Genomic DNA, 57,671 nt, shown 5'->3' with positions numbered 1-57,671 from the left:
GAACAGGATGGTCCAGACGAGGAAGGCGACGAGCGAGAGACAGACGATCAGCAGCCGCCAGCCGCGGCCGATTGGTAGCACCCGGCCGAGCAGGCGGGTGCCGCCGTCGAGCATCGCCGCCATGACGATGCCGGCGAAGATCAGCAGGATCGGCTGGATCAGGATGATGCAGACGCCGATCAACAGCGCGAGGCCGAGCCAGACCCCGGCCTTGAGCAATTCGCCGCGGACCGCGTCGCTGCGGATTTCGGTGGGGCCGGGCGCCTCGACGCTGGCCTTGGCTTTCGCCCGTGCGTCGGTCTCGGCCATGCGCTGTGCTCCCCTGTGCCTAGCTGCCCTTACGTTCGGGGGTCAGGTCGGTTCCCGCACGGCCCGAGCGCAGCGCCTGGAACCAGCTGATCGGATTGTACCATTTGGCGGTGCCGTCGGTCGAGAAGGTGATGATCTCGGCACGGCCCGCGATGACGTCGAACGGCACCGCGCCGCCGAGGCCCAGTTCGCCGACGGGAACCCGGCTGTCGGCGCTACCGTCGCGGTTGTCGCCCATCAGGAACAAATGGTCCGCCGGGACCTTGTAGGGGCCATATTCGTCGACGCTCGGCCGTTCGCCCATGTCGATGGTGTCATAGGACGCGCCGTTCGGCAGCGTTTCGCGGATGATCGGCAGCACCAGCGTTTCGCGGCCCGATCCGTCGACCTGCCTGAACCGGTCGAGCGCGCTGCCGCCGCCGCCTGACGGCGTGTTGGCGTCGACGGGTATGCGCAGGTCGGGCTGCTGTTCGCGCTTCACCGGCTTGCCGTTGATGAACAGCGCGCCGCCCTTCAATTCGATCGTGTCGCCGGGCAGGCCGATGACGCGCTTGATATAGTCGGTGCGGTCGACCGGATGCTCGAGCACCACGATGTCGCCGCGCTCGGGCAGTTTCGCGAAGATGCGGCCTTCCATCCTGGGGAGCAGGTGAAAGCTCGCCGAGGCATAGGACCAGCCATAGGGATATTTGCTGACGATCAGGCGGTCGCCGCTGAGCAACCCGGGCATCATCGAATCGGACGGAATATAAAAGGGCTTGGCGAGCAGGCTGTGGATGCCGAGCACCAGCAGCAGGATCACCGCGATGTCGCGGATCAGCTTGCCCCAGCTTTCCTCGCCCTTGGCGCCGCCGCTCTTGTTCTTTGCCATGTCGGTCCTTGCCTAGTCCTTCAGTGCTTCGATGATGACGAACGCCTGGGCCCAGGGATGATCGTCGGTCAGTGTCAGATGGATATGGGCCTTGTGTCCCGCAGGGATCATCGCCGCTAGCCGTTCGGCCGCGCCGCCGGTCAGTGCCAGCGTCGGCGCGCCCGAGGGGGCGTTGACGACGCCGATGTCCTTCATGAACACGCCACGCTTGAATCCCGTGCCGACGGCCTTCGAAAAAGCCTCCTTGGCGGCGAAGCGCTTGGCATAGGTGCCCGCACGGGTGAACGGCCGCCGCGCCGCCTTGGCGCGCTCGACGTCGGTGAACACGCGATTCTCGAATCGCTCGCCGAAACGGTCGAGCGAATTCTGGATTCGCTCGATGTTGCAGAGGTCGGAGCCGAGACCGATGATCATGGTATCATCGCTTGGAATGCGATGGGCATGATTGGCAAGCCTGCCAAGCCCAAAAGGGCGCCGATGGCTCGGCTCACCCGAAATGCTACCCACAGCGATGTGCAGGCAAGTGTCATCCCCGCCAAAGCGGGCCACAGCATCTGCATATATTGCCAGGCCGTTGGCGGTTTCGAACCGATTGCCGTCGCGAAAAAGGTTGCGACGAACCAGGCTGCGGCCATCAGGATCGTCGGCGCATTGAGCAACGGAGCCCAAAGGATCGTCCCATCGGACTGCTTCGGTTTCATCCGCGCGCCTCGTCCATCAGCGCGCGCATCCGGCGCACGGCGGGGTCGAGGCCGGTAAAGATCGCCTCGCCGATCAGATAATGGCCGATGTTGAGCTCGGCGAGTTGGGGGATCGCGGCGACGGGGATGACATTGTCATAGGTCAGGCCGTGGCCGGCATGCGGCTCGATGCCGTTCTTCCACGCCAGCGCGGCGGCGTCGGCGATCCGGCGCAGTTCGGCGGCGCGTTCCTCGCCCTCGACATGGGCATAGCGGCCGGTGTGAAACTCGACGACCGGCGCACGCAGTCGCATCGCGGCTTCGATCTGGCGCGGGTCGGGCTCGATGAACAGGCTGACGCGAATGCCCGCGTCGTTCAGCCGCGCGACGATCGGCGCGAGATGGTTGTGCTGTCCGGCGGCGTCGAGCCCGCCCTCGGTCGTGCGTTCCTCGCGCTTTTCGGGGACGATGCACGCGGCGTGCGGCATATGGCGCAGCGCGATTTCCAGCATTTCCTCGGTCGCCGCCATTTCGAGGTTCAGCGGCAGGTCGGTTGCGGCCTGGATGCGCGCGAGGTCGTCGTCGCGGATATGACGCCGGTCTTCGCGCAGGTGCGCGGTGATGCCGTCGCCGCCGACCGCCGCGACGATCTCGGCCGCGCGCACCGGATCGGGATGCTCGCCGCCGCGCGCGTTGCGGATCGTCGCGACATGGTCGATGTTGACCCCGAGGCGGAGGCGCCCACCAGATCGTTCAAGATTCAATTCGCGCGGCTCCCCGGCTTCACCGCCTTGGTCTTTGCGAGTTCGGGCGGCAGTTCGTCTTCGGCATAGGTCGGGAAGTTGATCGCGACGAGCGGATAGAAGGGAACGCCAAGGTCGACACTGCCCGCCGAGCGGTCGACGAGCGCCGCTTCGGCGATCACTTCGCCGCCGGCGTCGGCGACGCACGCCATCGCTTCGCGCGACGACAGGCCGGTTGTGACGACATCCTCGACCATCAGCACCTTGGCGCCCGGCGCGATGGTGAAGCCGCGGCGCAGTTCGAAGTTGCCGGTCGGGCGCTCGACGAAAATCGCGGGTTTGCCGAGCGCGCGGCCCATTTCATGGCCGATGATGACGCCGCCCATCGCGGGCGAGACGACGATGTCGATCGCCTGTTTGAGTTCGCGCGGCAGCTTGGCGGCGAGGGCGATCGCGAGCCGTCCGGCACGCTCGGTGTCCATCAGCACGCGCGCGCACTGGAGATAATATTCGCTGTGCCGCCCGGAGGAGAGGAGGAAGTGCCCCTGCAGCAGGGCGTCGGCGGCGCGGAATTCGGCCAGGATTTCGTCGTCGGTCATGGGAGAATGGGTCTTTTGTTCAGGACGTCGTCCATCGGGAACGACGGGGTTTCGACGGGGCAGATTTGCCAGCCGCAAAATAGTGTTAGAGATGCTTGAGGCAAGCGGCAAGCGGGTCTATAGCGCCCGCGAGATTCAGCCAGCCGCCCGGCTGCCGCGACGCATGTCCGGTATCCGCGCGGCGGGAATGAAGCATCGATAAGAACAACAGGCAACGGGCGGCACTATCCTTATGAAGAGCTTGAAAACCCTTGTAATCGCGGCGGTTTTGTCGCTGGGCGCGGTCAGCGTCGGTCAGGCGGCGGCACCGGCGGCGGCACCTGTCGCGGCCCCCGCAGCGACCACCGCGGCGAATCCGGCTCCGGCCCCCGCCGATGCGGCGGCTGCGACGACCGCCGCTCCGGCTGCGGCCGATGCGGCGAAGGCGGCGGTTCCCGCCGGCGACGCGACCTATGTGCCGATGAGGCCCGCTCCTTGCCCTGAAGGCTCCAAGGATTGCGCTGGTCAGCCCACGCCGCGCGGGATCAACTTCCAGCCGCAGGTCACGCCGATCGGCGTCCAGGCCTATGAGTTCAACCACTATATCCTGCTGCCGGTGATCGTGGTGATCTCGCTGTTCGTTCTCGGTCTGCTGCTCTGGGCAGTGGTCCGCTACCGCGCCGCCGCGAACCCGGTGCCGTCGAAGACGACGCACAACACCTTCATCGAAATCATCTGGACCGCGATCCCGGTGCTGATCCTTGCGGTTATCGCCGTCCCGTCGATCCGCCTGCTCGCGGCGCAGTACGAGCCGCCGTCGAAGGAAGCGCTGACGATCAAGGTCACCGGGTACCAATGGTATTGGGGCTACGCCTATCCCGACCAGGGCATCGGTGAATATGTCTCGAAGATCCTGACCGAAGACCAGGCCAAGGCCGCCGGCGAGCCCTATCACCTCGCGGTCGACAACCGCATGGTCGTCCCCGTCGGCCGCCAGGTGAAACTGATCATCACCGGCGCCGACGTGATCCACAGCTTCGCGGTCCCGGCCTTCTGGACCAAGATGGACGCGGTCCCCGGCCGCGCCAACGAGACCACCTTCACCGCCACCAAGGTCGGCGTCTATTACGGCCAGTGTTCGGAGCTTTGCGGCGTCGACCATGGCTATATGCCGATCGCGGTCGAAGTGCTGCCGGTCGACAAATGGGAAGCCTGGGTCCGCTCGCGGGGCGGCAATCCGGCCGGTCCGGTGGCCGCGGCACCCGCCGCCGCGCCGGCTCCGGCGCCCGCCGCTGCCACCGCTCCGGCAACCGCGCCTGCCGCGGCGCCGGCCGCCACGACCGAAGCCGCACCGGCTGCAGCGGCGCCCGCCGCCGCCCCGGCCGCCAAGAAATAACAAGGGGTCCGACAGATGACCGATATTGCTGCAACTGCACCCGCCCATGGCCATGCCGATCACGCGCATGACGACCATGACCATGACACGCCCGGATTCTTCGTCCGCTGGTTCATGTCGACGAACCACAAGGACATCGGCACCCTCTACCTGATCTTCGCGATCGTCGCCGGTATCGTCGGCGGCGTGATTTCGGGCATGATGCGCCTCGAACTCGCCGAACCCGGCATCCAGTATCTGGGTGACTGGGCGCGCATGTTCGACTCCGCGGCCGGCGAAACGCAGGCCAAGCATATGTGGAACGTGCTGATCACCGCGCACGGCCTGATCATGGTGTTCTTCATGGTCATGCCCGCGATGATCGGCGGTTTCGGCAACTGGTTCGTGCCGCTGATGATCGGCGCGCCCGACATGGCCTTCCCGCGCATGAACAACGTGTCCTTCTGGCTGACCTTCGTCGCCTTCGTCATGCTGACGGGCTCGATGTTCGTCACGGGGGGCAACGGGCTTGGCGCCGGAACCGGCTGGACGGTCTATGCCCCGCTGTCGACCAGCGGGTCGCCCGGGCCGGCGGTCGACATGGCGATCTTCTCGCTCCACCTCGCGGGTGCGGCGTCGATCCTCGGTGCGATCAACTTCATCACCACCATCTTCAACATGCGCGCGCCGGGCATGACCCTGCACAAGATGCCGCTGTTCGTGTGGTCGGTGCTCGTCACCGCCTTCCTGCTGTTGCTCGCGCTGCCGGTTCTCGCCGCTGCGATCACCATGCTGCTGACCGACCGCAATTTCGGCACCACCTTCTATGATGCGACGGGCGGTGGCGATCCGGTGCTCTACCAGCATCTCTTCTGGTTCTTCGGCCACCCCGAAGTGTACATCATGATCCTGCCGGGCTTCGGCATCGTCAGCCAGATCATCTCGACCTTCAGCAAGAAGCCGGTGTTCGGCTATCTCGGTATGGCCTATGCCATGGTCGCGATCGGCGTCGTCGGCTTCATCGTGTGGGCGCACCACATGTTCACCGTCGGCATGAGCGTGAACCTGAAGATGTATTTCACCGCCGCGACGATGGTCATCGCGGTACCGACCGGCATCAAGATCTTCAGCTGGATCGCCACCATGTGGGGCGGCTCCATGAGCTACAAGACCCCGATGGTCTGGGCGCTCGGCTTCATCTTCATGTTCACCGTCGGCGGCGTGACCGGCGTCGTGCTCGCCAACGGCGGGGTCGATACCAACCTCCACGACACCTATTATGTCGTCGCGCACTTCCACTATGTGCTGTCGCTGGGCGCGGTCTTCTCGCTCTTCGCCGGCTTCTATTACTGGTTCCCGAAGATGTCGGGCCGGATGTACAGCGAAGTCCTCGGCCAGCTGCACTTCTGGATCTTCTTCATCGGCGTGAACGTCATGTTCTTCCCCCAGCACTTCCTGGGTCAGCAGGGCATGCCGCGCCGTTACCCCGACTATGCGGAAGCGTATGCTTACTGGCACCACATCTCGTCGCTCGGCTATGTCATCATGGCGGTCGGCATGATCTTCTTCTTCGTGAACATCCTCTACTCGCTGTTCGCCGGCAAGAAGGCCGCCGACAATCCGTGGGGCGAAGGCGCGACGACGCTCGAATGGACGCTGTCGAGCCCGCCGCCGTTCCACCAGTTCAACGAACTGCCGCGTATCGCCTGATTGCACTCGCCCCCTGCCAACTAGCCTTGGCAGGGGGCGATAGCTTTCCGGCCTGGAGTTATCATGGCGCAGAGCCTGACCCATGGCGACCTGGCCCTTCCGGCCGACTGGCGCGACCTGTTCGCGCTGACCAAGCCGCGCGTGATGTCGCTCGTCGTGTTCACGGCGCTGTGCGGCCTGCTCGCGGCGCCGGGGACCGTCCATCCGGTTCTCGCCTTCTCGTCGATCCTCGCGATCGCGCTGGGGGCAGGGGCCTCGGGGGCGCTCAACCAATGGTATGAAGCGGGTCTCGATGCCAAGATGAAGCGCACCGCCGGGCGCCCGCTGCCCGCCGGACGCCTCGACCCGCAGACCGCATTGCAGTTCGGGGTCGGACTCGCCGCCTTCTCGGTCTTTTTGATGCTGTTCGCGTCGAACTGGCAGGCGGCGCTGCTGCTGCTGGTTTCGATTCTCTTCTATGTCTTCGTCTACACGATGTGGCTCAAGCCGCGGACGCCGCAGAATATCGTCATCGGCGGCGCCGCCGGCGCCTTTCCGCCGCTGATCGGCTGGGTCGCCGCGACCGGCACTGTCGCACCGCTGCCGGTGCTGCTGTTCCTGCTCATCTTCCTGTGGACGCCGCCGCATTTCTGGGCGCTCGCGCTGTTCGTGCGCTCGGACTATGCCGCCGCGGGCATCCCGATGATGCCGGTCGTCGCGGGCGAGAAATCCACGCGGCGCCAGATTCTTTTCTATGCGCTGATCATGGCCGCCGCCGCGATCGCGCCCTGGCCGCTCGGCTACACCGGCGCGATCTATGGCTGGATCGCGGTGGTGCTCTCGGCGCTGTTCGTGATATTGTCGGCGCAGGTCGGCACGCGCATGGCGCGAGAGGGCGACCCGATGCAGCCCGAAAAGCGCCTCTTCGCCTATTCGATTGCCTATCTTTTCATATTGTTCGGCGCGGTTGTCGCCGACCATTGGTGGCCGCTATGACCGAACCCGTGAACGACGCCCCCGAACCTTTCGACGAGGTCGAATATCGCCGCCGTCAACGCAGCCGCGCGAATCTGATGGCGCTGCTGCTCGGCGGGCTTGCGATACTCTTTTTCTTCATCACGATCGCCAAGATGACGGTGCTGAAATGATCGCGCGGATGTCGCCCAATGCGAAAACCGCCAGCCTCGCTGCGTTGCTCGCGATTTCGATGGTCGGCCTGGGGTTCGCGGCGGTGCCGCTCTACAATCTTTTCTGCCGCGTCACCGGCTTCGGCGGCACGACCCAGCGCTACGACCCGGTCGCCGCGGCGGAAACGCCGCAGGTGCTGAGCCAGACGATCTCGGTCCGCTTCGACGCCAATGTGTCGCCCAAGCTGCCGTGGAAATTCTATCCCGAGCACCCGACCGACACGGTCAGCATCGGCGCGCGCGACATGGCGATCTTTATCGCCGAGAATAATTCGTCGCATGCCGTGACGGGGACCGCGAGCTTCAACGTCACCCCCGACGCCGCGGGCAAATATTTCACCAAGATCCAGTGCTTCTGCTTCACCGAACAACGGCTTGAGGCAGGGCAGCAAGTGCGCATGCCGGTGCTGTTTTTCGTCGATCCCAAGATCATGGACGATCCCGACGCGCGCGACATCCAGGAAATCACCCTCAGCTACACCTTCCACCCTGTGGAGCCAGTAGACGGGGGCAAAAAGGCGAGCTAAGGCCGCGATCAAAGAGTCTTACCAAGGCCGGCGGACGATGGGGAATCGTGATGCTGGGGCTGCTAAAAACGGGAAAAACGCCATGTCCGGTGCGAAACATCATGACTATCACCTCGTAAACCCGAGCGTCTGGCCGCTCATCGGCTCGGCTGCCGCGCTGGTGATGTTCTTCGGCCTCGTGATGTTCATGCACGCCGACTATTTCGGCGGCGCGGGCAAATGGGTGCTCGGCCTCGGCTTCATGGGCGTCATCGCCACCTTCTTCAGCTGGTGGTCGGACGTCATCAACGAAGCCCATGCCGGCGACCACACCCCGGTCGTCCAGCTGCACCTGCGCTATGGCATGATCCTGTTCATCGCGTCGGAAGTGATGTTCTTCGTCGGCTGGTTCTGGGCCTGGTTCGACTTCTCGCTGTTCCCGGTGCCGATCGAATATGCCGACGGCGCGGTCACCTCGCTGTTCGGCCAGGACGGCGCAGCCGCGATTACCATGTGGCCGCCGAAGGGCATCCACGTCATGGACGCCTTCTCGCTGCCTTTGCTCAACACGCTGATCCTGCTCTGCTCGGGCACGACGATCACCTGGGCGCATCATTCGCTGATCCACGGCGACCGCGAAGGCCTGAAAAAGGGCCTGTGGGCGACGATCATCCTCGGTGTCGTCTTCTCGTCGATCCAGGCTTATGAATATAGCGTCGCGCCGTTCGGCTTTGGTCAGAGCAACTACAGCTCGGCCTTCTATATGGCGACCGGCTTCCACGGCTTCCACGTGCTCGTCGGCACGATCTTCCTGATCGTCTGCCTCGCGCGTACCTACAAGGGCCACTTCACCCCGACCCAGCATTTCGGCTTCGAAGCGGCTGCCTGGTACTGGCACTTCGTCGACGTCGTGTGGCTGTTCCTCTTCATCATCGTCTATGTCTGGGGCGGCTGGGGTGCACCTGTCGCCGCGCACTGAGTTGCCGGACACCGACCAACTTCAAAAGGGGCAGCCGCCGCTCTGGCGCGCTGCCCTTTTTGGTCTCTGCCCCGAATGCGGGACGCCGGGACTGTTCGAGGGCGCGGCGAATTTTCGCGAACGCTGCCCGACGTGCGGCTTCGATTCGGGCCGCTACAATGTCGGCGATGGCCCCGCCGCCTTCCTGACCCTGATTATCGGCGCGCTGCTGATCGTTGCCGCGCTTCTGCTCGATGCCGCGCTTGCGCCGCCCTTGTGGGTGCATGTCATCCTGTGGGTGCCGTTGACCGTCGCCGCGGTCATCTATGGCCTCCGCATCGCCAAGGGGGCGCTGCTGGCGAGCGAGCATCAGCGCGACGCGGCCGAGGGACGGGTGGAGAAACCGGATGACTGACCAGCCTGCAACCCCGGAAACTCCCGCAGCCGCCCGCCGCTGGCCGATCGTCCCGACGATCCTCGTCCTCGCCGCGGTGGCGACGATGATCGCGCTCGGCGTCTGGCAGCTACAGCGCAAGGGCGAAAAGGAAGCGCTGATCGCGCTCTTTCAGCGCAACAGCGCGATGTCGGCGGCGGTCGCCTATCCCAAGCTACCGCCGGTTCCCGACACGATGCTCTATCGCAAGAGCAGCGTCGCCTGCCTCGAACCCGTGCGCTGGGACCCGCGCAGCGGCACCGACCGCGCCGGCAAGACGGGGATCCGCATGATCGCCGACTGCCGCACCGGCGCCGAGGGGCCGGGCGTGCTCATCGACGTCGGCACCGCCGACGACTTCACGCCGCCGAAATGGACCGGCGGCATCGTGCAGGGCACGATCGTTCCGGGTCCCGAACAACCGACGCTGATCGAACGGATGACGGGCAAGGCTGTGCCGGCGCGCGCGATGCTTGTTGCCGACGCGCCGGCGCCCGGGCTGCGCGCCAGCGCGGTGCCGTCGGCCGCCGACACCCCGAACAATCACCTCGCTTATGCGGGGCAATGGTTCCTGTTCGCCGCCGCGGCGCTGATCATCTACATCCTCGCGGTGCGCCGCCGCTTGCGGGCTTGAGCGGACACCGCTAGGCGCTGGGCCGCCATGGAATATATCAGCACCCGCGGCTCCGCGCCGACCCTCGACTTTCGTGCCGCCACGCTCGCCGGCCTCGCCAGCGACGGCGGGCTTTATGTGCCCGCGACATGGCCGACGCTGAGCCGGGACGAAATCCGCGCCTTCGCCGGCCTCGACTATGTCGAAACCGCGGTGCGGGTGATGACCCCCTTCGTCGCGGGCGCGCTCGACGAGGATGAACTGCGTCAGCTGTGCAAGGCGGCCTATGGCCGGTTCAGTCACGACGCGGTGACCCCGCTCGTCCAGCTCGACCATCGCCACTGGCTGCTCGAACTGTTCCACGGCCCGACGCTGGCGTTCAAGGATGTCGCACTGCAATTGCTCGGCCAGTTGTTCGAGAAATTCCTCGCGGGCGGCGACACCAATATCACGATCGTCGGCGCGACCTCGGGCGACACCGGCTCGGCGGCGATCGAGGCGGTCGCGGGGCGCGAGCATATCCAGATCTTCATGCTCCATCCCGAAGGCCGGGTCAGCGACGTCCAGCGCCGCCAGATGACGACGGTGCTCGCCCCCAACGTCCACAATATCGCGATCGACGGCAGCTTCGACGACGCGCAGGCGATGGTGAAAAGGCTGTTCGGCGACGCCGAGGCACGCAGCCAGGTCACGCTCTCGGCGGTGAACAGCATCAACTGGGCGCGGCTGATGGCGCAGGTCGTCTATTATTTCTACGCCGCCGTGCGCCTCGGCGGCCCCGACCGCCCGGTGGCGTTCTCTGTGCCGACCGGCAATTTCGGCGATGTCTTCGCGGGCTATGTCGCGTCGCGCATGGGCCTGCCGATCGCGCGGCTCGTCGTCGCGACCAACGTCAACGATATCCTCCACCGCGCTTTGACCAGCGGCGACTATAGCGCCGGCACCGTGACGCCGACCGCGACGCCGAGCATGGACATCCAGGTCAGCAGCAATTTCGAACGGCTGCTCTTCGACCTGTCGGGCCGCGACGGCGCTGCGATCACCGGCATGATGGGCGACTTCGACACCAACCGCGCGATGACGATCCCCGCCGACATGCTCAGCGGCGCGCGCGGGCTGTTCTCCAGCGCCAGCATCGACGGCGATTCGATGTCGCTGGCGCTGCGCTGGGCGCAGGAAAAGGGCGGGCAGGTCATCGACCCGCACAGCGCGGTCGGCCTCGCGGCGGCACGCCAACTCGACATCGATGCGGACATTCCCGTCGTCACCCTCGCCACCGCGCATCCCGCGAAGTTCCGCGAGGCGGTCGAGCGGGCGACCGGCGTGCGTCCGGCGCTGCCCGCGCGGCTCGGCAATCTCTTCGATCGCGAGGAACGCTATACCAAGCTGCCCGGCGACTATGACGCGGTGAAGGCCTTCGTCCTCGCGGAAGCCGCGCGTGGCTGACCTGCTACCCCTCGTCACCCTCGTCGGCGAGGCGTGGGACGATTATGGGCTGGTCGACAGCGGCAACGGGCGCAAGCTCGAACGCTATGGCCGGTTCCGCTTCATCCGTCCCGAACCGCAGGCGATGTGGGCGCCCGCGCTCCCGCAAAGCGAATGGGACGCCGCCGATGGCGAGTTCATCCCGGCGTCGGACGACGACGGCGGTGGTCGCTGGTATTATAACAAGCCCGTTCCCGCCGAGGGCTGGCCGCTTGGCTGGCGCGAAACGCGTTTCACCGCGCAATGCACCCCCTTCCGGCATCTCGGTTTCTTCCCCGACATGGCGCCGGTGTGGGACTGGCTGCGCGGGCAGATCGCCGACAAGCCCGATCCCGCCTTCCTCAACCTGTTCGGCTACACCGGCGTCGGCAGCCAGGCGCTCGCCGCCGCGGGCGCGTCGGTGACCCATGTCGACGCGTCGAAGAAATCGGTGTCGCAGGCGCGCGAAAATGCCGCGCTGGCGGGCATGGCCGACAAGCCGGTCCGTTGGATCGTCGATGACGCCGGCAAGTTCACCGCGCGCGAAGTGCGGCGCGAGAAGCGCTATGACGCAATCCTGCTCGACCCGCCCAAGTTCGGCCGCGGCCCGACCGGCGAACGCTGGCAGCTCGAGGAAGGGCTCGCGCCATTGCTCGCTGACTGCCGCCACCTGCTCGACGCCGACAGCCGCGCGCTGTTCCTCACCGTCTATGCGGTGCGCATGTCGGCGCTGGCGATCGGCGAATTGCTGAACCAGCTGTTCGCCGACCTTCCCGGCAAGGTCGAATGCGGCGAACTCGCGGTGCGCGAAGAGGCGAGGGGGCTGCTGCTCCCCACCGCGATCTTCGCGCGCTGGAGCCGCTGAGCCTTAATCCGGCACCGTTCGCGGCGAGCCGGGCAACTCGCGCCCCGGCGCGCCGTTGCCTGGACATGGGGGCGGCGGGGCCGGCTCTTCCGGCTCTCGTGCGCTCCTTCGTCAAGGAGACGCATCATGGCTGACACGCTCGAACGCGGCGGAACCAATCGCCTCATTTCCTCCGACAAGGTCGAAGGCACCGCCGTCTACAATCCGCAGGATGAAAAGCTTGGCACCATCGCCAATGTCATGCTCGACAAGGTTTCGGGCAAGGCCGACTATGCCGTGCTGCAGTTCGGCGGCCTCTTCGGCCTCGGCAGCGATCACTATCCGATCCCCTGGGATATGCTGCGCTACGACACCGAAAAGGGCGGTTATGTCGTCGAGATCAGCAAGGAGCAGGTGACCGGCGCGCCGCGCTATGCGCGCGACGACACCCCCGAATATACCGACGAATATGGCCGCACCGTCTATGGCTATTACGGGCTGAGCTATCCGGTGCTCTGACGGGAACCATATGAAGGGGCCGGCGCCGCCGGCCCCTTCCGCCGCCCACGGACCCTCCGCTGCACCGATCCCCGGTGCAATTCCCTTGTCCGTTGCATAGGAATGCAACGACGACCCGCGTTGACAATGAGAACGTTCTCATTTAGATAACGTTCACATTAGCGAAATGCCGCCGAAAATGAGCGGCTAAACGGGAGGGAACAGGGATGCAGGCTCCGCATAAGCTTTGGCTCGCGAAGATTCTGGCCGGCACGTCGGCAGTTGCGCTGATGAGCGTGGCGCAAGTCGCGATGGCGCAGGACGCGCCCCCCGAAGACCGCACCGTCGACGGCGACGAGATCGTCGTCACCGGCATCCGGGCCAGCCTGTCCGCCGCCGCCGATATCAAGCGCGATGCGCAGGGTGTTGTCGATGCGATCTCGGCCGAGGACATCGGCAAATTCCCCGACACCAACCTCGCCGAATCGCTGCAACGCATCACCGGCGTGTCGATCGACCGCTCGAACGGCGAAGGCTCGCTGGTCACGGTCCGCGGCTTCGGTCCCGAATTCAACCTGGTGACGCTCAACGGCCGCCAGATGCCGACCGCCTTCATCGGCGACGGCGGCAGCGCGCCCGCGTCGCGTTCGTTCGACTTCGCCAACCTCGCGTCGGAAGCGGTTTCGGCTGTCGAGGTGTACAAGAGCGGCCGTGCCACGAATGAATCGGGCGGCATCGGTTCGACGATCAACATCCGCACCCCGCGCCCGCTCGACAAACCGGGCATGCACGGCAGCATCTCGGCCAAGGCGGTCTATGACTCGTCGCGCAACGAGGGCAATCCGGTCACCCCCGAAATCTCGGGCATCTTCAGCACCACCTTTGCCGACGACACGATCGGCATCCTCGTCACCGGGTCGTACCAGAAGCGCAAGTCGAGCACGAACTCGGCCAATGTCGGCTGGCGCGACGGGTATCTGGGCTCCGAGAATAACTGGGGTTCGCTGGCCCAGCCGGGTACGCCGGGTGCGGCGCGCATCACCAACCGGCCCGACCCGACCGACGTCTATCAGGTGCCGCAGAACGCGTCCTACGACCTCAACGACGTCAACCGTGAGCGTATCAACGGGCAGGCGGTGCTGCAATTCCGCCCGACCGACAGCCTGACCGCGACGATCGATTATACCTATTCGCGTAACACCGTCGAAACGCGCAACAGCAATGTCGGCATCTGGTTCAACCATGAAAACACGACCAGCTCGTGGACCGACGGCCCCGTCGCCGGCCCGATCTTCTATTCCGAGGCCTTCCCGCAGCCGTCGGCTCCGCCCAGCACCACCGCGCTCAACGGCGGCAAGGACCTGTCGTACAGCGGCTCGCTGACCGAAAACCGCGCCGAGAATAAATCGCTCGGCGGCAATATCCATTGGGACGGCCCGGGCGGCGTGACGATCGACCTCGACTATCATCGGTCGAGCGCGACGGTGAAGCCGGTCAACCGCTTCGGGTCGAGCACCTCGGTCGGCAACGCCATCTTCGGTATCGCCAACCAGACGGTCAACTTCGAGAACGACCTGCCGGTCCTCTCCTACAATATGCATCCCGGCATCGATCCGCTGAACGCGGCGCTGATCCAGCCGACCGGCAACGCCTTCCGCGCCGCTTATTTCCGCGACGAGATCAACCAGGTCCAGCTGCGCGGCAATTACGACCATGACGGGGGCTTCCTCGACAGCATCGATTTCGGCGTCTCCTATGTCGAGAACAAGGTCCGCTCGGCCTTCGGTACGATCCAGAACGACACCTGGGGCGGTTCGGGTCCGGCGGCCGACATTCCCGACGACATCTTCACGCTCGAAACGCTGCCCGACAAATTCCCGGGTCTTGCCCAGCCGGGCATGATCCAGAGCTTTTACCGGTTCGACTATGAGCGCATGGTCGACCTGATCGAAAGCAAATATGGCGTCTGCAGCCGACCGCAGACGGGTTCGGCGGCGATCCCGGGCACCTGTATCGCGGCCTTCAACACCGACCGGCGCATCACCGAAAAGACGCTGGCCCCCTATCTGCAGGTCGCGACCAAGTTCGACCTGTTCGACAATCCGGCGCATTTCGTCGCCGGCGTCCGCTACGAGGTCACCGATGTGTCGTCGGCGGCGCTGGTACCGGTGCCGACCGGCACGCGCTGGGTCGGCGACAATGAATTCAACATCATCTTCTCGGGCGACAGCGATTTCACCCGCTTCAAGGGATCGTACAACAACTGGCTGCCGGCGGTCGATTTCGACATCTCGCCGATGGATAATGTGAAGCTGCGCGCATCGTACAGCCACACGATCACGCGCTCCGACTATGCCAATCTGCAGGGCGGACGCACGCTCGACACGCTGTTCCGCGTCGGCGGCGGCGGCGGGGCGCAGGGCAATCCGGGCCTCGTTCCCTACAAGTCGAAGAATATCGATCTGTCGGCCGAATGGTATTACTCGCCGGGCAGCTATGTTTCGGTCGGCTATTTCCACAAGGACGTCAGCAACTTCATCTCGACGACGCGTATCGATACCGAGGCGTTCGGCCTGACCACCCCGGTCGGTGGTCCGCGCTGGAACGCGGCGCTCGCCTCGCTCGGCGCGAACGCGACCGTCGCCCAGATCCGCCAGTACATCTTTGCCAACTTCCCCAATTCGGTGACGATCACCGGGGGCGGGCCGGGCACCTATGTCGGCACGATCAACAGCATCCCGGGCGATCCGGCGCTGAACTTCGAGATTACGACGCCGATCAACAGCGACCAGACCGCGTCGCTCAACGGCTTCGAATTCGCGCTCCAGCACAGCTTCTGGGACACCGGCTTCGGGGTCATCCTGAACTATACAATCGTCAACGGCGATGCGACCTATGACAATAAATTGCCGTCGTCGGTGCCGCAGTTCGCGCTGACCGGGCTCAGCGACAGCGCCAACGCGGTCGCCTATTACGACAAGAACGGACTACAGGCGCGTGTCGCGTGGAACTGGCGCGAAGAATTCCTCCAGAGTTCGGGGCCGAACCCGACCTATATCGAGGATTATTGGCAGATCGACGCCAGCGCGAGCTATGAGTTCATGCCGGGTCTCACCGGGTTCGTCGAGGCGATCAACATCACGGGCGAGGGCCGGCGCGGGCATCTGCGGCACAACAACAATGTGACTTTCGTGTCGCCGGGCTTTGCCCGCTACGCGGCGGGCGTTCGCTTCGCCTTCTAGGGCGGGCGCGGTGCATTGACCGACTGGCGAGAGAGCCGCGCTTCCAATCGGGGCGCGGCTCTTTTGCGTGACGCGGGCCGGCGGGTGGCTTAGGAACGTTCCCAATGGCAAAAACGGTCGAGAGGGTGGTCATTGTCGGCGGCGGCACCGCTGGCTGGCTGGCGGCCGCGCGGCTCGCCGCGGCGCGTCCCACGCTCGACGTGACCCTGATCGAAGCACCCGACATTCCGACGATCGGGGTCGGCGAAGGCACCTGGCCGACGATGCGCGCGACGCTCGCCGCGATCGGGATTCCGGAGGGTGAATTCCTCGCGGCGTGCGACGGGTCGTTCAAACAGGGATCGCGCTTCGACGGCTGGGTCGATGGCGCGGTCGATGGCGCGGCAGACGATCGCTACCTTCACCCCTTCACCACGCCGCCCGCGCTGCCGACCGGCGAACTGCTCGCCGCCTGGCAGGCGACGGCGGCGGACAGGCCTTTCGGCGCCGCTATGACCGCGCAGGCGGCGGTCTGCGACCTCGACCTCGCGCCGCGCCAGCGCGCGATGCCCGATTATCAGGGCGCCGCCAACTACGCCTATCATCTCGACGCCGGTAAATTCGCGGCGCTGCTCCGCGATCATGCGACGCGGCGGCTCGGCGTCCGGCACCTTGCCGATCATGTCACCGCGGTGACGCGCGGCGAGGGCGATACCCTCGCGGCGGTCGCCACGCGCGCGCATGGCGAGATCGCGGGCGACCTGTTCCTCGACTGCACCGGACACGCCGCGCTGCTGATCGGCGGCGAACTGGGCGTCGAATGGATCGACCGCAGCGACACCCTGTTCAACGACCGCGCACTCGCGGCGCAGGTGCCTGTCGCCGAGGGCAGCGCGATCGCTTCGCAGACGATCTCGACCGCGCATCGGGCGGGATGGATCTGGGACATTGGGCTGCCGGGACGCCGCGGCATCGGCTGCGTCTATGCCAGCCGCTTCCTGGGCGACGACGCGGCCGAGGCCGAACTGCGCGCCTATATTGCGAGGGTCCTGCCGGGCGCGCCCGACGTACCGGTCCGCCGCCTGAGCTTCCCGACCGGCCACCGCGCGCGCTTCTGGCAGGGCAATTGCGTCGCGATCGGCCTGTCGGCGGGCTTCATCGAACCGCTCGAGGCCTCGGCGATCGTGCTGATCGAATTGTCGCTGAACGCGCTGATCGACAATTTCCCGGCCAGCGCGTCGGCGATGCCGATCCACGCCGAGCGCTTCAACACGCTCTTTCGCTATCGCTGGGATCGCATCGTCGAATTCCTCAAACTCCATTATCTGCTGAGCAAGCGCCCCGAGCCCTATTGGCTGGCGCAGCGTGACCCCGCGTCGGTCCCGCAACGCCTCACCGATATGCTGGCGCTGTGGCAGGAGCAGCCGCCATCGGCGTGGGATTTCCCGCAGGTCGACGAGATTTTCTCGGCCGAAAGCCACCAATATATCCTCTATGGCATGCGCCATCAGGTGCCGGCCGGGTTGCAGTCCAGCGACCGCGCGGTTGCGGCGCTCGCCGAGCAACGCCAGCGCGCCCGCTCGCTCGCCTCGGCGCTGCCGACCAATCGCGACTATCTCGATGCACTCACCGCCACCGCCACCGCGGCGGAATGAAGGAACCCGAATGACCATGCACGCCGCGCTCGACACCAACAGCCACCGCGACTTGCGCGTCCGCACCGACGCGGGCGCCGATCTGGGCGACGCGGTGATGGCGACGCTGACGGTGCCGAGCGAATTCCGCCAGGTGCAGGCGCATTATCCGATCCTGTTCCGCCGCGAGACCGGGCAGGAGGCGTTTATCGCGATGGCGCTGTTCGGGTTCGAGCCGGGCGAAAATCTCTATCTCGACGGCGCCCGCTGGGACGCGCGCTATCGCCCGCTGTCGGCCGCGATCCAGCCCTTTCTTGTCGGCCGCCCGGCGAACGGCGACGGGCCGGGCCAAGTGCATATCGACCTCGATCACCCGCGTCTGGCGGACGGCGGCGACGGGGTGCGGCTGTTCGACGCCGACGGCCAGGCAACGCCTTATCTGGAGGATATCGCCGAAAAGCTCGGCGCGCTCGACGAGGGGTATCGTGCCAGCGGCGATTTTTTCGCGGCCTTGCGCGACCATGACCTGCTCGAACCCTTCACGCTCGAGGTGACGCTCGACGACGGCGCGGTGAACTCGCTCGTCGGTTTCCACATCATCGACGAGGCGAAGTTGCAGGCGCTCGATGCTGAGACGGTCGGCAAGCTGCACGCCGCGGGGCATCTGATGCCGATCTTCATGGCGCTCGCCTCGCTCGCGCAGCTCGCGCCGCTGATCGCGCGCAAGAACCGCAGGCTCGGCCATGGCTGAACGCGACGGCGTGATATACAACCGCCTCGCGCGCGTGCCCGAGCGCTTATGCGATAAGGGGGCGGGGCTCGACGCGTTGCTGGAAGGCGCGCGCGAGCCCTTTGTCCTGCGCGGCCTCGTCGCCGACTGGCCGTTGGTCGCTGCGGCGAAGCGCTCGGCGCGCGACGCGCGGCGCTATCTGCTCGACCACGCGCGCGACCGGCCCTTCGCGGTGTCGATCGGCGCGCCGGGGCACGACGGACGGCTGTTCTACGACGCCGACATGGCGATGAATTTCCGCTCGGGCACCGGCAAGCTGCCCGACATCTTCGCGGGGCTGGACACCGCCGAGGAGCGCGGCGAAGCGCGCACCGTCTATCTCGCCTCGATCGACATTCCGGCGCATTTCGACGGCCTCGACGCCGCCAACCCGATCGACCTCGGCGACCGCGATCCGCTCAAGAGTATCTGGATCGGTACCAGAACGCGCATCGCGGCGCACAACGACTTCCCCGACAATTTGGCGTGCTGTGCCGCAGGCCGCCGCCGCTTCACTTTGTTCCCGCCCGACCAGTTCGCCAATCTCTATCTCGGCCCGATCGACAACACCCCGGCGGGGCGCGCGGTGAGCATGGTCGATTTCGACGCGCCCGACCTCGCGGCTTTTCCGCGCTTCGTCGAGGCGATGGCGCACGCGATGACCGTCGAACTCGAACCCGGCGACGCGCTCTTCATCCCGTCGATGTGGTGGCATCATGTCGAGGGGCTCGAACCCTTCAACATCCTCGTCAACTACTGGTGGCGCAGCACCCCGGCTTTTCTTGGCCAGCCGCAGGAGGCGCTGAACCACGCGATCCTCGCGATCCGCGACCTGCCCGACGCCGACAAGGCGATCTGGCGCGCCTTGTTCGACCATTATGTGTTCGAGAACGGCGCCGACGTCACCGACCATATCCCCGAGGCGGCGCGCAGCATCCTCGCGCCGCTCACCCCCGAAAGTGCCGGGCGCCTGCGCGCCTTCCTCCTGAGGAGCCTCAGCCGATGACCGACACCAAACAACGCATCGTCATCGCGGGCGGCGGCACCGCCGGCTGGATGGCCGCCGCCGCGATCGCGCGCACCATGGGCAACGCCGTCGATCTGACCCTCGTCGAATCCGAAGCGATCGGCACGATCGGCGTCGGCGAAAGTACCATCCCGCCGCTCGTCAACTACAACCGGCTGCTCGGGATCAACGAGGCCGATTTCATGCGCGCGACGCAAGCGACCTTCAAGCTCGGCATCTTGTTCGACCATTGGAAAGAGCCGGGCCACCGCTATTTCCACAGCTTCGGCCTCACCGGCAAGGACCATTGGTCGGCGGGGTTCCAGCATTTCTGGCTCCACGGCAGGACGCGCGGGCACGAGCAGAGCTACGACGAATATTGCATGGAACTCGTCGCCGCGCTGGAAGGCAAGTTCGCGCACCTGCCGAACGAGGGCATCAACTATGCCTATCAACTCGACTCCGGCCTTTACGCCCGCTTCCTGCGCCAGATGGCCGAAGCCGACGGGACCAAGCGGATCGAGGGCAAGATCGCACGCGTCGAACTCGACGGGACAAGCGGCGACATCGCGGCGCTGCTGCTCGACGGCGACCGGCGGATCGAGGGCGATCTGTTCCTCGACTGCACCGGTTTCCGCGCGCTGCTGATCGAGGGCGCGCTCCACGCGGGCTTCGACGACTGGACGCACTGGCTGCCGTGCGACAGCGCGATCGCGCTCCAGACCCCGAACGTCCGCCCGCCCGTGCCCTACACCCGCGCGATGGCGCACGACGCCGGCTGGCAATGGCGCATCCCGCTCCAGCATCGCACCGGCAACGGCCTCGTCTATTGCAGCCGCTACCTCGACCGCGACGCGGCGCTCGACCGGCTGCTCGGCAATATCGAGGGCGAGGCGCTGACCGAGCCGAATTTCCTGCGCTTCACCACCGGGGTGCGCCGCCGCCAATGGTATCGCAACTGCATCGCGGTCGGGCTGTCGAGCGGCTTCACGGAACCGCTCGAATCGACGAGCATCCATTTGATCCAGCGCGCGGTGCTGCGCTTCATCCGCATGCTGCCGCTCGGCAAGGTCAGCGAACGCGACATTGCCGAGTACAACGATCAGCAGATGCAGGACAATCTGCAGATCCGCGACTTCCTGATCCTCCATTATAAGGCGACCGAACGGCGTGACAGCGCCTTCTGGCGCCAATGCGCCGACATGCCGATTCCCGACAGCCTCGCGCAAAAGATCGAGCTGTTCCGTGAAACCGGGCGCGTCTTCCGCAAGAATGAGGAATTGTTCGCCGAGAACAGCTGGGTCCAGGTGATGATGGGGCAGGGGATCGCGCCGCAGAGCCATCATCCGATCGCGACCAAGCTCAGCGACGAGGAACTGGCGCGCTTCCTCGGCGGCATCCGCGACAATGTCCGCGACACGGTGGCGAAGCTGCCCGAGCATCACGCCTATGTCGCGCGCTATTGCGGCGCCGCGGTGCCGCAGGCGGCATGATGCGCGTCTGGCCATGCGGCGAAGTTGTCGCTAGCAGGGCGCGTTGCGCAGCTAGCGGGGATCGGACGATATAATGGGGCGTCGGCGGCAGTCGGTGACGATCAAACATGTGGCGGCCGATGCGGGGGTGTCGCTGCAGACGGTGAGCCGCGTCATCAACAACGAACCCAATGTCCGGCCCGAGATGAAGGAGCGCGTCCAGGCGTCGATCGACAAGCTGGGCTATGTCCCGTCGATTGCGGCGCAGCGGATGAGCGGCTCGCGATCCTATCTGATCCTCGCGATCAACGACCGCGAACGGACCATCGCCGACTGGAATGCGCGCGAAGGCACCGACTGGGTCGACCAGATGCTGTTCGGCGGCATGCTCAAATGCGCCGAGCTCGGGTACCGGATGATCTTTGAGCTCGTCGACACCCACAACGACCATGTTGAGCGCGAATTGCGCGCGATCATCGCCGCGCTCCAGCCCGACGGCGTCATCCTGACCCCGCCGCATTCGGACAATCCGCTGATCGTCGCATTGCTCCACCAACAGAAAATCCCCTTTGCGCGCATCGGCTCGCACGGCGGCGATGCCGGCATCGCGCTGACGATGGACGACGAAGGATCGGCGGCGCTCGCCACCCGCCATCTCGCCGCTCTCGGCCATCGCCGCATCGGCTTCATCTCGGGCTCGGTCGAATATGACCTCAGCCACTGGCGCATCGACGGCTGGCGCGCCGAGATGGCGGCGGCGGGGCTGCCGACCGACGGACTGCTCGCCGAGGGCGATTTCAGCGCCGCATCGGGCGAGGCGGCGGCGCGGCAGTTGCTCGCGCTTCCCGACCGCCCGACCGCGATCATCGCGAGCAACGACCAGATGTCGCTCGCGACGCTTGGCGTGGCGCGCGAATGCGGTCTCGACGTGCCGCGCGACCTGTCGTTGATCAGCTTCGACAACACCCCGATCATCCGCTTCACCCCGCCGGGGCTGACCGCGGTCGACCAGCCGATCGCCGCGACGGTGTCGCGCGCGGTCGAACTGATCATCGCCGCCCAGCGCGGCGAACCGCGCCCCACCGCGCCGACCGTCGTTCACGGCAGCCTGATCGAGCGCGGCTCGACCGCGGCGCCGTCCGCGAATGGCTGAGGACGCCGCGCCGCGCCGCCAGTCGACCGGTTTCCTGCTGCTCTATGCGCTCGCCGCCGCGGGCGGCGCGATCGCCTATGTGCCCTTCCTGACCATCTTGCTGCCGGTGCGGATGACCGCGCTCGCGGGGACGAACGACATTCAGGCGCTCGGCTATGTCACCTTCTTCGGCGCGATCGCGGCGAGTACGGGGGGCGTGCTGTTCGGCTGGCTCAGCGATCGCACCGGCAACCGCCGTGGCTGGGTGACCGCGGGCCTGCTGCTGACGATCGCGCTGCTGCTCGCGGTGCCGCTGGCGAAAGATGTGCCGTCGCTGATCGCGATCATCATCGGCTGGCAGCTCGCGCTCAACATGATGCTCGCCCCGCTCGCGGCATGGGCCGGCGATAGCGTCCCCGACCAGCAAAAGGGGCTGCTCGGCGGGCTGCTCGCCTTCTCGCCCGCGCTTGGCGCGGTCTCCTGCGCCTTCGTCACGCTGCCGGGCCTCGCCGACGCCGACGGCCGCCTCGCGCTCGTCGCGGTGCTGGTCGCCGGCGCGGTACTGCCCGTGCTGCTGCTCGGCCGGCCGCGCTCCTTTCCCGAACTCAATCGACCCGGCACCCCGGAACCCGAAACCGGCACGCCGCGTCCCCGGTCGATCGTCGTCCGCATGTGGAGCGCGCGCCTGCTCGTCCAGATCGCCGAGGCGGCGCTGTTCGCCTATCTCTTCTTCTGGTTCCGCTCGATCGAGCCGACGATCACCGACAGCGAGACCGCACAGCTGTTCAGCCTCGTGCTGACGATCGCGGTGCCGATGGCGCTGCTCGCGGGCCGCTGGGCCGACCGCACCGACCGCCCGATCCTGCCGCTAGCGATCTGTACGGGCATATTGACGCTCGGCCTCACCGGGATGGCGCTGGCCGAAACGCTGCTGGCGGCCAAGCTCGCCTATGTCGTCTTCGGGGTTGCCGCCACGATCTTCCTGTCGCTGCACAGCGGCCAGACGCTGCGGGTACTCCGGCGCCCCGACCGGCGCGGGCGCGATCTCGGCCTGTTCAACCTGACTAACACCGTGCCGTCGCTGATCATGCCCTGGCTCACCATTTCGCTGGTCCCGGGTTTCGGCTTCGATGCGCTGTTCCTGCTGCTCGCGGCCTTTGCGAGCATCGCGGTCGTCCTGCTCGCCACGATGCCGCGCCTGCGCTGATAGCGCAATCAAACAGGCGCTTGATTTCATTCACCCGCTATGCGAGAGGATGTTTGATAACGTTCACATAAGCGGAATGGGAGAGAATATGCGGCGACCTGCAATCGCGATGGCGACGGCGCTCCTTTTGACGGGCACGGCCAGCGCAGCGGCAGCACAGACCGGTGCGGCGGACGCCGCGACGGTCCATCCCGACCTTTGGCCGGCGGCGAAAAGCCCGGCCGCGATCACCGACGCGGCGACCGAAAAGCGCATCGACGCGCTGCTCGCGAAGATGACGGTCGAACAGAAGGTCGGCCAACTCGTCCAGGGCGACATCAGCACGATCACGCCCAAGGACCTCGAAACCTACCCGCTCGGCTCGATCCTGGCCGGCGGCAACAGCGGCCCGAACGGCAATGAGCGCTCAAGCGCCGCCGACTGGGCCAAGCTGGTCGGCGAATTCCGCGTGGTGTCGCTGAAGCCGCAGGCGAACGGCGTCGCCATCCCGATCATCTTCGGGGTCGATGCCGTCCATGGCCACAACAATATCCCCGGCGCGACCTTGTTCCCGCACAATATCGGGCTCGGCGCGGCGCGCGATGCCGAGCTGATCCAGCGCATCGGCGCGGTCACCGCCGCCGAAATCGCGGGCAGCGGCATCGAATGGACCTTCGCCCCGACGCTTGCGGTGCCGCAGGATCTGCGCTGGGGCCGCAGTTACGAAGGCTATGCCGCCGATCCCAGGCTCGTCGCCGACTATGCCAAGGCGATGGTCATCGGGCTGCAGGGTCAACTCGTCGCGGGCAAGGTGGTCGGCAAGGCGCATGTCGCGGCGACCGCGAAGCATTTCCTCGCCGACGGCGGCACCGACGGCGGCCGCGATCAGGGCGACGCCAGGATCGACGAAAAGGAACTGATCGCCAAACACGCGATGGGTTATCCCGCCGCGATCGACGCCGGCACGCTCACTGTGATGGCCAGCTTCTCAAGCTGGCAGGGGATCAAGCACCACGGCAACAAGGGGCTGCTCACCGACGCGCTCAAGCGGAAAATGGGCTTCGACGGCTTCGTCGTCGGCGACTGGAACGGCCATGGCCAGGTCGCAGGGTGCAGCGTCACCGACTGCCCCGCCTCGATCAACGCCGGGCTCGATATGTTCATGGCCCCCGACAGCTGGAAGGGCCTTTACGAAACCACGGTCAAACAGGCGAAGGACGGCACCATCTCCGCCGCGCGCCTCGACGATGCGGTGCGCCGCATCCTGCGGGTGAAATATAAGCTCGGGCTGTTCGATGCCGATCATGGCGGTCGCGGCGATGTCGCGGCGGTCGGCGCCCCCGCGCATCTCGCGGTCGCGCGTGAGGCGGTGGCGAAATCGCTCGTCCTGCTCAAGAACAACGGCAACGTGCTGCCGATCAAGGCGGGTGCCCGCGTCCTCGTGACCGGCCCCGGCGCCGACAATATGGCGATGCAATCGGGCGGCTGGACGATCAGCTGGCAGGGCACCGACGTCACCCACGCCGACTTCCCCAACGGCCAGACGATCTGGGAAGGCCTGCAGAAAGCGGTCGGCGAGGCGGGCGGCACCGCCGCGTTGTCGAAGGACGGCAGCTTCAAGGACAAGCCCGACGTCGCGATCGTCGTCTTCGGTGAGGAACCCTATGCCGAATTTCAGGGCGACGTCTCGACGCTCGATTACCAGCCGAACGACGCGACCGACCTCGCGACGCTTCAGAAGCTGAAGGCGGCGGGTATTCCGGTGGTCGCGCTGTTCCTCTCGGGCCGCCCGATGTTCACCAACCCCGAAATCAACGCCGCCGACGCCTTTGTCGCGGGCTGGCTGCCGGGGTCGCAGGGCGCCGGTGTCGCCGACGTCCTCGTCGCGGGCAAGACCGGCAAGCCTGCGCACGGCTTCACCGGGGTGCTGCCCTTCGCCTGGCCCGCCGACGCCGCCTCGCCGGTGAAGAAGCCGCTGTTCGCTGAGGGTTATGGCCTGAAATATGGCGAGACCAAACCGGTGCCGCCGCTCTCCGAAGACCTCGGCATCGACGTCGGCGCGGCGCTCAATGTCGAGAAATATTTCGCCGGTGGCCGCGCGCGGGCGCCGTGGCTGCTGTCGGTGACCGATGCCGGCGGCGCGCGACCGGTGGCCTCGCCGCCGCTCGCCAGCCCCTATGGCCATGTCGCGTCGCGCTCGGTCGATGTCGCGGCGCAGGAGGACGCCAAGAGCTTCACCTGGACCGGCCCGGGCTCGTTCAGCCTGTCGGGACCCAACGCCGACCTGTCGCGCCAGCTGAACAACAGCTTCGCGGTGCGGATCGACTGGCGCATCGACGCGGTGGGCGCGGGGCCGGTGCAGCTGTCCTTCGCCAACATCCCCTTCGATATCAGCGGGCTCGTCGCCGCCGCGCCCAAGGGGCAGGTGTCGACGATCAAGGTGCCGCTGCGCTGCTTCGCCGACGCCGGCGCCGATTTGACGCGCGTCGGCGCGGCGGTGGCGGTGCAGGCCGACAAGGGTTTTGCCGCGACGCTGCTGCATACGAATGTCGAGGCGGTCGGGGAGAATCTGCCTTGCCCGCCTCGGGGAAAGTGACCAGACCCGCACACGGGTTGGCGTAAGTCCAAAAAATAAATGGGGAGAGCTGAGATGGCATTGGCGCCGAACGTCGCGACGAGCGCGGACCCGAACACGGTCGAAAAAGCGGGCAAGGGTGGTGGCAGCGCGCTGGTGGTGCTGATCCTCGCCTTTGCGGTGTTCTTCCTGCTTGGCGGGGTAACGAACATCAACGACCTGCTGGTCGGCAAGTTCAAGCCGATGTTCCACCTGACGCACGCGCAGGCGAATTTGGTGCAGATGGCATTTTTCATCGCCTATGGCGCCTTTTCGATTCCCGCCGGCATCATCATGTCGAAGCTCGGTTATATCCGCGCCTTCGTGCTTGGGTTCGTCATCGTGGCGGCGGCCGCCTTCCTGTTCATCCCCGCGTCGGCGGCGGCATCCTACCCGGGCTTCCTCGCCGCGCTGTTCTGCATCGGCGCCGGCATCACGGTTCTGCAGGTGGCGATGAACCCGGTGATCACCACGCTGGGGCCGATCGAAACCTCGCACAGCCGCCTGACCTTTGCCCAGGCGTTCAATTCCGTCGGCGTGTTCGCGATGGTCTATGGCGGCGCATCTTTTCTGCTCGGCGATTCGACCCCGATCGACGCCGAGACCGCGACCGAGGCGCAAATTCAGGCCTATCGCGTCGCCGAGGGGGCGTCGATCGGCACCGCCTATATGTGGCTCGGCGTGCTGATGCTGGTGATCGCGGCGGTGTTCTGGATGTTCCGGTCGGCGCTCGACCATGCCAAGGCGAGCGATGTGAAGCTCGAGGGGACCTGGGGCCTGCTCACCCACAACCGCCGCGTCCAGCTCGGCGCGCTGTGCATCTTTGTCTATGTCGGCGCCGAAGTGGCGATCGGTTCGAACCTCATCGCCTATCTCGGCGATCCCAGCGTGATGGGACTGGGGCTTCAGGCCGCAGGCAAGCTGGTGGCGTTCTACTGGCTGGGCGCGCTCATCGGCCGCTTGCTCGGCGGTTTCATCCTGCGACTGGCAAAGCCGGGACGCGTGCTTGCGACCTTTGCGGCGGGGGCGATTTCGCTGATCATCCTGTCGGCGGTGACGACGGGCGCTTTGTCGGGCTGGGCGCTGATCCTCGTCGGCTTCTGCAATTCGCTGATGTTCCCGACGATCTTCAGCCTCGGGACCGAGGGGCTGGGCGAACGGACGCCGCAGGGGTCGGGCATCATGTGCACCGCGATCATCGGCGGCGCGATCGTGCCGTTCCTGTTCGGAACGGTGGCCGACATTGACATCCGGCTCGCGCTGGCGGTGCCGCTGGTCTGCTATGCGATCATCGCCGGGTTCGGGCTGTGGGCGGCACGCCAGGCGACCGCCTGACGGTCACGCGGTGGCGGCGTTCCACCGCGTGAACAGCCAGGCGCCGAACAGCAATTCGGCGCTACCGACCGCCAGCGTGATATGGACCGGCAGCGCCTCGGCCTGGATTGCGAAGCCGGTGCCGATCAGGAAGATCGCGCCGCCAAGCGCCCAATAGAGCCGGTCGCGATAGAGCGTCGCAAAGACGAAATAGCGCGCCCCGACGACGATCGCGAGTGCGGCGAAGGCGAAGGTCTCCGATGCGGGCAGCAGGCCAAACGCGATGAGCAGTCCCGCAAATAGCGGAAAGGTTGCCTCGAACCCGAGCAGTGACAGCGGATTGCCCTTCGACACCTTGGGCGCGCGAAACGCCCGCGCGATCAGCAGCGCCAGCGGAAAGATCAGCATCCCGCCGACAAAGATCGCGACATAGGCGTAAAAGCCGCCCCAGATGTACCAGGCGACGTCCGCCGCGAGCCAGGCCAGCCCCGAAACAAAAACCCCGGGCGCGCCGCCCAGATAGCCGCTGCGCAATTCATCCTGTGCCTGACCGATGTCGATGTTCGCCTCCTCTGACTGTGGATCCGGCGCTACGGGGAAACGCGCACCGTTTCAACGGGCTTGGCTCAGGCCGCGCGACAAGGCGAGATCAGGCGGCGAGGATATCGTTTTCGCCCATGCCGATATCGTCGCCGTTCGCCCACACGCTGTGGGTGCCCGCACAGATGCGCTCGGGCAGGATGATCCGGCACACCGGGCCCGCCGCGATATTCTTCGCGTCGATCAGCACGCATTCGGACTGGTCGGTTTCGAGGTCGGCGATGAAGGAGACGAGATAGCCATCATCCTCGTCCTTCGCATCGATCCGCGGTGCGAAGGGCGCCTCGCTGCCGAAACGGCCGGGACCAAATTCATATTGCTCGCTCGTCCGCGCCTCAAGGTCGTGTTTGACCAGCCCGCGAAACAGGAACCAGCCCGGCTCGGGGATCGCGCTATAGGCGTAGCGATAGCGCTTGCCGGCATAGCGCTGGTTGATCATCCCGAATTCGAGGTTGCGGTCGTCCAGCCGCTCTTCGCTCGTCTCGCCCGTCACCAGATCGAAGCGCCAGCGGTGAAGGCGCGGCTTGAGCAATTCCTGGTCGAGATAGGCCATCATCCGCTCGAACCCCTCGGGGGCGTTCGGATAGGATTTCGGCATCGGCTCTTCCTGATAATAGCCGTCGAGGATGATCTCGTCGCCGTCCTCCCACGCATTCAGCCAATGGAGTGTGTAGGTCGGTTCAGCCTCGAACCAACGGATATCCTCGGGGCTCCCGTGGCGGGGGATGATCGCGAAGCGGGTTTTTTCATCGGGGTGGAATTGCACGACGTGGAGCCGCTTTTCGAGCAGCTCGGGGCTCCAATAAAGCGGCATGTCGTTGAGGATCGCGTAGTTTTCGGTGAACGCCATGTCGTGCGGCAGGCGCGGTCCGGGCAGCGGCACCGGGATATAATGCTTCAGCTTATTGTCCGCGCCGACGATGCCATAATGCATGTACGGCGCGTGCTTCGAGTAATTGAAGAACATCAGTTCGCCGGTCGCAGGATCGACCTTGCAATGTGCCGAAATGCCGTCGAGCGGTACCCAGCTTTCGGTGCCATGCTGTTCCAGCGTGAACGGATCGAGCCGATACGCCTCGCCGCACTGATAGAATGTCGAGATGATCTTGCCCGCATGGATCGTAACGTCGGTCGAACTGCTGTCCTTCAGCCACTCTTGCGCGCCCCAGCCGTGCCGCGTCGACTTGTGCGGTGGCTCCATCAACCCCGCCCATAGTGAACGCCCGGCTTCCTTCTCGGCCTCGAACCCCTTGGTGCGGACGAAGCGGCTGCGATAGCTCGCACGCCCCCGTTTGAAGCTTATCGCATGGATGAACCCGTCGCCATCGAAGGGGTGATAGCGCCCGATCGGATCATGCACCTGATTCTCGCCGGTGCGGACATAGACGCCGTCGATGTCGGCGGGGATCGTGCCGATCACCTCGGCATCGCCATTGGCGAAGATCGCGTTCCATTCGTTGAACGTCGGCCGCCATGCGCCCCGCATATAGGGATGGTCGTTCGGCTGGATCGTGGACTCGATCGTCTCGACGAGCTCGGCGGTCATGCGATGACTCCTTCGGCGCGGGCAAGGCGTCGCCGCGCCACGGCGGCATCATAGTCCAAAATCAGGCGATCGACGAGAGCGGCGCCATCAGGGGGAAGGGGATTGCATCAATTCGTCCAGTACACATAATCCTGTCCGTCTTTCCACGGCGCGTTCTGCGGTACGTCGATCCGCACGGGGCCTTCGATCAGGCCCGGCCAGATCGGTTTCGTCATGCCCTGGTTCTGCGCCTCGATCATCGCGCTGAGCGCGGCGACGCGCCGCGGCTCGCGCGCCGACAGATCGGTCTGTTCGGTCGGGTCGGCCGCGAGATTATAGAGGCGCGTCTTCGCCGGCCGCTTCGTCACCTGCAATTTCCAGTCGCCCGCGCGCACCGCGCGATAGTCGCCCGAGCGCCAGAACAGCGCCTGCCGCTTCGCGGGTCCAGCCAATATGTCCTCGCTGTCGACCACCCGGTCGGCCGGCAGCTTCGCACCGGCGACCGCCGCGATCGTCGAGAAGATGTCGAGGTGACCGGTCGGGTCGGCCCGCGTCGAACCCGGCGCGATCGTCCCCGGCCAGCGCATGAAAAAGGGCGTGCGGATGCCGCCCTCGAAAAAGGTCGCTTTCCACCCGCGATACGGCGCATTGAGATGGTCGATCCCGGTGTACCAGGCGCCGCCATTGTCGCTGGTGAAGATGACGAGCGTGTTGTCGTCGATGCCCACCTCTTTCAGCTTCGCCATCACGTCGCCGATCCGCCGGTCGAGCTGCGCGATCATCGCGCCATAGACGCGGGTCTTCTCATTCTTGATCTGCGGCAGCTTGCCATACTCCTCGCGCGTCGCCTGCAGCGGGGTGTGCGGGGCGTTGAAGGCCAGATACATAAAGAAAGGCCGGTTCTTGTTCGCTTCGATCGCCTTTGTCGCCTCTGCGGCGAAATAATCGGTCATATGCCCCTTGGGGTGGAATCTCTTGCTGCCGTTGAAACTCACCGCGTGGCGCAAATTCGCCCACAGGAAGCGGTCGATGCGGTCCCACGGCAGCTTCGCGTTGACAACCTCAGGGTCATCCTCCGGCAAAAACATCGCCGCCCCGCCAAGCACCGCGAGGCTTTCGTCGAAGCCCTGGTTTTGCGGTTGCAGGGCGGGAGACTCGCCCAGATGCCATTTGCCGATATGCAGCGTGTGATAGCCCGCCGCCTTTACCGCCTCGGCGATCGTCACCTCGCTCGCGGGAACGCCCATGTCGGGATAGTCGGGGATGTCGGGGGTGATCAACTCCCTGTGGAACACCGGCCGCAGCGGTCCGATCGCGTCGCCATGCGCCAGATTCTCGGCGAACTGGACCGGCACGGCGGTAAATTCGAAGCCGAAGCGCGTCGGATAGCGCCCCGTCATCATCGCCGCGCGCGACGGCGAACAGGTTGCGTTGGCGGCATAGGCGGTGGTGAAATTCATCCCCTCGCGTGCCAGCGCATCGATATTCGGGGTCTTGACGATCCCGCCGGCGACCCCGCCGCCGTTGAGGCTGATGTCGTTAAACCCCAGGTCGTCGGCGACGATCAGGATGATGTTCGGCGGCCGTTTCGTTCCCGGCGGGGCGGCGGGTGCGTCCGCGGGTCCCGCGGCCCATGTCACGACATGGTTCGGCTGCACGGGGTCGCGCCAGTCCTGGACCAGCCCGGGCAGGCGATAGCTGTTCGCCTGATATGCCCAATATCCGCCAGCCCCCAACAGCGCGAGCACGCTCAGCGCCGCCCATCTTTTCTTCATAGCCCCACCCGCTCCACGGTTGCCGTCGATGTTATGGCACTATATGTGTCATTATATGATGCGCCATGCAAGATCGTTCGGCGCGGCATTGACCCGGGCGTCAAGCTGGGCCAGCGGGGACGCCATGGCAACGAAAACCAAAGCCAGGATCGACGCCGACGCCGCGCCGCGGGTCGACGGCCGCCGCGAACGCAGCCGGTCGAGCCGCGCGCGCATCGTCGCCGCGATGCTTGACCTCATCGACCGCGGCGATCTGTCGCCGAGTGCGGCGCGCGTCGCCGAGGAAGCGGGGGTGGGGCTGCGCACCGTGTTCCGCCAGTTCGACGACATGGACACGCTCTACCGCGAAATGTCCGAAACGATCGCCGAGCGGGTGATGCCGATCGTCGTCGCGCCTTATGCGGGCAAGGACTGGCGCGCCGACGTGCGCGACCTTGCGGCACGGCGTGCCCGCGTCTTTGAAACGATGCTGCCCTTCCGCCTCGCCGCCAATATCAAGCGCTATCAGTCGCCGTTCCTGATGGGGCAATATGGCCAGGTCGTCGCGCTCGAACGCGATCTCCTGTTCCGCCTGCTCCCCCACACCATGATTGCCGACCGCGTCGGCCGGGAGGCGCTGTGCGTCGCGCTGTCGTTCCAGACCTGGCGCGCGCTGCGCCACGACCAGGGCTTGCTGGTCGACGAAGCCGGGGCGGTCGTCGCGCAGATGGTCGAAGCGCTGATCGCGGGGGCGGCGCGATGAAGCGGGCCGTCCTGACCGCATCGCTGGCACTGGCCGGGTTGCTCGCCGCCTGCGGCGACAAGCCCGCCGACGAGGTCGCGGCGACCTCGACGCCGACCTGCCCCGCGATGCCGAAAGCGGACTATGTCTGGATTCCTGGTGCCACGTTCGCGATGGGCGCCGACGCGCATCTGCCCGAGGAAGGCCCGGAGAAACAGGTCAAGGTCGCGGGTTTCTGGATGGCGACCCACGAAGTGACGAACGGCGAATTCGCCGCCTTCGTGAAAGCGACCGGCTACAAGACGCTCGCCGAGCGCGACCCGCCGCCGCTGCCCGGCGCGCCGCCCGAGATGCTGGTGCCCGGCGGCGCGGTGTTCACCGCGCCGACCGACGGCAACCCGAACTGGTGGCGCTGGGTCGTCGGCGCCGAGTGGCGCCATCCCGCCGGACCCGACACCGCGATCGACGGCCGCGACCGCGAACCGGTGGTGCAGATCGCCTATGACGACGCGCTCGCCTACGCCCGCTGGGCGGGCAAGGCGCTGCCGAGCGAGGAGCAATGGGAACTCGCCGCCGCGACCGGGGGCGCCGACCGCAATGTCCCCATCGTCGACGGCAAGCCGCAGGCGAATTATTATCAGGGCGTTTTCCCGGTCCGCGACATGGGCACCGACGGCTTCACCAGCCGCGCCCCCGTCGCCTGCTTCGCCGCCGACAAGCATGGGGTGCACGACCTCATCGGCAATGTCTGGGAATGGACCACCGGCGCGATCGACGACGAAAGCAATGTCATCAAGGGCGGCAGCTTCCTGTGCGCCGCCAATTATTGCGCCCGCTACCGCCCCGCCGCGCGCCAGTTCCAGGAACGCTCGCTGGGCACCGACCACATCGGCTTCCGCCTGATCGACACGACACGCCCGGCGCCGGCGGGGTAATTGGGTAGCGCGCGACCGCGCCGGGTCGCTAACCGGGGCGGACATTCCATTTCATCGTCATCCCGGGCTTGACCCGGGACCCGCCTTCCTTCTGTCGCCGTCGGATCAAAGACAAGGCAGGCCCCGGGTCAAGCCCGGGGTGACGAAGGCAGGACCTCCCGGATTCAGCGCGAACCCGATGTCCGAACCCGCCTGCGCCGCCGCCAGCCCCAGATCAGCGCCACGATCGCCAAGATCCCGCCGCCGAGCCAAAGCCCGGCCTTGATCGCGCGCTTCTTGCCCTGCTTCTCCCACGCATAGGCGTTGATCTGCGCATCGGCGGTATAGCCCGCGGGCATGTCGAGCACGCCATTGGCCTTCGCATAGGCGCGGTAGTCGGCCATCATCGCCTTGAACCGGTCGGGCATCGCCGCCGACAAATCCTTCGTCTCGCCCGGATCACTCTTCAGGTCGTACAGCCGCCAGCTGCCGTCGCCGGTCGGCGGCAGGTTGCGCACCAGCTTGTAATCGCCGCGAAACAGCGCGGCATTGCCCGACAGCTCATACCCCAGCGGATCGTCGCCATGCACGCTGCCTGCCGCGCCGCCGAGCATGGGGACGAGGCTGCGGCCGGTGACGGGCTCGACCGCGCGGCCTTTCCAACTGCCGCCATGCCCGGGCACCCCGGCCAGCTCGGCGAGCGTCGGCAATATGTCGGTGACATGCGCCAGCCCGCCGTTGATCGCGCCGGCGCGGATCTTCGCATGGGCCGGCCAGCTCACGATCAGCGGCACGCGCAGACCGCCCTCGGTCGCGCTGAACTTATACCCCGACAAAGGCGACACCGCCGCGCTCGCCCAGCCCGGGCCGATCGCCGCAAAGCTGCCGCGCCGCCCGATGTTCGCGGTCGCGGTGTCGTACTGCATGTTCAGGAACAGCCGGTTGCGCGTGCTGCTGAACGGGTTGATCGGCTCGGCGCCATTGTCCGACAGGAAGACGAAGATCGTGTTCTCATATTGACCGCTGGCCTTCAGATGGTTGACGAGCCGCCCGACCTCGCGGTCCATCGCGGTCGCCATGCCGGCATAGGCCTGCATCACCCGCACCGCCGCCGCGCGCTCCGCGGCGTCGAGTTTGGCCCAGTCGGGGGTGGTTGCCATCGTCGACATCGGCGCGCCCGGGGGGACGATGCCCAGCGCCGCGGCGCGCTTCGCCCGCGCTTCGCGCAGCGCGGTCCAGCCGTCCTTGTACATCGCCGAATAGCGCGCGATGTCGCCGTCGGGCGCCTGTATCGGGATATGGTTGGCGAGGAAATTGATCGACGCGAGGAAGGGTTTGCCGCTCGCCCGATCGGCGTCGATATAATCGATCATCTTCTCGACGACGAAGGTCGAGGAATAGAAGTTTTTCGGCAGCGTCGCCGGCTTACCATTCTCGGTCCAGGCGGCGGTGTCGTACATGCCCTCGATCGGCCGCTGTTCGAAATTGTCGGCACCGGCATCGGCGAGGCTGAAGGCGCGATTGTAACCGCGCGCCTCGGGCAGCCGCGTCGCGTCGCTCCCCAGATGCCATTTGCCGGTGAGGTATGTGTTGTATCCCGCCGCGCCGAACAATTCGGCGATCGTCACGACGCGGTGGTTCATCACCGTGTCGTACCCCGGCTGGCCGCGATGCGCGTCGGGGATCGTCTCGGGCATGTTGCCCAGTCCGTTGCGGTGGTTCATCACCCCGGTCTGCAGCATCGCCCGCGTCGGCGAGCAGCTTCCGGCGGCGTGAAAGTTCGAAAAGCGCATGCCCGCATAGGCGAGCGCGTCGATATTGGGGGTCGCGAACTCGGCGCCGAACGACCCGACGTCGCTGAAACCCCAGTCGTCGGCGAGCAGGATCACGATATTGGGATGCTTCGGGGCGGGAGAGGGGGCAGGGGCCGCCTGCACCGGCGCCAGCATAAACGCGGCGGCCAGTGCCGCCATTCCCCGCCTCTTCATCGCGAATCCCCCTCCGATATATTGGCACATGTTATGCCAATATATTCGCAGCCGCAATCGATCCTTCAAATCCTCCCTGTTCCAAAGATATGAGAGGACCTAATCGAACCCCGCCAGGAACGCGGCGACATTCACGCCGAGGTCGCCGACCGCATAGCCGCCCTCCATCACCACCAAAGTCGGCAGGCCAAGGTCCGCGATCGCCCGCGCCATCTCGCCATAATCGGTGCGTTCGAGCCGGAAGCTCGAGATCGGATCGCCGCTGAAGGTATCGGCGCCGAACGAGACGATCAGGCAGCGCGCGCCCCGGTCGGCAATCGCGCCCAGCGCGGTATCGAGCGCCGGACGGTACGCCGCGCCATCGGTCCCGCGCGGCAGCGGCAGGTTCAGCGTCGCGCCTTCGCCCGCCCCCTCGCCGCGCTCGTCGGCATGGCCCCAGAAAAAGGGATAGTCGGTGACCGGATCGGCGTGGATCGAGGCGAAGAAGATGTCGCCGTCGGCATAGAAGATGTCCTGCGTGCCATTGCCATGATGATAGTCGACATCGAGGATCGCGACCGGGCCGAGCCCCAGCGCCTGCGCCCGCCGTGCCGCGATCGCGGCGTTGTTGAGGTAGCAATAGCCGCCCATATAGTCGCGCCCGGCATGGTGCCCCGGCGGGCGGCACAGCGCGAAGCTATGGGCATCACCCGCCGCCAGCGCGTCGAGCGCGGTCAGCGCGCATTGCGCCGACCAATAGGCCGATTGCCACGTCCCCGCCGCGATCGGGGTCGAAGCGTCGAAGCTGTACGCGCCGATCTCGGCGTCGATGCGGTCGAAGCGCAGCGGGCGCCGCCGCACCACCGGAAAGCTGTAACCGATCGCATCGCCGGTGCGCCCCGCCGCGAGCCAGCCGTCATAGGCGCGCTCGAGGAAGGCGAGATAATCCGCGTCGTGCACCGCGGCGAGCGGCGCCATCCCGAAATCGCGCACCGGCTGCCAGTCCGCCAGCGCCGCGACGATCGACCGCGACCGCGCGACATTTTCTGCATAGGGCACGAACTCGCCATTGTGCAGTTCGCGCGTCGGCGCGTGCTCCGTCTGCCGGTCGTCGAAGAAAAGTTTCACCTCTGGCCCGTCCTTCCGCGCCGCCGTTCTGACGGTCCGCCCGAACCTAGGCCGGCGGCCCGACAAGTCAAAGGCGGCGGCACCCGCCGGGCTAGTCGGCCTTCATCACGAACGCCGGCCCCAGGTCGATCGTCCGTGCGCCGTCGCCCAGCGTCAGCGCGACATTGGCCTTGCCCGCTTCATGGTCGGCGGCGGCGATGCCGTTGATATGCACCAGCGCCCAGTCCTTCGTCACCGGCACGCGGCCCGCGACGATCGGCGCATAAGGCGCGTAATTCTGCTGGATCGCGGCGCCGATGTCGCCCGCTTCGCCGTCGGCGACCCGCACCCACAGCGCGAGGATCAACTTGTCGCCCCGCGCGATCGGCTTGTCGATCGGCACCGACGCGCCGATATCCCACGCATTGGCCGGCTTCGCCGCGATCGTCACCCGCATCGCCGTGCCGCCCTGCACCGCGCCATCCTTGCGCGCCTTGTGCGTCTGGCCGGGGCCGAAGACGGTCCAGCCGGCGGTCGGCTCGTTGAGCAAGGGCGGCGGCGCGGCTTCGTTCTGGGCCTGAAGCGGAACAGTCAGTGCCAGAGCGGCGGCAGTCAGCGCGATACGCATCGAAATCACGACAAGTCTCCCCATTTTGCACGAGTCGATTGCATGATCTTATAGAGACAAGTAAGATATCAATCTAATACCAATTGACGAAAAAGGGGATCGGCATGCGGATCGCGGCGATACTGGCTCTGGGAGTCGCGGGCGCTGCGCTCGCTCCCGCGACATATGCGCAGGATGGCGCGGCTACCAAGGGCAGCTACGAACTCGTCTGGGCCGACGAATTCGACACCGACGGCCCGCCCGATCCCGCCAAATGGGTGTGGGACACCCACGCCAACAAGATCGGCTGGTACAACAAGGAACTGCAATATTATGCCGCCGACCGGCCCGAGAACGCCCGCGTCGAAGGCGGCCGGCTGATCATCACCGCGCGCAAGGAAGCGCTGTCCGACCGCGCCGACCATGGCGGGCAGGGCTATAGCTCGGCGCGGCTGATCACCAGGGGAAAGGCCGACTTCACCTATGGGCTGGTCGAGGTTCGTGCCAAGCTGCCGTGCGGGCAGGGCAGCTGGCCGGCGATCTGGATGCTCGGCGCGACCGCGCCCTGGCCCGACGGCGGCGAGATCGACATCATGGAGCATGTCGGCACCACCCCCGGCGATGTCTTTGGCACGATCCACAACCGCTCGACCGCGGGGACGTCGGGTAACGGCAACAAGATCCGCGTCGACGACGCCTGCACCGCCTTTCACGATTATCAACTGCTGTGGACTCCGCGCGAACTGCGCATCGCGGTCGATGGCAAGCCCTATCACCGCTATGCCAACGCCGGCACGGGCGACGACCAATGGCCGTTCGACAAGCCGCATTATCTGCTGCTCAACCTCGCGATCGGCGGCGCCATGGGCGGCGCGGTCGACGATGCGATCTTCCCGGCGCATTTCGAGATCGAATATGTCCGTGTCTATCGTCAGGCGGTGCGCGGGGCCGCGCCCGCCGAATGACAAGCTGTTGAGAAAGCGTGGCGGCGCGGTCCTATAGTCCAGTCAGGCCGCGCCGCCACTTCCATGCCCTCCGGGAAGAGGAGGGCGGAACCCTAATCGTGCAGGATATGCAGCACGTCGCCGCCGGGCCGCGCGACGCCGCGCGTGACGCGCGCCAGTCCCGGCTCGTCGACCCGCGCCGGATCGGCGAGTTCGACCCGCGCCCGCCCGTGCAGCGCCTGCACGCTGCGTACATTCGCCGCGCCGCCCAGCGCATCGAGGATCGCGGCGGGCAGCACCGCGTCCGCCGGCCGGCCGGCCGGTGTCGCGGTGACCATCGCTGCCGCCGTGCCGCCCGCCGCCAGCGCCCCGCGAATCTCTTCCGCGACCAGATCGGCGACCGGGCCGAGCACGACCTGCGCCGCATGGTCCGAAGGCCGGATGATCCCGCGCGCGCCAAGCGCCGACAGCGCCGCCTCGTCGACCGCGTGGCTGTCGGCGACGATCAGCCGCAGCCGGGTGGTGCAGGCGTCGACGCTCGTCAGATTGCCCGCTCCCCCGAGCGCGGCGACAAAGGCCCGCCCGCGTGCGCTGCCCGCCGAGGCGGTCGCCGCCTCGGCGATTTCACCTGTCTCGCGCCCCGGGGTCGCCAGGTTGAACCGCCGGATGAAAAAGCGGAACAGCCCGTAATAGACTCCCGCATAAACCGCCCCGATCGGCAGCAGCCACAGGGGGTTTTTCGCGAGGCCGAAATTCAGCACATAGTCGAACAATCCCGCCGAAAAGCCAAAGCCAAGCTTCACGTCGAGCGCGTTCATCAGCGCCATCGACGCCCCGGTCAGCAGCGCGTGGATCGCATAGAGCAGGGGCGCGACGAACATGAAGGTGAACTCGATCGGTTCGGTCACCCCGGTCAGGAAGCTGGTGAAGGCGAGCGAAAAGAGCATGCCGCCGACCGCCTTGCGCCGTTCGGGCCGTGCCTCGTGATACATGGCGAGGCACGCGGCGGGCAGGCCGAACATCATCACCGGGAAGAACCCCGACATGAAGGCACCGGCATCGGGATCGCCCGCGAAGAAACGCCCGAGGTCGCCCGTCGCACCATTGAAATCGCCGACGACGAACCAGGCGGCGTTGTTGATGATATGGTGCAGCCCGGTGACGATCAGCAGGCGGTTGAGCGCGCCATAGAGGAACAGTCCGACGCTGCCGCTTTCGACCACGGTGCGGCTGGCGCTGTCGATCGCGCCGCTGATATGCGCATAACCATAACCGATCACCGCCGCGAGCAGCAGTCCGGCGACGCTGCTTGCGATCGGCACGAAGCGGCGACCGCCGAAAAAGGCGAGATATTCGGGCAGCGCGATCGTCGCGAAACGGTTGTAGAAATTGCCGGCGATCAGCCCCGACAAGATGCCGATCGGGACCTCCAGCTTGTCGATCTGGCTCAACGCCCAGTCCTTCGCCGCCAGCGCTGCCGCCGCGTCGGGCAATCCGACGCCGATATCGGGCGGCGCAACCATAAAGGTCTGCGCCCCGGTAACGGTCACGAGGTAACAGGTGACCCCCGCGAGCGCCGCGGCACCATTGCCGTCGCGCGCGAAGCCGACCGCGACGCCGATCGCGAACAAGATTCCCAGATTGGCGAAAATCGCCGACCCCGCCGCCGAGATGAAGGCGATGTCGAGCAGGTCGTCCTGGCCGATGCGCAGCAGCAGGCCGGCCACCGGCAGCACCGCGATCGGCAGCATCAGCGCACGGCCGAGCGGCTGGAGCGTTTCGAGAATCTTCCGCATTACCGTGTCTCCTCGAACGCGCGGGCCAGCGCGCGCACGTCCGCCGCCGATTTGCATTGCAACGCCAGGTCGGCATGCGCGCGCGCCTCGACCAGCGTCAGCCGGCGCACCACCTGCTTGGCCTCGGCGACGAAGCCCGGCACCGCTGAGACTTCGGTGACGCCCAGCCCGATCAGGATCGGCAGCGCCGCGGGATCCGACGCCAGCCCGCCGCACACCCCGACCCAGCGGCCATGCGTCGCGGCAAGGCGGCACGTCTCGCCGATCATCCGCAGCACCGCGGGATGGAGCGCGTCGAGCCCGGCGGCGACCGCCGGATTGCCGCGGTCCATCGCCAGCACATATTGGGTCAGGTCGTTGGTGCCGATCGACAGGAAATCGGCCTCGGCGGCGAGCAGGTCGGCGGTCATCGCGGCGGCGGGGGTCTCGACCATCACCCCGACCTCGACCGGAACGACGATGCCCATATCGCCGCGCAGCGTGTCGACCAGCGCCCGCACAGCGCGCAGTTCGTCGAGGCTCGCGACCATCGGGATCATGATCCTGCACTGGCCGACGGGCTCGACGCGCAGAATCGCGCGGAGCTGGGTTTCGAGCAGGCCCGGATGCGCGAGCGCGACGCGAATGCCGCGTTGGCCGAGCGCCGGATTTTCCTCGGGCCCGATCGGAATATAGGCGGCGGGCTTGTCGCCGCCGATGTCGAGCAGACGGATGATCACGGGCTTGCCGGCGAGTGCATCGGCGATCGCCTGATAGGCCGCGTGCTGCTCATCCTCCGACGGCGCAGCGTCGCGGCCCAGGAACAGGAACTCGCTGCGCACCAGACCCGACCCCTCGGCCCCCTGTGCGGCGGCCAACACCGCATCGTCGACGGTGCCGATATTGGCGAAGACCTCGATCCGGGTGCCGTCGGCGCTGTGGCACGCCTCGGCGGCGGCGGCGCGCGCGGCTTCGCGGCGTGCGGTGCGCTGGGTCAGGCGCTGCGTGAAAGCCTCGGTATCGGCGGCCGATGGAACACTGTTAACATGGCCCGCTTCGGCGTCGAGCAACAGCAAATGGCCGTCCTCGACCACATCGAGCGCGTCGCCCATCGCGACCAGCGACGGCAGCCCCATGCCCGCGCACAATATCGCGACATGCGACGTCGGCCCGCCGCGCGACAGCGCGATGCCGACCAGCCCCGTCGCCGACAGTGCGATCAACTGCGACGGCAACAGGTCGTCGGCGACCAGGATCGCGCCCGGCGCGATCGTCTCGGCCTCGGTCGGGGTGCCGGTCAATGCCGACAGCAATTGGCGTTCGATATCGACCAGATCGTCGATCCGTTCGATCAGATGCGCATTGCCGGTCGCGCGCAGCGCGTCGATCTGGTCATGGACCGCGCCGCGCCAAGCGAAGCCCGCGCTCGCCCCGTCGGCGATGCGGCGCTCGGCGGCGCCCAGCAATTCGGGATCGTCGATCAGCGCGAGGTGCGCCTGCATCACCGCCGCAACGCTGCCGCCCGCGGCCTCGGCGCGCGCGGCGATCCGCCCGCGCACATCGGTCCTTGCCGCGATCAACGCGGCGCGTTCTTCCACGGCGCCGGTGCCTTCGCGTGCGACCGCGATCTCGGCGCGGTGCAGCCGCACAGCCGGACCCATGGCGAGGCCGGGCGAGGCGATCACGCCGCCGATATGCCCCTCGGCCAGTGACGTTGCCGGTGCTGCGACCGGGGCAGGGGCGGGGCGCGCGCCTTCGCCCATGTCGGTCGCGAGCAATGCGACCACCGCCGCCAGTGCCGCCTCGGCATCGTCGCCGCGCGCCTGCACGACGATCTCGCTGCCGAAGCTGGTGCCGAGCGCGAGCAGCGCGACGGTGCTGCGCGCATCGCCGCGCGTCTCGCCATGGAGCAGGTGGACGTCCGCCTCATAGCCGCGCACCGTCTCGCCGATCCGCGCGGCGGGGCGGGCGTGGATGCCGTGCGGCAGCGACAGCTTCACCGCCTGCTCGATCAGCGTCCCGTCGTCCGACCGCTTGCGCGCATCGGTCTGCACGGGGACCAACGTCATCAGCGCCTCGCACGCGCCGACCGCCGCATCGACGGTGCGCTTCGTGATCGTGAAGGCCTCGGCATTGGTGACGAGGACCGGGGTGATCAGGCTCGTCGCGGCGAGCGCGACCGCGTCCATGTCGAACCGGATCAGCGGGTCGCCGCGCGACACCATCTGCCCCACCGACACCAGCGGGGTGAATCCTTCGCCTTTCAGCATCACCGTATCGAGCCCGATATGGATCAGCAGTTCGGCGCCCTCGGCGCTGCGCAGCGCGACCGCATGGCCCGAGGCATGGAGCGTCGTCACTTCGCCGTCGCACGGTGCGACGACGGTGTCGCCGAGCGGCTGGATCGCCACCCCGTCACCCATCATGCGCTGTGCGAAAACGGGATCGGGGACGCCGTCGAGGGCCGAGACCCAACCCCTGAGCGGCGAGGTGACGATCAGGCTCATCGGCGGTTCCTCAACTTTACTGGGCGGCCTGGACAAAGGCCGATGCGGTATCGGTGACGGAAGCGCCGCCGATCCATGTCTCGCGCGGCGCGAGCGCCTTGTCGAGCCACACGAAATCGGCACGGCGCCCCGGCGCGATCGCGCCATGGCTCGCCGACAGCGACAGGAAGGCGGCGGGCGTCGCGCTCGCCATCGTCGCGGCCTCGGGCACCGATAAGCCGGTGACCTCGACCGTCTTGCGCAGCGCCGACGCCATGTCGAGGTGGGTGCCCGCGAGCGTGCCGTCCTCGAAGATGCAGACGCCGTCCTTCACCGCGATGCGCTTGCCCTGTAGGGTGAATTCGCTGTCGTCGGTGCCGACGCTCGGCATCGCGTCGGTGACCAGCATCAGCCGGTCGATGCCCTTCGCCTTCACCGCCAGCCGCACGACCGCGGGGTGGAGGTGGACGTCGTCGACGATCAGCCCGCAATAACAGTCCGAATCGAACGCCGCGCCGACGGCGCCGGGGTCGCGGTGGTGCAGCGGCGACATCGCATTGAACAAATGGGTGAAGCCGCTCAGTCCGGCGGCGATCGCGCGCTGCGCCTCGTCATAGGTGGCGTCGCTGTGCCCCGCGCTGACGATTACGTCATGCGCGACCAGCGTGCGGATATCCTCGTCGTCGCACAGTTCGGGGGCGAGCGTCAGCATCACCTTGCCGCGGCGCGGCGCGGTCAGCAGCGCCAGCGTCTCGGCATCGAGCTTGCGGATGCGATGCGCCTCGTGGATGCCGCGCTTCACCTCGTTGATGAACGGCCCTTCGATATGGATGCCGATAACGCCGGGGACGCCCGCGTCGATCGCATGGTCGACCGCGGTCAGCGCGGCGGCGATCTGCTCGGCGGTGTCGCTGATCAGTGTGGGCAGGAAGGCGGTGGTGCCGAAACGGACATGCGCCGCCCCGATCGCGGCGATCGATTCGACGTCGACATGGTCGTTGAACAATATGCCGCCGCCGCCGTTGACCTGCGTATCGACGAAGCCGGGCAGCAGCCAGCCGCCCTCTAGGTCGATCACGGCATCGGCGCGCGCGCTGCCGGTCGCCGAGACGGCGGTGATGACGCCGTCGGCGACGGCGATGTCCGCCGCGCCGACGGCGCCACCGGGCTGTGCGACCCAGCCATTCTGAAAGCGAAGGATCATAGGGTCTCGGTAACCTTGTTGAGGTGCGGGGGCGAGTCGGGGTTGCGGCCGCGCGCGACCGCGAGCGCGCTCGCCATGCGGTAAAAGCTCTGGATCAGCAGGATCGGTTCGATCGCAGGGTGCGCGGGCAGCGCGGGCAGGTCGCCGCCCGCCGGATCGGCGAGCAGCACCGTCGCGCCGCGGCCGCGAAACTCCGCCGCCGCCTCGCGCACGCTCTCCGCCGCGCGGTCGCTGCCGCCGAACGCCAGCACATGGAACGTGTCGCCGACGATCGCCATCGGCCCGTGCCGCACTTCGGCGGCGCTGAAACTCTCGGCATGGAGCGACGAGGTCTCCTTGAACTTGAGCGCGGCTTCCTGCGCGACGCCATAACCATAGCCGCGGCCGAGCACGAACAGGTTCGTCGCATCGGCAAAAGCCGCGACCGCCGGCGACCAATCGAGCGCGAAGGCGCGTTCCAACTGGCCGGGCAGGGTATCGAGTGCGTCTTCCAGCGCGTCATCCTGCGCCCAGGCGGCAACGAGTGCGGCGATCGCGGCGAGCGACGCGATATAGGATTTGGTCGCTGCGACCGATTTTTCGGGGCTGGCCTTGAGCGCGATCACGACGTCGGCGAGCGCGCACAGCGGCGCGTCCTCGGCGTTGAGCAGCGCGACGACATAGGCGCCGGCGCGCTTCTGCTGTTCGACCGAAGCGAGCAGGTCGGGGCTCTGGCCCGACTGCGAGATCGCAAGGCACAGCCTTTTGCCCGCCAGCGTCGGCCCGTCATAGAGCGACGCGACCGACAGCGCTGCCGACGCGGTCGGGGTGCCGGTCATCGTTTCGATCAGATATTTGGCGTAGGTCGCGGCATGGTCCGACGATCCGCGCGCGCAGGTGACGACCGCGGCGGGTGGATCGGCGCGCAGCCGTTCGCCGATCGCGGCAAAGGCCCGCGCATTGGCGGCGAGCATCGCAGCAACCGCGGCGGCGGCCTCGCCCGCCTCGCTCTCCATCAGCGTCCGCCCCGTTTTCAGCGCCTCTTGCAGCGTCATGCTTTCTACCGTCTCCGACTCGCGCCGGGGTCCTCGTTCGCCCCGATATTATTGGTACTATATAGGTTATAGATATCGCATCAACTTGTATCTTTCGCCGATCAGATTTTTACGAACCACCGCTTGCGTCGCAGCCATTCCATCGCCCCCCAGATGAGCAGCATATAAAGCAGCACCGGGATCAGCGACGCGACCGGATCGCCCAGCATCGCCCGCGTCGCGCGGAACGGCGCGAGCGACAGGTCCCATGTCACGACCCCCGCGGTCACCTGATGCAGCGTATAGGCGGCGATCGCATTGGCCCCGAACGCCAGCATCGCGGTCGCGGCGATCCCCGGCGCGCGGCCCTCGCGATCGAGGGTATGGTGGAGCAGTGCGAGCGCGAGGATCGTGATGCCGCTGGTCACCAGCACGAACGGGCTCGACCAGATGTCCTTGACGATCGGAAAGGCGAAGCTCCACACCCCGCCCGCCGCCAGCATCGCCGCGCCGGTCAGCGCCAGCTGCCGCGTCGCCGGTCCGGCGCGGCGGATCAGCATTTCGCCCACCGCGACCCCGATCAGCCCCTGCGCGATCGCCGGCAGCGTCCCCAATATTCCCTCGGGATCATAGCCTTCGGGGCCTTGCACATAAAGATGCGTGCCCAGGAACAGCCGGTCGACCGAGGCGATGAAATTATGCCCGCGCACCCAGATATCGGTCGCCGGTCCATCGAGCGACGGCAGCAGCGCGAGCGGCCAATAGAGCGTCAGAATCGCGACGATCAGCCCCAGCCGCGCCCGCGGGCCGACGCCCAGGAACAGCAAGGCGCACGCCGCATAGACCAGTCCGATTCGCTGCAGCACCCCGAACAACCGCCACTCGCCCGACGCGAAACTCATGAACCAGTACAGGTTGCTGAGCAGGAAGCCGAGCAGCAGCAACCGTCCCGCGCGCGACAATATGCGCCCCGTCTGCGGTGCACCGCCCGCGCGCAGCGAAAAGGGAATCGCGATCCCCACCATCGTCAGGAATCCCGGAAACACCAGGTCGGCGAGGGTCAGTCCGTCCCAACTGACGTGCAGCAGGATCGGCGCGACATCGGCCTCGGCGCCATATTTCATCGCCGCCGCCGAATTGACGAGGATCATCCCCGACACGGTCAGGCCGCGCAACACGTCGAGCGAAATCAGGCGCATGGCTGTGCCTCCCCTTGGTCGCCGCGCCCCCGCGGGCGGCTTCTCGACACTGCCACAAATTTGCCATGGACAGCGCGTCAGATTTGTAGTCTATTGGTAATAGTCCAATGACGCAATTGGTCTTATCGAGATTGTTGGGAAGGCAATCTGGACCGGACCACCGGACGATGATGGGGGAAATAATATGGTTCATGGGCCTGCAAAAGCTTTGGGGCGCCGCAATGCGCTGATGCGCGGTGTCTGCGCCGCCGCACTGGTGGGCGCCATCACGCTGCCCGCCGCGGCGCAGGACGCACCGGCCAGCGAGGAAAATGCCGACGACATCGTCGTCACCGGCATCCGCGCCAACCTCGAATCGGCACAGAACCGCAAGCGCAACGCCGACACGGTGGTTGATTCGATCACCGCCGAGGATATCGGCTCCTTCCCCGACAAATCGGTTGCCGAAGCCTTGCAGCGCGTCCCCGGCATCACCGTCATCCGGTTCGCCGGCACCGACGACACCTCGCACTTCTCCGCCGAACCCTCGGGCGTGATCGTGCGCGGCCTCAACCAGGTCCGGTCCGAATTCAACGGCCGCGACACCTTCAGCGCCAACTCGTCGCGCGGCCTGTCCTGGCAGGACATCTCGCCCGAACTGCTCGGCGGCATCGATACCTACAAGAACCAGACCGCCGACATGATCGAGGGTGGCATCGCGGGCACCGTCAACCTGCGCACGCGCGTGCCCTTCGACCAGGACGGCCGCCTGATCTCGATCTCGATCAAGAACACCTATGGCGACATCGCCCGCAAATCGACGCCCGAATTCTCGGGCATCATTTCGGACCGCTGGCAGACCGGCATCGGCGAGATCGGTTTGATGATCAACGGCGCCTATTCGCACGCGAAGACCGCGAGCCAGGGCATCCAGTTCGAACGCATGGGTATTTTCGACGGCGTGTTCGGCCCGGGCAAGCAATATATCCCCAGCGGCATCTTCATGCGCGAGAATGAATATGACCGCAAACGCTATGGCGCCGCGGCGGCGTTCCAGTGGCGCTCGAACGACGAGACGATGGAACTCACCGGGCAGTATAACCGCTCGCAATATAACAACAGCTGGCGTGAATATGCGGTCTTCTCGTCGACCTTCTACGGCGACCTCTATGGCCAGCCGAGCGACTATGAGTTCGGCGACGCGTCGCTGATCAGCCCGCTTCAGGGCACCGCGCCCTTCGCCTTCGACGCCGACGGCAATTTCCAGAGCGGCTGGTGGTCGTACCAGCGTCCCTATGTGGGCGAGGGCGACGAGAATCGCGGACTCGGCCTGAACGAGGATGGCGAGGCCTTCTTCAACCGCTGCTATTCGTGGGAAGGCTGCACCAACGACCGCCGCGCGCCGCAGGTGGACACCGCCGCCAACGCGCTGAAGAACAAGCAGATTACCCAGGATTTCGGCCTGAACTTCCGCTGGGACGTCTCCGATCGGGTGCGGCTGACGCTCGACGGGCAATATGTCGACGCCAGCGTCAGCAATTATAACGCGTCGGTCACCTCGCGCAGCTACGCCAACACCTATGTCGATCTGACGGGCAAATATCCGACCCTCACCTTCACGCCGACCACCGCCGACAATATCAACCTGTCGGCCGGCGGCCTGACCAATCCGAACAATTATTTCTTCTATTCGGTTACCGATCACACCGAGGACAGCGACGGCAAGGAAATCGCGCTGAAGGCGGATCTGGAATATGAGGTCGATTCGGGCTGGCTCAGCGCGATCAAGGTCGGCGCCCGCTATGCCGACCGCGATCAGACGGTGCGGTGGGGCGCTTATAACTGGGCGAATATCTCGAACACCTGGACCTACACCCAGGCGCCCTATTTCAACACCGACAGCCCCACCTATCCTGCGGGTTCGACGGCGATCCACAGCTTCGGCAAGGACTTCTTCGCCGGCAACCAGCTGAACCAGCATTCGTTCGTCTTCTTCAACATGGACCGGCTGGTGAACCGCGAGGAACTCGCGGCGACGCTCGGCCGGCCGACGATCGGCGTCGGCGAATATTTCCCGGTCTGCTCGAACCAGGGCTATCGCGCCGGCGAAACGATCACCGGCGACTATGGCTGCTATCTGCCCAGCGAAGTGCTGAAGGTGGGTGAGCGCACGATGTCGGCCTATGCGATGGCCAAGTTCGGCGGCGACAGCCTGAGCATCGGCAATGTCGGCATTTCGGGCAACCTCGGCGTGCGCCTCATCTGGACGCGCAACGACACGGCGGGTGCGACGACCTTCGCCAACCCGTTCACCCCGACCCAATTGTCCTGCGAGCGTGCCGTTGTCGACGGCCGTCCCACCGCGACCTCGGGCTGCGCCGTGACCGCGAGCGAGATCGCGTTCAACAATGGCGCGACCGTGGCTGACGCCACAAAGGCCAATCATTTCCATGCCTTGCCCAGCTTCAACGTCAAGTTCGACCTGACCGACAAGCTGGTGTCGCGCTTCGCCTATTCGCGCGCGATGTCGCGTCCCGATTTCGGGCTGTTGCGCAACTTCCTGACGATCAACCGCCTGTCGCCCAACCTCAACGATTTCTCCGACCCCAATGTGACGCGCAACGCGGCGGGTGAGGCGATCGCCTATGACTGGCAATATACCGGCAAGTCGGGGAACCCGAACCTCAAGCCGATGACCGCAGACCAGTTCGACCTGACGCTGGAATATTATTTCGGCCGGTCGAGCTCGTTCACCGCCACGGGTTTCTACAAGAAATTCTACAATTATATCCAGGCGGGCCAGTTCAGCCTGCAAATCACCAACGGCGGCGTGACCGAGACGGTCCGTCTCGATCGCCCGGTCAACGGCGATGGTGCGAAGATCTACGGCGCCGAATTCGCCTTCCAGACCTTCTTCGACTTCCTGCCAGCACCGCTCGACGGCTTCGGGGTCCAGGCGAACTACACCTATGTGAAGAACAACGGCATCGAAACGGTCAACCTGACCAACGAGACCGCCGGCGGCACCGCAGGCGGCGGCATCACCTATGAGGACAGCACGGTCAAACCGAACGCGCTCGAGGGGATTTCGAAGCACAGCTACAATCTCGTCGGCATGTATGAAAAGGGTCCGATTTCGGCGCGCGTCGCCTATAACTGGCGCTCCAAATATCTGGTGACCGCGATCGACTGCTGCGTCGGCTTGCCGATCTGGCAGCAGGCGACGGGCTATCTCGATGCCTCCGTGCGCCTCCGTGCGACAAAGAACATCGAATTCATCCTCGAAGGGACGAACCTGCTCGGCACCGATACCGTATTGTTCCAGCAGGTCGATTCGACCGGGCTGCTCAAGCCGAACGCCTGGTTCAAGAACGACCGGCGCTACCAGGTCGGTGCGCGCCTGACCTTCTAAAAGCGGGGGGCCGGCGCCGGACCGAAAGGGCTGGCGCCGGTATCCGGCGCGGTTAGTGTGAGGCGATGGACGAGGGGCCTTTCAATCTGGTGATCGTCGGCGGCGGGACCGCCGGCTGGATGTGCGCCGCAGCCTGCGCCGCCAAGCTCGATCGCTCGCGTTTCCGCGTCCGCCTGATCGAATCCGAGGAAATCGGCACGGTCGGCGTCGGCGAGGCCACGCTGCCGCAAATGAAGGATTTCAACGACTTCCTCGGGCTCGACGAGGTCGAGTTCATGCAGGCGACGCAGGCAAGCTTCAAACTCGGCATCGAATTCGTCAACTGGGGGCGGCAGGGCGACCGCTATGTCCATCCCTTCGGTACCTTTGGCCGCCCGATCGGCGAGGCCGATTTTTTCAGCTATTGGGTGCGCGGTCGCAACGCCGGCGTCGCGGCGCCGCTCTCGGGCTATTGTTTCCCGATCGTCGCCGCGCTGCAGAACCGCTTCATGCTGCCGAACGGCGATCCGAACGATGTCCGCAACGCTTTCGCCTATGCCTATCACCTCGATGCCTTCCTCTACGCCCGCTATCTGCGCGGCTGGGCCGAGGCGCGCGGGATCGAGCGTGTCGAGGGCCGGATCGTCGATGTCGCGCGCGATGCTAACAGTGGTAACATCGCGGCGGTGGCGCTCGCCTCGGGGACCAGCGTCGCCGGCGACATGTTCGTCGACTGCTCGGGCTTCCGCTCGTTGTTGCTCGGCGGAACGCTCGGCGTCGACCTCGACGACTGGTCGAAATGGCTGCCGTGCGACAGCGCCGCGGCGGTGCCGTCGGTGCGCTCGACCGACTTCACCCCCTATACGCGCTCGACCCGGCGCAAGGCGGGCTGGCAATGGCGCATCCCGCTCCAGCACCGCACCGGCAACGGCTATGTCTATGCCAGAAAAGACATTTCCGACGACGAAGCGGCGGCGACCCTGCTTGCCAACCTCGACGGAGAGGCGCTCGCCGAACCGCGGGTGCTGCGGTTCAAGGCCGGCAAGCGCGACCAGGCATGGGCGCATAATGTCGTCGGCATGGGGCTCGCGGGCGGCTTTCTCGAACCGCTCGAATCGACGAGCATCTATCTCGTGCAGATGGCGATCATGCACATGTTGACATTGTTACCATCGCGCGATGGCATCGACCCGGCGCTGCCCGCCGAGTTCAACCGCGTGATGGATGTCGAATATGACCGCATCCGCGATTTCCTGATCCTCCACTATATCGCCAACGACGCCGACGCGCCTTTGTGGGAACAGGTGACGACGATGAATGTCCCCGACACGCTCGCCGGCAAGATCGACCGCTTCCGCCAGCGCGCTTTTGTCCAAGCGTATCGCGACGGGCTGTTCGGCCCGCCGAGCTGGCAGGCGGTGTTCGTGGGGCAGGGGATCGTGCCCCACGCCGCCGACCGGCTCGCCGACACGCTCCCCGACGATCTTCTCGCCGATCGGCTCGGCAATCTGGCCGCGACGATCGCGCTTGGCGCGAAGTCGGCGCCGTCCCACGCCGACTTCGTTGCCTCCTACTGCCCGGCGCCCGCGCCTTGAGCGGCGCGGTGCAGCGGGTTGCCGTCTATGGCGGCGGCGTCGCGGCGGCGATGGCGGCGCTCGCGATCGCCCGCGCTTTTGCGCGGCTCGGGACCGAAGTGACCTGGGTCGACACCGGGGAGGCGCCGCCGCCGCACGCCGCGCTGGTGGCGCCGCCCGACCTGGCAACCTTCCACCGCCTGCTCGGCATCGACGAAGCGGCGCTGGCCAGACAGGCCGCCGCGACCTTCAACATGGGACAGCAATATGCTGGCTGGTCGGGCGGCGAGACTGCCTTCCTCCATGCCTATGGCGATGCCGGGACACCCTATGCCTCGCTGCCCTTCGTCCAGCACTGGGCCCGCGCGCGCGCCGCCGGCTTGCGTGTCGGGCTCGAGGATTTCTGCCTCGCCGCCGCCGCCGCCAAGGAGGGGCGCACCGGCGAGCGCGGCGAGGCGACCGGGCAGGCGGTCAAGCGCGGCTGGCACCTCGACGCCGCTGGTTATGCGCGTTTGCTGCGCGGCGCGTGCGAAGAGGCGGGGGTGCGAATCGTGCCGGGACAAGATGCCGTGCCCGAACGCGACGGTACGAAGCTTGCCGCGCTGACCCTCGCTGACGGGCAGCGCGTCGCGGCCGACCTGTTCGTCGACGCCGATGGCGCACTGATCTCCATGCTCGATCCCGGCGGGGCCGAGCAGGAAGCGCTGCTCTGCGACCGCGTCCTGCGCGCATCGGGTGCGCCCTTCGATCCACTGCCGCTGTACAGCCGCACCGCCGCCCATCCGGCGGGCTGGACCACGCTGATCCCGCTCGCCGACCGCACCGCGGTCGAGTTTTTCTACGATGGCGCGCGTTTGTCCGACGCCGATGCCCGCGCGGCGCTGGCCGCGATGATCGGCCGTCCCGTCGAGGGCGCGTCCGAACCCGTCGGCGCGGCGACGCGGGCGCGGCTGTGGGTCGACAATGTCGTCGCCATCGGCCGCGCCGCGGGCGACGCGCCGCCGCTCGACGGCGCCGACCTGCTCCTTCTCCAACTCGCGATCGCACAGCTCGTCCTGCTCTGGCCGCTCGATCGCGCCGCGATGCCCGAGGCCGATATCTATAACGAGGAAATCGGCGGCGGCCGGGCACGGGTGCACGACTTCACCGCGCAGCATTTCCGCCTCAATGCCCGCAGCGAACCCTTTTGGGCCGCCGCGCGCGCCGCGCCGGTCTCAAGCGAACTCGCGTCGAAAATCGACCTCTTCGCCGCGCGCGGCATGTTCGCGCATTACAACCACGAGGCGCATGTCGAGGATGGCTGGGTGCTCGTCATGGCGGGCCATGGCGTCGTCCCGCGCGGCTTCGATCCGCAGGCGCTGCAGGTCGACGATCCGGCGCTGATGGCTGAATTCCAGCGCCAGCTGCGCGCCGTCGCCACCGACGTTCGCGCGATGGACACCCACGCCGACGCGCTGCGGCGGCTCTGGGCATGAGCGCGCGCACCCGCCCCGTCCGCCGCATCGTCATCGTCGGCGGCGGCAGCGCCGGCTGGATGACCGCCGCAGCCCTCGGCCGCGCGCTCGCGGGGCAGGACCGGACGATCACCCTCGTCGAATCCGAAACGATCGGCACCGTCGGGGTCGGCGAGGCGACGGTGCCGCCGATCCACGAATTCAACCGCTATCTGCGCATGGACCCGGCCGACTTCCTGCGCGCGACGCACGGCACGATCAAGCTCGGCATCGCGTTCGACGGCTGGGGCGGCGCGGACAACAGCTATTTCCACCCCTTCGGCTATCTGGGCGTCGAGATGGCGGGCGTGCATTTCCACCACTATTGGCTGCGCCACCTCGCCGCGGGCGGCGATCCCGATCATGGCCCGTACAACCTTGAAACCATGGCGGCGCGCGCCGGCCGTTTCGCCCCCGCGACGCGCCACGGCCCGGTCCATCACGCGGTGCATTTCGACGCCGCCGCCTACGCCCGTTTCCTGCGTGCTTATGCCGAGGACAAGGGCGTCGCCCGCATCGAGGGCAAGGTCGCCGACGTTAGCCTCGACCCCGAGGACGGTTATATCGAAGCGCTCACCCTCGACGACGGCCGCCGCATCGTCGAGGGCGACCTGTTCATCGACTGCTCGGGTTTCCGCGGCCTGCTGATCGAGGGCGCGCTCCAGACCGGCTACACCGACTGGAACCACTGGCTCCCCTGTGACAGCGCGGTCGCGATGCCCACCGAGCGCAGCGGCGACCCGCCGCCTTTCACCCGCTCGACCGCACGCGCGGCGGGTTGGCAATGGCGCATCCCGCTCCAGCACCGCGACGGCAATGGCTATGTCTATTCGAGCGCACACCTCGGCCATGACGACGCCGAGGCCGCGCTCCGCGCCAACCTCTCCGGCGCCCCGCTCGCCGACGCCAATCGGCTGCGCTTTACCGCCGGCCATCGCAAGCACATCTGGAACCGCAACTGTGTCGCGATCGGCCTCGCCGGCGGGTTCCTCGAACCGCTCGAATCGACCTCGATCCACCTGATCCAGACGACGATCATCCGGCTGCTCGCGCTGCTGCCGCGCGACGGTTTCGACCCGCATGTCGTCGCGCGCTTCAACCGCGACGCGCTCCACGAATATGCGGTGATCCGCGACTTCGTGATCGCCCATTATGCGACCGCGAACCGCGACGACACGCCCTTCTGGCGCGACGTCGTCGCCGCCGGCGTTCCCGACAGCCTCGCCGAACGGATCGAGGCGTATCGCGCCACCGGCAATATATTGTTCGAACCCGGCGACCTGTTCGGCCCGACCAACTGGTATGCGGTGCTCACGGGGCAGGGGGTCAAACCGCGAAGCTGGCACCCGATCGCCGACGGCCTCTCGTCCGAAGACCTGTCCGCTCGCCTCGCTACCCTGCGCGGCCGCGTCGCCGAACAGCTATCCGAACTGCCGCCGCACAGCGAGTTTCTGCGCCGTCTATCCGCCGTTTAGCTCGGCGACGACGTCATAGGCGTCGCCGCGATAATAGCTCTGCGTATATTCGGCGGTGCGCCCGTCGGACAGGAACCCGCGCCGCTCGATGAACAGCCCCGGCGTCCCCGGCTCGATCCCCAGCACCTCGGCCTGCTCGGCGGTAAAGGCGATCGCACGCAGCCGCTGCAGCGCGCGCACCGGCAGATGCCCGGCGGCCTCGAGCGCCTCATAGAGCGAATTGCCCACCGCCTCGACCGACGGCAGGCAGTAAGCCGGGATCGTCGCCTGCTCGAGCGCCATCGACGTGTCGTCGGCATAGCGGATGCGGTGGAAACGATAAACGAGCGACCCCGGCGACAGCCCCAGCGACAGCGCTTCCTCGGGGGTCACCGTGCCCTCGGTCTTGCTCACCCATTTGCTGTACGGCCGTCGCCCGCGCGAGATCATGTCCTCGGAAAAGCTGGTCAGCTTCGAAAAGCTCTTCTCGACCCGCGGCCGGGTGACGAAGGTGCCGGCGCCGCGCCGCCGCGTGACGATGCCGTCGGCGACCAGCCCGTCGATCGCCTTGCGCACCGTGATGCGCGACACGTCGAATTCCTCGGCCAGGTCGCGCTCGGTCGGGATCGCCTCCTCGGCCTTGACGATCTGCCCCTCGATCGCGTCGCGCAATATCTTCTGCAATTGCAGGTAGAGCGGGGTTGGGTCCGCCTTCTGGAGCGGACCCAGACGATCGATCAGCGACACGCACGATACCTTTTCGAACAGGCGCGCGGGCAATAGGACCAGTGCGCCCGCCCCATGTGTTGCATTGGTATCGTCGCGTCAACCTCGTTGCGACCTATTCGCGCGACAATCCGCGCCCGATCGCCCGGGTCAGCGCATGATCGGGGCTGTCCTGCGACAATTCCCACACCATCACGCCGCCCGCCTTTTCCGCCGCAAGTCGCGCCTTCGCCGTGATCGTCGCCGGACCATTGTGGGTGATGTAGCGGCAACTCGCACAGCGATCGCCGATGACATCGGCTTTGGTAGCGTCCAGCCCCTTGCTTGCTGCAAGGTCGCGATAGGACCAATTGGCCGTCTCGCCGCCGAACCCGTAGCCGTAAAAGGGCACGCCGAGCACCAGCCGCTCGCGCGCCACCCCGCGCGCCAGCCACAGGTCGAGGTCGCGTTTCGCCATCTCATAGGGTGAATGCTCGTCGCCCGACTGGCCCCAACTCGGCCCGATCGCGTCATAGGACATGATATTGACCAGATCGAAATAGCCGATCGACGAAATCGGGATCATCCCGCCCTCATAGGATGCGGTGGCACAGGTCAGCAGCTTGCCGCGCGCCTTCAGCGCCGCCGACAGCTTGGCGATGAACGGCGTATAATTGCCGGCCTTGTCGATCTCGGTCAGCAGCGCCCCTTCGATGTCGATGTCGATCCCGTCGAGATTCAGCGTCTCGGCGAGCTCGACCAGCGCCGCCACCGTCGCTGCGCGCCGCTCGGGCGCCAGCAACGCCCGCCAGTCGCCCGAACAGCCGGGGATCACCCCGCCCGCGGTCGACAACAGCACCTTTCCGCCCGCCGCGTGCAACCGCGCCACCGCCGCACGCAAGGCATCGATGCGCATGGCCGCGCCATTCTCGTCGCCCATGCAGGTCATGCGCCCGTCGCGGACGAAAGCGCCTCCGGCATCGGGATTGGCGAAGGAGAGGTTGTAGTGGGTGAAGGCCGACAGGTCGGTCCGCTCGATCGACAGGTCGAGGCCCTTGAATGCCGCGAGATAGCCGACCACAACCGGACGATCGGTCGCGGAGGCGGTCGATGTCGTCGACAATACTAATGTAAAACCAATCAGGATCGCCGCGATGCGCCGAAAAGCCGATATTCCTGCCATATCACGCCTATCCCTTTTGAAATCGCCCTATTTGAAGCGCATTGACCATTCGGCAATGACATGACAAATTAGATACAACTTGTCGAGTGGGAGAGCGAATATGCGGATGATGGCCAGGGTGATGACGACCGCGGCGATGGCGGTGGCGCTGCCGATGGCGCCCGCGGCGTTCGCGAACGAAGCCCCCGCGCAGGCGGCGTTCGACCGCTTCGCCGATACGCTCGGCTACCGGCTGACGATGGTCGACAACCGTCCGGCGTGCCCGACGGGAATCGACGCTTGTTTCCTCTCGACGATCACGCTGACGCTGCCCGACACGGTCCCCGCCGACCTTCACAGCCTCTCGCTCTACTTCAGCTTCGTCAACCGCCTCCCCGTCGTCGAAAGCGACATCTTCGACCATCGCCTGATCAACGGCGACGTCCAGCAATTGACGCTCAAGCCCGGGGTCACGCTGAAACCCGGGTCGACGCATAAGATCAAATTATGGGGCGTCGGCGCCAATTTCTCGAAGGCGTTCGGCATGCCCAACGCCTATCTCGTCGCCGACGGGGTGCGGGCGCGCACGATCGCCGCGACGCGGCCCGTCATCGACCCCGAAACCGGCCTCGAAATCCTGCCTTTCGTCGCGCCGATGACCGATGAGGCGCGGCTCGCGACCAAGAGCGACGCCGACAAGACGCGCTGGCTGCTCCCCGAACGCGCCTTCGCGCTTCAGGCCGACCGTCAGGCGCCCGCCGCGACCGGCGTCGTCATCCTGCCCAAACCGGCCCGGGCGGTGCAGGGCAAGGGCAAGCCCGTCGACCTCGGCGGCGGTATCGCGCTGACGCTCGACGGCACCGATCGCAGCGCTCTCGCGCCCGCCCTGTCCGCGCTGGCGGCGGCGGGGGTGGGTGAGGGCGGCAAGCTGCCGCTCACCATCCACATCGGCGCGCCGTTGCTCGCGCCCGAAGCCTATGTCCTCGACGTCGTCGCATCGGGTGTCACGATCAGCGCCCACGATGCTGCGGGGGCCAGCCATGCCCTGCGCTCGCTCGCGCAACAGGCGGCGTTCGAACAGGGCAAGCTCAAGCCGCTCCATATCGAGGACGCGCCCGAATATGGCTTTCGCGGCCTCCACCTCGACTTGGGGCGCAATTTCCATGGTCGTGACGAGATTTTGAAGCTGGTCGAGACGATGGCGGCGTTCAAGCTCAACAAGCTTCACCTTCACCTTGCAGAGGATGAGGGGTGGCGGATCGAAATCCCGGCGCTGCCCGAACTCGCCGAAATCGGCTCGAAACGCTGCCACGACCCCGAGGAAAAGACCTGCATCCTGCCGCAGCTCGGCGCCGGTCCCGACGGGACGAGCGGGGTCAACGGCTATCTCAGCACCGCCGACTATGTCGCGATCGTGCAGGCGGCGGCAGCGCGCCAGATCGAGGTGATCCCGTCGATCGATATGCCGGGACACAGCCGCGCCGCGATCAAGGCGATGGAACTCCGCCACGCGCGGCTGGCGGCTGCGGGCAAGACCGCCGAGGCCGACGCCTATCGCCTGATCGACCCCGCCGACACCACCGCATATCGCAGCATCCAGAATTACGACGACAATACGCTGAACGTCTGCCTGCCCGCGACCTATCGCTTCGTCGACACTGTCGTCGATGCGCTGGCGGAGATGCACCGCCAGGCGGGCATGCCGCTCAAGACCTTCCACCTCGGTGCCGACGAGACCGCGGGCGCCTGGGTCAAGTCGCCCGCCTGCGCCGCGATGATCGCCGAAAATGGCGGCGATCCGGGCAAGCTGACCCCGCGCTTCATCGAACGCGTCAGCGCCAGCCTCGCCGCCAAGGGGCTGCAGTCGGGCGGTTGGAGCGACGGGATGGGCCACACCGTCACCGCGAACATGCCCGCCAAGGTTCAGACCAACATCTGGGGCGTTCTCCACACCGGCGCGATCCGCGAGGCGCACGACCAGCTAAATCGCGGCTGGAACGTCATATTGTCGATCCCCGACCTCGGTTATTTCGACATGCCCTATGCGCCGCATCCCGACGAAGGCGGTTACGACTGGGCCTCGCGCGGCGTCGACGAATATCAGGTGTTCGGCTTCATGCCGGACAATCTGCCCGCCAACGCCGCGACGATCCGCAACATCTATGCCGAGGGCAAGCCGATCGACGATGCCCCGACGCTCCAGCCCGGCCACCGCATCGCCGGGGTGCAGGCGCAATTGTGGAGCGAGACGATCCGCACCGACGGCCAGGTCGACTATATGCTCTTCCCGCGCCTGCTCGCGCTCGCCGAGCGCGGCTGGGCGCCCGCGCCCTGGACGCCGGCCTATCAAGCGGGGGCGGCCTATGAATGGGGCGACAGCCGTGTCGATCGGGCAAAGCTGAAAACGGGCTGGCAGGATTTTGCCGGCCGCGCTGCGGCGCAATTCCCGCTGCTCGACCGCATCGGCGTCGCCTATCGCGTAGCCCCGCCGGGCGCACGCATTGCCGCGGGCAAGCTCGAAGCGAACAGCGCCTATCCCGGCACTACCATCGAATATCGCGTCGAAGGCGGCGTCTGGACGCGCTATGCGGGACCGGTCGCGGTCGGCGGCGCGGTCGACCTGCGTAGCCGTTCCGCCGACGGCAAGCGTGCCAGCCGGACGGTTCGTGTCGAACCCGGGCGGTAAGCGCCGGGGAGCCCGAGCTGCCTGCATCTCGCCTATCTATGCGCCGCCACCTAATCCCNNNCGAGCGAAGTCGAGACACGCTGGGGACCCGCAAGGCTTCGGGGTGTCTCGACTTCGCTCGACACGAACGGCTTGATTGATGTCCGTGAGCACCGAAACGGAAAAGACGATCGACGAAGTTGACGGCGCTAACTTGGCGGCGATTGATGCTGCCATCGCCGCCGCCGCGCGCCCTTTCGTCATGCGCGGTCTCGCGTCCCACTGGCCCGCCGTCGCAGCCGCAGGGCAGGGCGA

General features: G+C 66.6%; 47 protein-coding genes and 1 pseudogene (1 of these 48 cut by a window edge). 29 read left to right on the top strand and 19 right to left on the bottom strand.

The genetic code is table 11. From position 1 onward, the window contains the following. The 6 genes in view from ASD67_RS13980 to pyrE are tightly spaced (at most 19 nt apart) and all read right to left on the bottom strand, a layout consistent with a single transcriptional unit that may run on beyond the window. Positions 1-309, bottom strand: the 5' end (the start) of a protein-coding gene (locus tag ASD67_RS13980) for an AI-2E family transporter (RefSeq protein ID WP_056348179.1). Its footprint begins 783 nt before the window's first position; 309 of the gene's 1,092 nt are visible here — the first part of the coding sequence; the start codon lies at positions 307-309; its stop codon lies beyond the left edge, outside the window. Between the two features lie 19 nt (positions 310-328). Then, positions 329-1,180: a signal peptidase I gene (lepB, locus tag ASD67_RS13975; RefSeq protein WP_056348178.1), complete on the bottom strand. Its 852-nt coding sequence runs from the start codon at positions 1,178-1,180 to the stop codon at positions 329-331. 12 nt (positions 1,181-1,192) lie between these two features. Next, positions 1,193-1,594 (bottom strand): holo-ACP synthase, encoded by a 402-nt coding sequence (gene acpS / locus ASD67_RS13970; RefSeq protein ID WP_056348177.1) that lies wholly within the window; start codon positions 1,592-1,594, stop codon positions 1,193-1,195. After that, a complete protein-coding gene (locus tag ASD67_RS13965) occupies positions 1,591-1,881 on the bottom strand; it encodes a hypothetical protein (RefSeq protein ID WP_056348174.1) in 291 nt (96 codons plus the stop codon). Before ASD67_RS13965 ends, acpS begins: the two co-directional genes overlap by 4 nt. Beyond that, entirely contained in the window at positions 1,878-2,624 is a 747-nt protein-coding gene (locus ASD67_RS13960) for a pyridoxine 5'-phosphate synthase (RefSeq protein ID WP_056348172.1), read from the bottom strand. The genes ASD67_RS13965 and ASD67_RS13960 overlap by 4 nt, the downstream gene beginning before the upstream one ends. Further along, on the bottom strand, positions 2,621-3,202 hold the full coding sequence (pyrE, locus tag ASD67_RS13955) for an orotate phosphoribosyltransferase (RefSeq protein ID WP_056348170.1): 582 nt from the start codon (positions 3,200-3,202) through the stop codon (positions 2,621-2,623). The genes ASD67_RS13960 and pyrE overlap by 4 nt, the downstream gene beginning before the upstream one ends. A gap of 232 nt (positions 3,203-3,434) precedes the next feature. Between pyrE and coxB the strand changes: the two genes are divergently transcribed. From coxB to ASD67_RS13860, 20 genes are all read left to right on the top strand, one after another. Continuing rightward, the gene (gene coxB, locus ASD67_RS13950; RefSeq protein WP_056348168.1) at positions 3,435-4,577 is read left to right on the top strand and encodes a cytochrome c oxidase subunit II; all 1,143 of its coding nucleotides are present in this window, start codon (positions 3,435-3,437) and stop codon (positions 4,575-4,577) included. Between the two features lie 15 nt (positions 4,578-4,592). Further along, complete coding sequence (gene ctaD / locus ASD67_RS13945) at positions 4,593-6,266, top strand: cytochrome c oxidase subunit I (RefSeq protein ID WP_056348166.1); 1,674 nt, start codon at positions 4,593-4,595, stop codon at positions 6,264-6,266. A 63-nt stretch (positions 6,267-6,329) separates the two neighbouring features. Next, positions 6,330-7,241, top strand: coding sequence for a heme o synthase (locus ASD67_RS13940; RefSeq protein ID WP_056348164.1), 912 nt, complete (start codon positions 6,330-6,332; stop codon positions 7,239-7,241). Further along, a complete protein-coding gene (locus ASD67_RS23490; protein WP_187138846.1) occupies positions 7,238-7,393 on the top strand; it encodes a hypothetical protein in 156 nt (51 codons plus the stop codon). The genes ASD67_RS13940 and ASD67_RS23490 overlap by 4 nt, the downstream gene beginning before the upstream one ends. Beyond that, on the top strand, positions 7,390-7,959 hold the full coding sequence (locus ASD67_RS13935) for a cytochrome c oxidase assembly protein (RefSeq protein WP_056348162.1): 570 nt from the start codon (positions 7,390-7,392) through the stop codon (positions 7,957-7,959). Before ASD67_RS23490 ends, ASD67_RS13935 begins: the two co-directional genes overlap by 4 nt. 82 nt (positions 7,960-8,041) lie before the next feature. Further along, entirely contained in the window at positions 8,042-8,917 is an 876-nt protein-coding gene (locus tag ASD67_RS13930) for a cytochrome c oxidase subunit 3 (RefSeq protein ID WP_056348160.1), read from the top strand. 1 nt (position 8,918) lies between these two features. After that, positions 8,919-9,311 carry a DUF983 domain-containing protein gene (locus ASD67_RS13925; RefSeq protein WP_056348158.1) on the top strand — a complete coding sequence of 131 codons (393 nt, stop codon included), beginning with the start codon at positions 8,919-8,921 and terminating at the stop codon, positions 9,309-9,311. Next, positions 9,304-9,963: an SURF1 family protein gene (locus ASD67_RS13920; RefSeq protein WP_056348156.1), complete on the top strand. Its 660-nt coding sequence runs from the start codon at positions 9,304-9,306 to the stop codon at positions 9,961-9,963. The genes ASD67_RS13925 and ASD67_RS13920 overlap by 8 nt, the downstream gene beginning before the upstream one ends. Before the next feature lie 27 nt (positions 9,964-9,990). Next, a complete protein-coding gene (thrC, locus tag ASD67_RS13915) occupies positions 9,991-11,388 on the top strand; it encodes a threonine synthase (RefSeq protein ID WP_056348154.1) in 1,398 nt (465 codons plus the stop codon). Then, on the top strand, positions 11,381-12,271 hold the full coding sequence (locus ASD67_RS13910; RefSeq protein ID WP_200938030.1) for a class I SAM-dependent methyltransferase: 891 nt from the start codon (positions 11,381-11,383) through the stop codon (positions 12,269-12,271). The genes thrC and ASD67_RS13910 overlap by 8 nt, the downstream gene beginning before the upstream one ends. Before the next feature lie 126 nt (positions 12,272-12,397). Next, on the top strand, positions 12,398-12,769 hold the full coding sequence (locus ASD67_RS13905) for a PRC-barrel domain-containing protein (RefSeq protein ID WP_056348153.1): 372 nt from the start codon (positions 12,398-12,400) through the stop codon (positions 12,767-12,769). Positions 12,770-13,038: 269 nt separating this feature from the next. Next, positions 13,039-15,990, top strand: a complete 2,952-nt coding sequence (locus ASD67_RS13900; RefSeq protein WP_156377714.1) for a TonB-dependent receptor — start codon at positions 13,039-13,041, stop codon at positions 15,988-15,990. A 104-nt stretch (positions 15,991-16,094) separates the two neighbouring features. Next, positions 16,095-17,624 carry a tryptophan halogenase family protein gene (locus ASD67_RS13895; RefSeq protein ID WP_056348148.1) on the top strand — a complete coding sequence of 510 codons (1,530 nt, stop codon included), beginning with the start codon at positions 16,095-16,097 and terminating at the stop codon, positions 17,622-17,624. A 10-nt stretch (positions 17,625-17,634) separates the two neighbouring features. Continuing rightward, positions 17,635-18,354 carry a SapC family protein gene (locus ASD67_RS13890; protein WP_056348147.1) on the top strand — a complete coding sequence of 240 codons (720 nt, stop codon included), beginning with the start codon at positions 17,635-17,637 and terminating at the stop codon, positions 18,352-18,354. Continuing rightward, entirely contained in the window at positions 18,347-19,378 is a 1,032-nt protein-coding gene (locus tag ASD67_RS13885) for a cupin-like domain-containing protein (protein ID WP_056348144.1), read from the top strand. The genes ASD67_RS13890 and ASD67_RS13885 overlap by 8 nt, the downstream gene beginning before the upstream one ends. Continuing rightward, positions 19,375-20,871, top strand: a complete 1,497-nt coding sequence (locus tag ASD67_RS13880; protein WP_056348143.1) for a tryptophan halogenase family protein — start codon at positions 19,375-19,377, stop codon at positions 20,869-20,871. The genes ASD67_RS13885 and ASD67_RS13880 overlap by 4 nt, the downstream gene beginning before the upstream one ends. Positions 20,872-20,944: 73 nt before the next feature. Beyond that, complete coding sequence (locus tag ASD67_RS13875; protein WP_056348141.1) at positions 20,945-22,003, top strand: LacI family DNA-binding transcriptional regulator; 1,059 nt, start codon at positions 20,945-20,947, stop codon at positions 22,001-22,003. Then, positions 21,996-23,189 carry an MFS transporter gene (locus ASD67_RS13870; RefSeq protein WP_056348139.1) on the top strand — a complete coding sequence of 398 codons (1,194 nt, stop codon included), beginning with the start codon at positions 21,996-21,998 and terminating at the stop codon, positions 23,187-23,189. Before ASD67_RS13875 ends, ASD67_RS13870 begins: the two co-directional genes overlap by 8 nt. 88 nt (positions 23,190-23,277) lie before the next feature. Then, on the top strand, positions 23,278-25,764 hold the full coding sequence (locus tag ASD67_RS13865; protein ID WP_056348556.1) for a glycoside hydrolase family 3 protein: 2,487 nt from the start codon (positions 23,278-23,280) through the stop codon (positions 25,762-25,764). A gap of 54 nt (positions 25,765-25,818) precedes the next feature. Beyond that, positions 25,819-27,117 (top strand): sugar MFS transporter, encoded by a 1,299-nt coding sequence (locus ASD67_RS13860; protein WP_056348137.1) that lies wholly within the window; start codon positions 25,819-25,821, stop codon positions 27,115-27,117. Positions 27,118-27,120: 3 nt separating this feature from the next. Here the strand turns inward: ASD67_RS13860 and ASD67_RS13855 are convergent, their stop codons facing one another. The 3 genes from ASD67_RS13855 to ASD67_RS13845 all read right to left on the bottom strand — a co-directional run bounded on the left by ASD67_RS13855 (position 27,121) and on the right by ASD67_RS13845 (position 30,996). Continuing rightward, positions 27,121-27,651: a DUF7010 family protein gene (locus ASD67_RS13855; RefSeq protein ID WP_443028043.1), complete on the bottom strand. Its 531-nt coding sequence runs from the start codon at positions 27,649-27,651 to the stop codon at positions 27,121-27,123. A gap of 94 nt (positions 27,652-27,745) precedes the next feature. Next, positions 27,746-29,242, bottom strand: a complete 1,497-nt coding sequence (locus ASD67_RS13850) for a carotenoid oxygenase family protein (protein WP_056348133.1) — start codon at positions 29,240-29,242, stop codon at positions 27,746-27,748. A 107-nt stretch (positions 29,243-29,349) separates the two neighbouring features. Then, complete coding sequence (locus tag ASD67_RS13845) at positions 29,350-30,996, bottom strand: sulfatase-like hydrolase/transferase (protein WP_056348131.1); 1,647 nt, start codon at positions 30,994-30,996, stop codon at positions 29,350-29,352. A gap of 124 nt (positions 30,997-31,120) precedes the next feature. Between ASD67_RS13845 and ASD67_RS13840 the strand changes: the two genes are divergently transcribed. Both ASD67_RS13840 and ASD67_RS13835 read left to right on the top strand, forming a co-directional pair. Continuing rightward, positions 31,121-31,738 carry a TetR/AcrR family transcriptional regulator gene (locus ASD67_RS13840; protein WP_056348129.1) on the top strand — a complete coding sequence of 206 codons (618 nt, stop codon included), beginning with the start codon at positions 31,121-31,123 and terminating at the stop codon, positions 31,736-31,738. After that, positions 31,735-32,652 (top strand): formylglycine-generating enzyme family protein, encoded by a 918-nt coding sequence (locus ASD67_RS13835; RefSeq protein ID WP_056348127.1) that lies wholly within the window; start codon positions 31,735-31,737, stop codon positions 32,650-32,652. Before ASD67_RS13840 ends, ASD67_RS13835 begins: the two co-directional genes overlap by 4 nt. Positions 32,653-32,816: 164 nt before the next feature. Here ASD67_RS13835 and ASD67_RS13830 read toward each other — a convergent pair whose 3' ends face one another. The 3 genes from ASD67_RS13830 to ASD67_RS13820 form a co-directional block, all read right to left on the bottom strand. After that, positions 32,817-34,619: an arylsulfatase gene (locus ASD67_RS13830; RefSeq protein WP_056348554.1), complete on the bottom strand. Its 1,803-nt coding sequence runs from the start codon at positions 34,617-34,619 to the stop codon at positions 32,817-32,819. Positions 34,620-34,718: 99 nt separating this feature from the next. Next, a complete protein-coding gene (locus ASD67_RS13825) occupies positions 34,719-35,726 on the bottom strand; it encodes a histone deacetylase family protein (RefSeq protein ID WP_056348125.1) in 1,008 nt (335 codons plus the stop codon). A 91-nt stretch (positions 35,727-35,817) separates the two neighbouring features. Beyond that, positions 35,818-36,357, bottom strand: a complete 540-nt coding sequence (locus tag ASD67_RS13820) for a hypothetical protein (protein WP_156377713.1) — start codon at positions 36,355-36,357, stop codon at positions 35,818-35,820. Between the two features lie 80 nt (positions 36,358-36,437). On the opposite strand from ASD67_RS13820, the gene ASD67_RS13815 reads away from it, so the two are divergent. Next, positions 36,438-37,277, top strand: coding sequence for a glycoside hydrolase family 16 protein (locus ASD67_RS13815; protein ID WP_056348121.1), 840 nt, complete (start codon positions 36,438-36,440; stop codon positions 37,275-37,277). Between the two features lie 92 nt (positions 37,278-37,369). On the opposite strand, the gene nagE is transcribed toward ASD67_RS13815, so the two are convergent. The 5 genes from nagE to ASD67_RS13790 form a co-directional block, all read right to left on the bottom strand. After that, the gene (gene nagE, locus ASD67_RS13810) at positions 37,370-39,052 is read right to left on the bottom strand and encodes an N-acetylglucosamine-specific PTS transporter subunit IIBC (RefSeq protein ID WP_056348120.1); all 1,683 of its coding nucleotides are present in this window, start codon (positions 39,050-39,052) and stop codon (positions 37,370-37,372) included. Then, the gene (ptsP, locus tag ASD67_RS13805; protein WP_056348118.1) at positions 39,052-41,538 is read right to left on the bottom strand and encodes a phosphoenolpyruvate--protein phosphotransferase; all 2,487 of its coding nucleotides are present in this window, start codon (positions 41,536-41,538) and stop codon (positions 39,052-39,054) included. Before ptsP ends, nagE begins: the two co-directional genes overlap by 1 nt. 16 nt (positions 41,539-41,554) lie before the next feature. Then, on the bottom strand, positions 41,555-42,721 hold the full coding sequence (nagA, locus tag ASD67_RS13800) for an N-acetylglucosamine-6-phosphate deacetylase (protein WP_056348116.1): 1,167 nt from the start codon (positions 42,719-42,721) through the stop codon (positions 41,555-41,557). After that, entirely contained in the window at positions 42,718-43,755 is a 1,038-nt protein-coding gene (locus tag ASD67_RS13795) for an SIS domain-containing protein (RefSeq protein WP_056348114.1), read from the bottom strand. The genes nagA and ASD67_RS13795 overlap by 4 nt, the downstream gene beginning before the upstream one ends. Before the next feature lie 101 nt (positions 43,756-43,856). Then, positions 43,857-44,933 carry an acyltransferase family protein gene (locus ASD67_RS13790; protein WP_056348112.1) on the bottom strand — a complete coding sequence of 359 codons (1,077 nt, stop codon included), beginning with the start codon at positions 44,931-44,933 and terminating at the stop codon, positions 43,857-43,859. 229 nt (positions 44,934-45,162) lie between these two features. Between ASD67_RS13790 and ASD67_RS13785 the strand changes: the two genes are divergently transcribed. The 4 genes from ASD67_RS13785 (at position 45,163) to ASD67_RS13770 (ending at position 52,845) form a co-directional block, all read left to right on the top strand. Continuing rightward, on the top strand, positions 45,163-48,324 hold the full coding sequence (locus tag ASD67_RS13785) for a TonB-dependent receptor (RefSeq protein ID WP_162248583.1): 3,162 nt from the start codon (positions 45,163-45,165) through the stop codon (positions 48,322-48,324). A 65-nt stretch (positions 48,325-48,389) separates the two neighbouring features. Beyond that, positions 48,390-49,898: a tryptophan halogenase family protein gene (locus ASD67_RS13780; protein WP_056348108.1), complete on the top strand. Its 1,509-nt coding sequence runs from the start codon at positions 48,390-48,392 to the stop codon at positions 49,896-49,898. Then, on the top strand, positions 49,895-51,352 hold the full coding sequence (locus ASD67_RS13775; RefSeq protein ID WP_056348106.1) for a tryptophan 7-halogenase: 1,458 nt from the start codon (positions 49,895-49,897) through the stop codon (positions 51,350-51,352). Before ASD67_RS13780 ends, ASD67_RS13775 begins: the two co-directional genes overlap by 4 nt. Beyond that, entirely contained in the window at positions 51,349-52,845 is a 1,497-nt protein-coding gene (locus tag ASD67_RS13770) for a tryptophan halogenase family protein (RefSeq protein WP_056348104.1), read from the top strand. Before ASD67_RS13775 ends, ASD67_RS13770 begins: the two co-directional genes overlap by 4 nt. On the opposite strand, the gene ASD67_RS13765 is transcribed toward ASD67_RS13770, so the two are convergent. Then, positions 52,831-53,571, bottom strand: a complete 741-nt coding sequence (locus ASD67_RS13765) for a GntR family transcriptional regulator (protein ID WP_056348551.1) — start codon at positions 53,569-53,571, stop codon at positions 52,831-52,833. The two genes, ASD67_RS13770 and ASD67_RS13765, sit on opposite strands and share 15 nt — an antisense overlap. Before the next feature lie 94 nt (positions 53,572-53,665). Beyond that, positions 53,666-54,712 (bottom strand): glycosyl hydrolase family 18 protein, encoded by a 1,047-nt coding sequence (locus tag ASD67_RS13760; RefSeq protein WP_056348102.1) that lies wholly within the window; start codon positions 54,710-54,712, stop codon positions 53,666-53,668. A 100-nt stretch (positions 54,713-54,812) separates the two neighbouring features. Here ASD67_RS13760 and ASD67_RS13755 point away from each other — a divergent pair, with 100 nt between their 5' ends. Together ASD67_RS13755 and ASD67_RS23870 are read left to right on the top strand one after the other, a co-directional pair. After that, positions 54,813-57,377 carry a family 20 glycosylhydrolase gene (locus ASD67_RS13755; RefSeq protein ID WP_056348100.1) on the top strand — a complete coding sequence of 855 codons (2,565 nt, stop codon included), beginning with the start codon at positions 54,813-54,815 and terminating at the stop codon, positions 57,375-57,377. Positions 57,378-57,516: 139 nt separating this feature from the next. Further along, positions 57,517-57,671 (top strand): annotated as a pseudogene (locus ASD67_RS23870) (hypothetical protein); the annotation flags it as partial.

Origin of the sequence: Sphingopyxis sp. Root1497 (assembly GCF_001427085.1) — a bacterium.
Taxonomy (GTDB): Bacteria; Pseudomonadota; Alphaproteobacteria; order Sphingomonadales; family Sphingomonadaceae; genus Sphingopyxis.
Note: the sequence above shows the minus strand (reverse complement) of the source record. Positions and strands in the feature narration are given on the sequence as shown.

What these genes read in the sequence shown, in the direction of transcription:
- lepB (WP_056348178.1), bottom strand. Translation starts at nt 1,180, where the DNA reads ATGGCAAAGAACAAGAGCGGCGGCGCCAAGGGCGAGGAAAGCTGGGGC.
- acpS (WP_056348177.1), bottom strand. Translation starts at nt 1,594, where the DNA reads ATGATCATCGGTCTCGGCTCCGACCTCTGCAACATCGAGCGAATCCAG.
- ASD67_RS13965 (WP_056348174.1), bottom strand. Translation starts at nt 1,881, where the DNA reads ATGAAACCGAAGCAGTCCGATGGGACGATCCTTTGGGCTCCGTTGCTC.
- pyrE (WP_056348170.1), bottom strand. Translation starts at nt 3,202, where the DNA reads ATGACCGACGACGAAATCCTGGCCGAATTCCGCGCCGCCGACGCCCTG.
- coxB (WP_056348168.1), top strand. Translation starts at nt 3,435, where the DNA reads ATGAAGAGCTTGAAAACCCTTGTAATCGCGGCGGTTTTGTCGCTGGGC.
- ctaD (WP_056348166.1), top strand. Translation starts at nt 4,593, where the DNA reads ATGACCGATATTGCTGCAACTGCACCCGCCCATGGCCATGCCGATCAC.
- ASD67_RS13940 (WP_056348164.1), top strand. Translation starts at nt 6,330, where the DNA reads ATGGCGCAGAGCCTGACCCATGGCGACCTGGCCCTTCCGGCCGACTGG.
- ASD67_RS23490 (WP_187138846.1), top strand. Translation starts at nt 7,238, where the DNA reads ATGACCGAACCCGTGAACGACGCCCCCGAACCTTTCGACGAGGTCGAA.
- ASD67_RS13935 (WP_056348162.1), top strand. Translation starts at nt 7,390, where the DNA reads ATGATCGCGCGGATGTCGCCCAATGCGAAAACCGCCAGCCTCGCTGCG.
- ASD67_RS13930 (WP_056348160.1), top strand. Translation starts at nt 8,042, where the DNA reads ATGTCCGGTGCGAAACATCATGACTATCACCTCGTAAACCCGAGCGTC.
- ASD67_RS13920 (WP_056348156.1), top strand. Translation starts at nt 9,304, where the DNA reads ATGACTGACCAGCCTGCAACCCCGGAAACTCCCGCAGCCGCCCGCCGC.
- thrC (WP_056348154.1), top strand. Translation starts at nt 9,991, where the DNA reads ATGGAATATATCAGCACCCGCGGCTCCGCGCCGACCCTCGACTTTCGT.
- ASD67_RS13905 (WP_056348153.1), top strand. Translation starts at nt 12,398, where the DNA reads ATGGCTGACACGCTCGAACGCGGCGGAACCAATCGCCTCATTTCCTCC.
- ASD67_RS13900 (WP_156377714.1), top strand. Translation starts at nt 13,039, where the DNA reads ATGAGCGTGGCGCAAGTCGCGATGGCGCAGGACGCGCCCCCCGAAGAC.
- ASD67_RS13895 (WP_056348148.1), top strand. Translation starts at nt 16,095, where the DNA reads ATGGCAAAAACGGTCGAGAGGGTGGTCATTGTCGGCGGCGGCACCGCT.
- ASD67_RS13890 (WP_056348147.1), top strand. Translation starts at nt 17,635, where the DNA reads ATGACCATGCACGCCGCGCTCGACACCAACAGCCACCGCGACTTGCGC.
- ASD67_RS13885 (WP_056348144.1), top strand. Translation starts at nt 18,347, where the DNA reads ATGGCTGAACGCGACGGCGTGATATACAACCGCCTCGCGCGCGTGCCC.
- ASD67_RS13880 (WP_056348143.1), top strand. Translation starts at nt 19,375, where the DNA reads ATGACCGACACCAAACAACGCATCGTCATCGCGGGCGGCGGCACCGCC.
- ASD67_RS13875 (WP_056348141.1), top strand. Translation starts at nt 20,945, where the DNA reads ATGGGGCGTCGGCGGCAGTCGGTGACGATCAAACATGTGGCGGCCGAT.
- ASD67_RS13870 (WP_056348139.1), top strand. Translation starts at nt 21,996, where the DNA reads ATGGCTGAGGACGCCGCGCCGCGCCGCCAGTCGACCGGTTTCCTGCTG.
- ASD67_RS13865 (WP_056348556.1), top strand. Translation starts at nt 23,278, where the DNA reads ATGCGGCGACCTGCAATCGCGATGGCGACGGCGCTCCTTTTGACGGGC.
- ASD67_RS13860 (WP_056348137.1), top strand. Translation starts at nt 25,819, where the DNA reads ATGGCATTGGCGCCGAACGTCGCGACGAGCGCGGACCCGAACACGGTC.
- ASD67_RS13850 (WP_056348133.1), bottom strand. Translation starts at nt 29,242, where the DNA reads ATGACCGCCGAGCTCGTCGAGACGATCGAGTCCACGATCCAGCCGAAC.
- ASD67_RS13845 (WP_056348131.1), bottom strand. Translation starts at nt 30,996, where the DNA reads ATGAAGAAAAGATGGGCGGCGCTGAGCGTGCTCGCGCTGTTGGGGGCT.
- ASD67_RS13840 (WP_056348129.1), top strand. Translation starts at nt 31,121, where the DNA reads ATGGCAACGAAAACCAAAGCCAGGATCGACGCCGACGCCGCGCCGCGG.
- ASD67_RS13835 (WP_056348127.1), top strand. Translation starts at nt 31,735, where the DNA reads ATGAAGCGGGCCGTCCTGACCGCATCGCTGGCACTGGCCGGGTTGCTC.
- ASD67_RS13830 (WP_056348554.1), bottom strand. Translation starts at nt 34,619, where the DNA reads ATGAAGAGGCGGGGAATGGCGGCACTGGCCGCCGCGTTTATGCTGGCG.
- ASD67_RS13820 (WP_156377713.1), bottom strand. Translation starts at nt 36,357, where the DNA reads ATGGGGAGACTTGTCGTGATTTCGATGCGTATCGCGCTGACTGCCGCC.
- ASD67_RS13815 (WP_056348121.1), top strand. Translation starts at nt 36,438, where the DNA reads ATGCGGATCGCGGCGATACTGGCTCTGGGAGTCGCGGGCGCTGCGCTC.
- nagE (WP_056348120.1), bottom strand. Translation starts at nt 39,052, where the DNA reads ATGCGGAAGATTCTCGAAACGCTCCAGCCGCTCGGCCGTGCGCTGATG.
- ptsP (WP_056348118.1), bottom strand. Translation starts at nt 41,538, where the DNA reads ATGAGCCTGATCGTCACCTCGCCGCTCAGGGGTTGGGTCTCGGCCCTC.
- nagA (WP_056348116.1), bottom strand. Translation starts at nt 42,721, where the DNA reads ATGATCCTTCGCTTTCAGAATGGCTGGGTCGCACAGCCCGGTGGCGCC.
- ASD67_RS13795 (WP_056348114.1), bottom strand. Translation starts at nt 43,755, where the DNA reads ATGACGCTGCAAGAGGCGCTGAAAACGGGGCGGACGCTGATGGAGAGC.
- ASD67_RS13790 (WP_056348112.1), bottom strand. Translation starts at nt 44,933, where the DNA reads ATGCGCCTGATTTCGCTCGACGTGTTGCGCGGCCTGACCGTGTCGGGG.
- ASD67_RS13785 (WP_162248583.1), top strand. Translation starts at nt 45,163, where the DNA reads ATGCGCGGTGTCTGCGCCGCCGCACTGGTGGGCGCCATCACGCTGCCC.
- ASD67_RS13780 (WP_056348108.1), top strand. Translation starts at nt 48,390, where the DNA reads ATGGACGAGGGGCCTTTCAATCTGGTGATCGTCGGCGGCGGGACCGCC.
- ASD67_RS13770 (WP_056348104.1), top strand. Translation starts at nt 51,349, where the DNA reads ATGAGCGCGCGCACCCGCCCCGTCCGCCGCATCGTCATCGTCGGCGGC.
- ASD67_RS13760 (WP_056348102.1), bottom strand. Translation starts at nt 54,712, where the DNA reads ATGGCAGGAATATCGGCTTTTCGGCGCATCGCGGCGATCCTGATTGGT.
- ASD67_RS13755 (WP_056348100.1), top strand. Translation starts at nt 54,813, where the DNA reads ATGCGGATGATGGCCAGGGTGATGACGACCGCGGCGATGGCGGTGGCG.